Origin of the sequence: Streptomyces cucumeris (genome assembly GCF_024295805.1) — a bacterium.
Taxonomy (GTDB): Bacteria; Actinomycetota; Actinomycetes; order Streptomycetales; family Streptomycetaceae; genus Streptomyces; species Streptomyces cucumeris.
The window spans coordinates 74,197-130,125 of the sequence record NZ_JANCLX010000018.1 but is presented as its reverse complement, the minus strand read 5'-3'; the positions used below and the strand labels follow the sequence as shown (position 1 = coordinate 130,125).

Sequence of the window (55,929 nt, the reverse complement as noted above, 5' to 3'; positions counted from 1 at the left end):
TCGTCCGCGGCTGGCACCGCCGCTCGGTCGAGGAGTACGACGAGGCGCTGGCCGACTTCGAGCGCGCCCTGGACCTCGACCCCGGCTGTGTACGGGCCCGTTTCGGCGGTGTGGTGGTCCATCGGGCCGCCGGGGACACCGACGGCGCGCTGGCCGCGCTGGACCGCGCGGACGCCCTGGATCCGGGCGCGGCCTGGATCGCCCGCGAGCGCGGGGAGACCTGCCGCAGGGCACGGCGGCACGAGGAGGCCCTGGAGTGGCTGGACCGCGTGGTCGAGGCCGATCCGGCGGATCCGGTGGCCTGGGGCAGCCGGGGACAGACGAAGGCGGCGCTCGGCAGAGCACAGGAGGCGCTGGCCGATTTCGACCGGGCCATCGGGCTGCGCGGGGACTATGTCTGGGCCCTGGTCCGGCGGGCGCGGCTGCGCGGTGCGGCCGGGGACGTGGCGGGGGCGCTGGAGGATCTGGACCGCGCGGAGGAGCTGGAGCCGGAGGTGGCGGGCACGGCGGGGCAGCGGGGTGAGGTCCACCGGCTGTCGGGCCGTCATGAGGAGGCCGTGGCGCAGTACGACCGTGCGCTCGCGCTCGACCCCGGGTACGCATGGGCCCTGGGCAGCCGGGCGATGGCCCTGGAGGCCCTGGGCCGACGCGCGGAGGCGCTGGCGGACCTGGAGCGCGCCGTGGCGCTGGATCCCGGCTACGCCTGGGCCGTGGCGCAGCGCGAGAGACTCCTGTCGAACGGGCCGTCAGGGACCGGCGGATGACGGCCTGTCGGTATGAGCGGGTGGCCACCGTCCCGGCCACGGTCGACGGAACCGGGCCGGCGGACCGTGGCACCGGTCCGGGCGGATCGTCACCTCCCACCACTGTCGCGGTCCGGTGGACCTGGTCGACCTGGTGGACCTGGTGGACCTGGTGGACCTGGTGGACCGGTCAATGGGCCGCCGGGGCACCGGGGCACCGTGCGTCCCACCACGCGCACCGCGTCCGCTGGATGCCGTCGTCGTGGTCCGCGACCGGGGTCACCGATCCCCGGCCGGCCGGCTGCGGACCAGGGGGAACGACCAGATCCGCTGGAGGGCGCGCAGCAGCGCCGGGCGTCGGCGCGGCCCCGACGGGCACCGCCGCGGCGCTTTCGCCGGGGCGGACACCGCCGCGGTGACCAATCGCGGGTCCCCGGTGGGACCGTACGGATCGGGCAGGGGGTCGTCCGGGTCGATGGCGGGCGGGGGCGGCGGGGTGACACCAACCGGGGCGGAGGGGCACCGGGCCGCTTCGGCCCGCATCAGTGCCCGCATGGCGGCGTGGACATCGTGAGGCATGGCTGTACTCCTGCGTGTCGGACGTCTGGCTGCTGACCGGGCAGGGCGGACCGTCCCCGCGGCCCGCGGGGCACGCGCGGGAAGCGGGTTACGGACGGCCCGGGGCCGGTCAGCAGCGCAGCACGACGCTGCGCGAGGAGAACTGGGGCACCGGCGGCTCGTCGCCGGTGTCGAGGGCGCCGGGTCCCGGGGCGCGGTCGGCGACCTGGCCGCGGACCGTGGCGAGCACCAGATGGCCGGGCGTGGACGGCATCGAGCGCGCGCCCGGTGTCGAGGTGGCACAGGTCCGTCCGATGTGGCCCGCGTGTCCGGTACGGCCGACGGGGTGCCCGTCGTCGTCCCGGACCGGGAGCGCGGCGGGCCGGGAGGCGTCCGAGGGCCGCTCCTCGGCGCGCGGCCCGGCGGGCGCCGGGGCCGGGGCCGGGGCGGGAACGCGGAGCGCACCGCAATATCCCAGGTCAGTGGGTGGAGCCTGGGAGGCGCCGAGGGACAGCAGGGTGTGCAGCAGTGTCATCGCCAACAGCACGACCACTACGGTCGCGCAGGGTCCGCGGCGGTCCGCCGAGCGGTTCGTCCTGTGGCCGTGCACCATGCGGCCTCCCTTGGCCGATCCCTCTCCAGGGAACCCCGCTCAGCGGAATCCAGCACTCCGATATCCCGGAAGTGGCCCGGCTTTCACCCGTGTCGGTGATGCACTCGAACGGACATACCGGATATTTCGAGGAGCGGTGCGATCGAGGCCGTGCGGTCGGGGCGGCGGGGAGGGAGGAACGGGGGAGGGAGGAACGGCGGAGGGGCCGGGGCTTCAGTCCAACAGCCGGGTGGGCGCGGCCTGCCGCCATGAGTCGAGGAGGATGTCCCGGAGCTCCTCGCGGTCCTCCAGCGCGGCGAGCCGGACCCGCACCCAGGCGAACCCGGCCTCGTGGTCGGCGATCCAGAACTTCTCCGGCTCGGCGAGCACGAGTTCGTCGCGCTCCTCCTTGGGGCAGCGGACGGCGATCGAGGTCTCGTCCTCCGGCAGGGTGGCGAACATCTTCCCGGCGACCCGGAACGTGGGCATGGACCAGGCGACCTTCTCCGTCGTCTCGGGCAGCGACAGAGCGATCTCGCGGACATCGTCGGACGTCGTCATGGCATGACCGTAAGGCACCCCACCGACAAGCGGGCTAGCCCGGATGGTGGAACGGGGTCGTGCTGGTCAGCGGTACGAAGCCGAGCCGCCGCAGCACCGGGCGGCTCATATCGGAGGCGTCGACCTGGAGCCAGGGACAGCCGTGTCCGGCCGCGACCCGGGCACGGAAGGCGACCAGTGAGCGGTAGACGCCCCGGCCGCGCCAGTCCGGAACCGTCCCCCCGCCCCAGAGCCCGGCGAACGGGGCGCCCGGCGTCAGCTCCAGCCGTGCCGCGCCCACCGGGCGGTCACCGGCCACGGCGAGCACCGCGACGGCGGTGTCCGGCGCCGCGGCGAGCCGGGCCAGGAGCCGGTGGCGCAGACGTCCGCCGTCGGGGCCGAAGACCCGTTCGTGCACCTGGATCACCGCCTCCACCCCGGCCGCGTCCAGCACCGGGCAGAGCCGGATGCCCTCGGGCGGACGGTGGCCGAGGTCCAGATCACCGGTGGCGGCGACCATCAGGGTCTCTTCGGGACCCGCCGTGAAACCGGCCGCCCGGAGCCGCGCGGCGAGGTCGTCCGGCCGGTCGTGCGCGTAGAGCTTCCACTCGAACTCGAGCCCCACGGCGGCGAAGTGGCGGATCTGCGCGGCGATCGCGGCATCCGCGGTGGACGGGTCCAGACCGGACCAGAGCACACCGTTCCAGTCCTCGCGGGCACCGGTCTGGCGCACCACCGCGCCCACGTGCTCGATCCGCGCGCCGGGTCCGTCGGGGAGTGCTCCCCGGCGCATCCGCCGGTCGTACAGGGCCAGTACCGCGTCACGATCCATGACGCCCATCCCAGCACCTCCCCCGGCCGCCGGGCCAACGGTTTCCGCGCGGACCGCAGCTACCCCCGCGGATCCTCGGCGGTCGCCGCGTAGCTGATGGCGATCCGGGCCCCCAGCCGCGCGTTGTTCTTGACGAGGGCGATGTTGGTGGCCAGGCTCTCCCCCTCGGTGAGCTCGACGATCCGGCCGAGCAGATAGGGGGTGGTGTCCTTGCCGGTGACACCTGCTGCCGTCATCTCGGCGAGCGCCCGCTCGATGATGCCGTCGATCCGCCCGGCGGGGATCTCATCGGCCTCCGGCACCGGGTTGGCGATGGACAGCCCCGCCGTCAGCCCCAGGTCCCACTGGGCGCGCATGATGGCGGCGATCTCCTCGGGGGAGTCGGCGCGCAGCGGGGAGGCGAAGCCGCTGACCCGGGAGTAGAAGGCGGGGAAGTCGTCCGTGCCGTAGGCGAGGACGGGCACGCCCAGGGTCTCCAGGGTCTCCAGGGTCAGCCCGATGTCGAGGATGCTCTTCACCCCGGCGCTGATGACCGCCACCGGGGTGGTGGACAGCTCGGTGAGGTCGGCGCTGATGTCGAAGGAGTGCGGCGCCCCGCGGTGCACTCCGCCGATGCCTCCGGTGACGAACACCTTGATACCGGCGAGCGACGCGATCCGCATGGTGCTCGCCACGGTGGTGGCGCCATGACCGCCGCGCGCCATCACCCGGGCCAGGTCGCGCACGCTGACCTTGCCCACCTCGGGGCTGGTGGCGAGCAGTTCCAGATCGTCCCGGCCCAGTCCGACGCGGGGCCTGCCGTGCAGTACGGCGATGGTGGCGGGGACGGCACCCTCGGCGCGGATGATCTCCTCGACCTCGGTGGCCATCTCCACGTTCTGCGGATACGGCATCCCGTGACTGATGATGGTGGACTCCAGCGCGACCACGGGACGGCCGTCCCGCAGCGCGTCCCGGACCTCCTCGCCGAGGGTGAGCCGGGGGTGAGGGCTGGTCATGGGGTCCTCCGCAGGGGGGCGTTAAGCGCGTCCTCGATCAGACGCGGGGTCAGGTCGGGTCGTACGGTGGCGGTCGTGGCCACGGTGAGCGCGGCCGCGGCGTGGCCATAGCGGGCGGCCTCGACCGGTTCGGCGCCGGTGAGCAGGGCGTGGACGAAGGCGCCGAGCATGGCGTCCCCGGCGCCGGTGACGTCGTGCACCTCCGCCGGGGCGGCGTCCAGGAAGGTGTGGCCCGCGCCGGGGGTGCTGAGCAGACTGCCGCGCTCCCCGAGCCGTACCCACACGTGCTGGACCCCGCGTTCATGGAGGGTGGCCACGGCCGCGAGCAGTGCGCGGTCGTCCCCGCCCACCGGGTGGCCGGTCAGGGCGCCGAGCTCGGCCAGGTTGGGGGTGACGGCGTACACCGGGCGCTCACCGGAGAACAGCGGCGCGAGCAGCGCCGCCTTGGGCACGCTCACCGGGTCGATCAGGGTCTGGACGCCGGTCGCGGACGCGATGTCCAGCGCGTAGGCCAGCACCTGCGGCGAGAGGTTGCCGTCGAGCACCAGCATGGCGGCGTGGCCGATCAGCTCCCGCGCGTGGTGGAGATGTCCGGGGCCGAGTCCGTCCGTGGCGGCCATGTCGGCGATGGCCACCACCAGATCGCCGTCGGCGTCGAGCACCGCCGTATAGGTGCCGGTGGGATGGGCGCTGCGGTGCACATGGTCCACCCGTACCCCGGTGGCCTGGGTCTCGCTCAGCAGCCGCTCCCCCGCCGCGTCCTGGCCGACGGCGGCGATGAGATGGGTGGGGGTGCCCAGCCGGGCCAGGTTCTCGGCGATGTTGCGGGCGACCCCGCCGGGGCTGGTGTGGGAGCGCCCGGGGTTGCTGGTGTGGTACGCGACCGGGGCGAGGCTGCGCACCTTGACGTCCACGTTGGCGCCGCCGATGACCACCACCGCGTTCTCCTGGCGCACGATGTAGCCGCGCCCCAGGATGGCGCCCTTCTTGCCCAGGTTCGACAGATGGACGTTGACCGCGGCGCGGGTGGTCCCGAGGGCGTCGGCGATGGCCTGGGGCCCGGTCAGCGGATCCCGTCGCAGCAGCGCGAGGATTTCGCGCTCCCGGCGCGTCAGCATCATGGTTCAGCAGAGTAAAGGAAATTTACCCGGATAAACAGAGTCGGGCCGACGGCGGGTACCGGCTCCGCGCCCACACCGGGCGTCAGGGGCGGCGGCGTCCGAAATAGGGGTTGTCAGCGCTCCGTTGGCCCCGGCAGGCTGACCTTCCTGTCGCGTCCGCGCGAGGACCGGGCATGCCTGTGAACGGTCCGCGGCGGCGGCCGCTCGATCCCGTGGTACGAAAGGACGTCAGGTGACCGCACAGCCCACCGGCACGAGTCTGTGGATCAGGCAGTTCCATCCCGCCCCGGATGCCGCGACGCGTCTGGTGTGTCTGCCCCACGCCGGCGGATCGGCCTCCTACTTCTTCCCCGTCTCCAAGGCGCTCTCGCCGAAGGTCGACGTCCTGGCGATCCAGTACCCGGGCCGTCAGGACCGCCGGAACGAGAAGTGCATCGACTCCATCCGCGACCTGGCCGACGCCCTGGTCCCGGAGTTGCTGCCGTGGACGGACAAGCCTCTCGCGCTGTTCGGCCACAGCATGGGGGCGACCCTCGGCTTCGAGGTCGCGCTGCGTCTGGAGCAGAAGGGCGTGGTGCCGGTGACGCTGTTCGCCTCCGGGCGCCGCGCGCCGTCCGCGCACCGCGACGAGACGGTGCACCAGCGGGACGACGAGGGTCTGATCGCCGAGGTGAAGTCGCTCAGCGGCACCGACTCCCAGCTCCTCGGCGACGACGAGATCCTGCGGATGGTGCTGCCCGCGATCCGCAGCGACTACAAGGCCGCCGAGACCTACGCCTACGTTCCGGGCCCGCGGCTGGCCGCCCCGATCCAGGCCCATGTGGGCACCAGCGACCCCAAGGCGACGGTCGACGAAGTCCGCGCCTGGAGCGAGCACACCTCGGGGGAGTTCGCCCTGCACACCTACCCCGGCGGCCACTTCTACCTGAACAGCCAGGCGTCACGGGTCATCGCCTCGATCTCCGAGACGCTGTCCCCGTCTCCGGCCTGACAGCCGTCAGCCGTGCGGGCGTCCGGCCAGCACGGTCCGGGTGTAGTCCTCGACGGTGGCGTCCAGCCCCACGTCATGGCTCGCCCGTTCGGACAGCAGCCAGCGGTGTTCCAGCAGTTCGTAGTAGATCTGCGCGGTGTCGGTCGCACCGCGCAGCTCCAGCGGGACGGCGCGGACGGTCGGCCGGAAGACATCGCGGACCCAGCGGTGGGCCAGTACCTCCGGCCGCGCGCCCAGCGGATCGCCGGGGGCGTAGTCGTCCTGGGTGGCCATCCAGGTCTCCAGGTCGTTCAGCAGACTGCGGGCCTGGTTCTCCTCCGCGTCCAGGCCGGTCAGCCGGAGCAACTGGCGCTGGTGGTGGCCCGCGTCGACGACCTTGGGCACGAAGGTGACGGTGTCCCCGTCGGGGGAACGCTCGATCTGCATCTCGGCGACGTCGAAGCCCAGGTCGTTCAGGCGCCGCACCCGCCGGTCGATGTAGTGACGCTTGGCCGCCGGATAGACCGACTGCCGGGTCAGCTCATGCCACAGCTCGGCGTACCGGTCGGCGATGGCCTGCCCGAAGAGCACCGGGTCGACCGAGGGGTGGAGCGAGCCGCTCGCCTCCAGGTCCATCAGCTCGCCCGCGATGTTCACCCGCGCCACCTCGACGTCGTACTCACGCTGTCCGGTGGTGAGCCGCGGCTGGAGCTGCCCGGTCTCGGCGTCCACCAGGTACGCGGCGTACGCACCCGCGTCCCGCCGGAAGAGGGTGTTGGACAGTGAGCAGTCACCCCACGCGAAGCCCGCGAGGTGGAGTCGCACCAGGAGGACGGCGAGCGCGTCGAGCAGCCGTTTGATGGTGCTGGGCCGCATCGTCGTCTCGAACATCGAGCGGTACGGCAGCGAGCCCACCAGATGCCGGGTGACCAGCACCGGTTCCAGCGGTTCTGCGTTCCCGCCGCGGCGTCCGGTGACCACCGCCAGCGCGTCCACCGCGGGGATCGTGAGCCGGTCCAGATCGCGCAGCAGCCCGTACTCGCGGACCGCCGCCCACTCGCCGACCTCCTTGACCGCCACCACCTCACCGCCCGCGCGGGCGAACCGGACGACGTGGCGGGAGATACCGCGGGGCAGCGAGACCAGGTGCTCCTCCGGCCACTCCTCCAGCGGGATGTGCCACGGCAGATCGAGGAGGGATGCCGGGTGCTCGGGCGAGGTGGCGGTGATCTGCAGCTCCATGACACACCAGTGTGCGGTACGGGTGTACGGGCGCGGACGGCCGTGTCAGGAGCGGCCGGCCACCGGTGGCCGCATCCCGTCGAGGATGACGCGGATGCAGCGCTCGGCCCGGGACCGGTCGTCGGGCAGGTCCAGTACCCCGGCGGCGCTGGTGGCGGCCTTGGCCAGGAACGGGATGTCGTGCCACCGCAGGTCCGCGCGGAGGGTACCCGCGCGCTGGGCGTGTTCGGTCAGCCGTCGCAGGAGCTCGAGCAGACGCCGCCGGGCGGCGGCCACCCGCGGTCCGCCGCGGTCGTCGAGGGAGGCCGTCAGGCCCGCGTTCTCACCGGTGCGCAGCGCGAGGTCGGTGAAGAAGGAGGTGAAGGCCGGCCAGTCCGCGCCCCGGTCCAGTGCCCGTTCCGCACCGGTGGTCAGTTCGCCGAGCAGATCGAGGAGGACGGCCTCCATCAGCTGACCGCGTTCGGGATAGCGGCGGTACACCGTGCCGACACCGACGCCCGCCCGGCGGGCGATCTCGTGGTAGCTGACGTCGAGGCCGTGGGCCGCGACCGCCTGGCGCGCGCCGGTGAGCACCCGGGCGGCGTTGCGCCGGGCGTCCGCGCGGGGCGGTCGCTCGGGCCGCTCTGCGGAGGGCATGTCCTCAACCCTAGACAGAATTGGACAGATTCTGTCCACATATCTACGCTGCAAAGAGGTTAAGCGGACATGATCTGTCCGCTTACGGGGGTCGATCACCGTTCGTCCCACGGGCCCCGGCCCCGTCCGCCGGAATGCCGCCGTCCATCCGAAGGGAGCCCGGCCTTGCCCCACCTCGTCGGCAACACCGCAGTGATCACCGGTGGCAGCGAGGGTCTCGGCTACGCCATCGCCGACGCGTTCGCCACGGAGGGCGCCGACCTCGTCCTGATCGCCCGCGACCAGGACGGACTCGACCGGGCCCGGCGGACCCTGTCCGCGCACGGAACCACCGTCCGCACGCTCTGCCTCGACCTGGCCGACCACGGCGCAGCCGACACGGCCGCGGAGCGCGTGCTGGAGCTGACCGACCGGGTGGACACCCTCGTCAACAACGCGGGGACGGCCCATTTCAGCCCGCTCGCCCAGACCTCCGCGAACACCTTCGACACCATGCTCCACCTCAATGTGCGGGTGCCGTTCCTGCTCGCCCAGGCGCTGCTCCCGGCGCTCACCGACGGGCGCGGCAGCATCGTCAACATCACCAGCTACTGGGCGGATTCGACGGGCACCGACCGCCCGTCCGCGGCCTACTCCGCCACCCGGGGCGCGATCAACGCGATGACCCGGGCGCTCGCCGGTGAACTGGGCCCGTCCGGGGTCCGGGTCAACGCCATCGCCCCGGGGGCGGTCCACACCACCGCGTACGAGCGCGAGCCGGACGTCCCGATGAGCCAGGAGCAGCGCGCGGAGCACGACCGGCGCACCGCCGACGCCTACCCCCTGGGCCGGATCGGGGCGCCGAGGGAGGTGGCCGCCGCGGCGGCCTTCCTCGCCTCCCCGCAGGCCGGATGGACGACCGGCACCATCATGAACGTGGACGGCGGGCTCGCGGTCCGCTAGGCCCGCCGCCCACGTCGTGCCGCTGCGGGACCCGGTCAGGACACGTCGAGCGCGGCGCCGACGATGCTGTCGGCGTCCAGACCGTGGTAGCGGTACACCGACTCCAGGTCGCCGGACTGTCCGAACCGGGTCACCCCGAGGTGGGTGGCGCGCACCTGGTTGACGCCACTGAGGAACGCCAGGGTGTGCGGATGGCCGTCGAGCACGGTGACCAGCGGTGCCGCCCGGTGCGCGGGGAAGGCCGCGTCCAGGATCCAGCTCTCGCCCTCGCCCCGGCCGGAGCGGGCCTGCACGGCGTCGAAGAGCAGCCCGGGGCTGGTCACGCAGACGACGTCGGCGGGGATGCCCTGGGCCTGGAGCCGCTCGGCCGCGAGCAGCGCCTCGGGCACCACGGCGCCCATCGCGGCGATCGTGACCGCGGGCTGCCCGGCCGAGCGCACGAGCGGATACGCCCCGGCGACGGCCTGGCGGCGACGGCGCTCACGGGCCGCCGGATCGGTGGGCACCGCGGCGAGGCTCTGGTCCACCGGGCGGGTGGAGAGCCGCAGATAGGCGGAGGTGCCGTCGGGCCGTCCGAGCCGGGCCAGCGAGGCCAGCAGCGTCCACTCCACGTCGATCGCGAAGGCGGGCTCGTAGGTGATGCAGCCGGGCTGTTCGAGCCCGACCGACGGGGTGGTCACCGACTGGTGCGCGCCGCCCTCCGGCGCCAGCGTGACCCCGGAGGGAGTGCCGACCAGGATCGACTGCCCGCCCGCGTAGATGCCGAACGACCAGGGTTCCAGGGCCCGTTCGACGAACGGGTCGTAGAGCACCCCGATGGGCAGCAGCGGCTGGCCCCAGCGGCTCCAGGTGGCGCCCAGTTCGGCCAGCAGCCCGACCAGGTTGCCCTCGGCGATGCCGAGTTCGAGGTGCTGCCCGGTGGGGCGCTCGCGCCAGTGCAGGATGGTCTCGGGGTCGTCCTCGAACCAGTCGCGGCGGTCGTCGGCCGCCGACCACACCCCGACCTTGTTGACCCAGCCGCCGAGGTTGGTGGAAGAGCTGACGTCGGGGCAGAGCGTCACGACGCGCCGCGCCGCTTCCGGTGCCGCCCGGGTGAGGTCCAGCAGGGCGCGGCCCAGCGCGGCCTGGGTGGTGGCCTTCCCCGACGGGGTGCGGCCGATATCGGTGGGCAGCTCCGGGACCGGGGTGAGGGTGACCGGTTCGCGCCGCAGCCGGGCGGCCACCCCGGCGCACAGCCGTCCCGCCGCGGAGTCCGGGTCGAAGCGCCGCCACGGATCGTCGAGCGACATGCCGGCCCGCTGCCCGAGCTCGGCCATCTGGTCGGCCGACAGCAGGGAGGAGTGGTTCTGCGGATGGCCCTCGCTGGCCAGCCCGTTCCCCTTCACCGTGTACGCGAAGATCACGGTGGGCCGGGTGTCGTCGATGGCGCCCAGCGCCTCGTCGAGCGCGCGCAGATCGTGGCCGCCGAGATTGCGGACGGCGGCGTGCAGAGTGGCGTCCTCCAGCGGCTCCAGCAGGGCGCGCAGGGCCGCGGCGTCGGGGCCGTCGCCCGGCAGCCGGGTGCGTAGCTGCTCCGGGGTGCAGCGCAGCAGCCGCTGGTACTCGGGGTTGGTCATCTCGTCGATCCGCCGCCGCAGGGCGTCCCCGCCGGGCCGGGCGAACAGCTCGCGCAGCAGCCGCCCGTACTTGACGGTGAGCACCTGCCAGCCCGCGGCCTCGAACATCCCCTGCAACCGCTTGGCGCCGATGTTGGGCACCACGCGGTCCAGCGACTGCCGGTTCACATCGACGATCCAGCAGATCTCGCCCAGCTCGCCGACCATCGGGTCGAGGATCGCCTCCCAGCAGGCTCCCTCGTCCAGCTCCGCGTCCCCGACCAGCGAGTACTGCCGTCCGGTGCCCGCGCCGCCCGCCACCGAGTCGGTGTAGCGGCGGGCCAGCGCGCCCCAGATCGGCGCGGTGGCGCCGATGCCCACCGAACCCGTGGAGTAGTCGACGGGGTCGGGGTCCTTGGACCGCGAGGGGTAGCTCTGCAGACCGCCGAACTCCCGCAGCGTGGTGAGATACCGCTCGTCCAGCTCCCCGAGCAGGTAGTTGATCGCGTGCAGCACCGGAGAGGCGTGCGGCTTCACCGACACCCGGTCCCCCGCGCGCAGCCGGTCGAACCACAGCGCCGTCATGATCGTCGTCATCGACGCGGACGACGCCTGGTGCCCGCCCACCTTCAGCCCGGTGGGGTTGGGCCGCACCCGGTTGGCGTGGTCGATGATCGCGGTGGCCAGCCAGAGCACCCGCTGCTCCACCTCGTGCAGCAGCGCGTCCCGTGCCGCGAGCGCGTCCGGGACCCCGGGCGTTCTCGCGCTGGTCTTCGTGGTCATGAGGGTCGGTCTCCTCGGCGTTCGGGCCCGTCGTGGTGGGACGGCGTATTCGTCAGGCGCGGTCTGGTGGGAATGCGCCTCGGTCGTGCGCGTCCTGGTGGGACGCGTCGTGGCCAGCGGATTCGGAGATCACCAGCGAGACGTAGTCTCCGTTCCGCCCGCGCGCTCCGCAAGGGCTGCCGGGTCCCGATCGCCCCTCGCGGCCCGCACCGCACCGTCCCGGACCGGCCACCGCTGCCGCGGCCCCCTCGACACACCCCTCCGCTTCCGGTTGCCTTCCGGACTGGAAACAGGAAACTTCGGCGATCACCTTGTCCGTCCCCCTGCGGCTGCACCACGCTGACATGCGGTGACGCTCGGCTGCTCGGCGGGAGACTTCGGAGGTACATGTGCACGGGCAACGTCACCAGTTCGGACCGGAGCTTCGACGGCGGCGCCTCGCCGAAGGGCTCACGCTCGACGCGCTGGCCGCAGCGGTCCACTACAGCAAGGGCCAGCTGAGCAAGGTCGAACGCGGTCTCAAACCCCCGAGCCCGGATCTCGCACGCCTCTGTGACGCCGAACTCGGCGCCGGGGGCGCGCTCGCCGCCCTGGTCCCCTGGCGGTCGTCCGGGGCCGATACCGATGAGGAGATCCCCGGTGACCAGGAGGTGTGGCTGATGCGCCTGACGGCGGGCGGCACGGACTCGTTCCAGCCCATGGACCGGCGGCAGGTGATGGCGGCCGGTGCCGCGGGCGCCGCCTCGGCGCTGCGTCTGGGCCCCGGGACACCATCGGCGCCCACCGCGGCCGAGGGGAGCTCACTGCTGGAGGTGTCCCGGTCGATGTTCGACCAGTACCGGCGGCTCGGCCAGACCGTGAGCCCCCGGTTCATGCTCCCCGCGCTGGTCGCCCAGACCCACACCCTGCGGGAGCTGGCCCGTGGCGCCGGGGCCCGCACCCGGCGGGGACTGCTCACCCTCGCCTCCCGCTACGCCGAGTACATCGGCTGGCTGGTGCAGGAGTCGGGCGATGAGAAGGCCGCCTTATGGTGGACCCGGCGCGCGGTCGAACTGGCCGCCGCGGGCGGTGACGAGGACCTCGCCGCCTACGCCCTGGTGCGCCATGCGCTGATCACGCTGTACCGGCAGGACGCGGCGCAGACCGTCGAGCTGACCCGGCGGGCGCAGAGCGGCGCGGTGCCGCCGAGGATCCACGGCCTCGCGGCACAGCGGGAGGCCCAGGGACACGCCCTGGGCGGTGACTACGACGCGTCGATGCGCTGTCTGGACCGGGCCCGGGTGCTGCTCGCACGGGACGCGCCCGACTCCGGCACCCCCGTCATCGGCACCACCAACCTCCCCGATCCGGTCGCGATGGTGACCGGCTGGTGTCTGTACGACCTGGGGCGGCCCCGCGAGGCCGCCGAAATCATCGACCGGGAGCTGGCCCGGATCCCCCCGGACGCCCTGCGCACCCGGGCCCGTTACGGAATGCGCCAGGCGCTCGCCCACGCCGCGGCGGGTGACCTCGATCACGCCTGTGAGCTGGCCGGTCAACTCCTCGACGGCGCCGTGGCCGTGGGCTCCGCGACCATCACCGCCGATCTGCGGAGGCTGGCCCACACCCTGGCCCGCCACCCCACCCACCCCACGGTGCGCGCCCTCACCCCGGAGCTCACCGCCGCCCTGCGCCTCGAGACTCCCTGACCGCCCGGTCCGCACAGCACATCCCCACAGGAGGAGGAACACCGCCATGCCCGATGTCTTCATCAACTACCGCACCCACGACGGCGAGAAGACCGCCACGACCATCGAGCGGGAACTGTCCCACCGCTTCGGCTCGGAACGGATCTTCCGCGCGTCGAAGTCCATCCGGCCCGGTGAACCCTTTCCCCAGGCCCTGATCAACGGTGTCCGGCGCAGTGGTGTGCTGCTCGCCGTGATGGGGCCGGACTGGGCGGGAAGCCCCCGGCTCCATGACGAACAGGACTGGGTGCGCCGCGAGATCGAGGAGGCGTACGCATGCGCGATCCCTGTCGTACCGCTGCTGGACGGACGGCGCACCGAGCGGCTGCGCGCCGCGGATCTGCCGGCGGCGCTGGCCTGGCTCGCCGACTGCCAGTCGCTGCGCTTCGACCACCAGAACGCGTCGGCCGATCTGAGGACCATCGGTGACGCGCTGGCCGATCTGGTGCCCGCGCTCCGGGAGGCCGGCGAACGGACGGCGCGTACGCCCGAACCGGGCACCGTGCACAACGGGGTGGGCGAGGTCAACGGTGCGGCCACCCAGTCCCGCGACATCACCGGGGACGTCGGCACGGTCATCAAGGGGGCGCAGGGCCCGGTCCACACGGGACGGGGCGATATCCACCAGCACACCCCGACCATCACCGGGGACGGCGCCGCCTATGTGGCCGGGAACAACCACGGGGGCATCAGCCACACCTTCGGCGGGCCGCGCCGGCGCGAGGGCGACGAACGGTGACCGACACCTTCGGAACGCATGTCTCCGGTGCGCCGACCGCGATGCACTCGGGCAGCGGCAACCTGTTCGTCACGTTCGACCCGGGATCCCTGCTCGTGGACTCCCGGGGAAAGACCCCTCGGAAAGTCGCGGAGGACGAACTCCTCCGGCTCCACCAGCGCTTCGTTCCCCCGGAGGGTTTCGGCGCGGCGCGGGAGGTGCTGGAGACCCGTGGCACCGTGCTGCTCGACGGCGTACCGGGGGGCGGCCGGGACACCGCGGCCCGGATGCTGCTGCGTCAACTCCCCGGCAGTACGGGACCGTTCCATGAGCTGGTGCCCGACGCGGAGAAGGGTCCGTACCTCGATCCCGGGCAGATCGGCGACGGAGACCAGCTACTGCTGAACCTGTCGACGGCCGAGGAGCCGCTGTGGAACGCGGTCCAGGACGAGCTGTCCGCGTTCCGCGCCACGCTCACCGCACGGCGGGCCCATCTCGTGGTGGTACTCCCCCATCACCGGGTGACAAGAACCCATAACGCCTTCGCGTCGTTCCTCGTGGAGATCGGACGTCCATCGGGGCTGCGGGTGCTCCGGCGCTCTCTCGGCCTCGACGGTATCGAGCACACGCTGACCGAGCCCCTTCCCGAGCCGCTGGCCGACTACCTGGCCAAGGAGCCACCGGTCGGTGAGATCGCCCGGCTGGCCGTGCTCATCGAACGGGCGCGGTCCACCGATCGGGACGGCCGGGGGTTCCCCGAGTGGTGCGGGGAAGCGCTCACCGCGGTGATGGTCCGGGACCGGGACATCACCCGGCTGGTGGCGGAGCGTCGCGAGGGGCCGCAGCGGGCCCTTCTTCTCACCACCGCGATGCTGCACGGCGCCCATGCCGACGCGGTCCACCAGGGCGCCGCCGCCATGCTGCGGACCATGGGCTCCCCCGCCGACGACCGGCCGCTGCTGGAACGTGCCGATCTGGTCGAGCGGTTCCAGGAGATCGACGCCGAGGCGGGTGCCGGAGGCGCGGTGCGCTTCACAAAACTCGGCTACGAACCCGCCGTCCGTGCGCACTTCTGGCACCATATGCCGGAGCTGCGCGACCCGCTGGGGTCCTGGGTGGCGGACGCCGTGACACTGCCGCGGCTGGGGTCGGACGACCGCGATGAGCTGGTCAGGCGGTTCACCGAGCAGTGTCTGCGCACCGGGCACACCGAGGCGCTGGTCGGTCTGGTGTCCCGGTGGACCTCCGCACCGAGGGACAACGACCTCCTACGGGCGGCCGCCAAGACCCTGGAGTCGGGTCTGCGCGACGAGGTGTACGGCCGGAGGTTCCGGCAGAAGATCTACGACTGGTCGCGTGAGGAGGGCCTGTCCGCCCGGCTCCGGGACGTCCTCATCGGCGTCTGTTCCGAGGTGATGGCCGTGCGCCACCCGGACGAGGCCCTGGTCCGCCTCCATCACCTGGCCAGACGGCAGCGCCATGGCAGCACGGCCGCCGAGGTGCTGCTGCGCCTCGTGCGCTCCGACCACCGGCTGCGCCGCCGGATGCTGGACCGTCTCGCGGACGGTCTGGTGGGCCACTCCTGGCCCGCCGACGCCGAGTTGTTCCTCGGGCTGACCGAACCCGGCGCACTCATCGACCCCGGGACGCGCAACCACGGACTGCTCGCCGAACCCGGTGTGCGGAGCCGGCTGGTCACCGGGTGGAGCATGGTCTTCCGGGTCCACCCGCACCACGGCTGGACCGAGCGGGTGGAGAGCTGGCTGCTCACCGCCTGCCGCCGCCCGGAGCACCGCGAGGCGCTGCTCGATGTCCTGCTCGAGGGCAGTGTCACCCGGGGCGAGATCCTCGGCCGTCTCTATGTGATCGCCCGTGACTGGGCACCCCGGTCGGGCGACGCCCGGGAGAAGGCCGCCGCGCTCGTCGACACGCTCTTCCAGAAGATCAATATCGCTCAAGGCATCCAGGAGACAGCACCATGAGTACTGGCCGCAAGACGGTGACGGCCTTCCTCACGATCATCTGCGGACTGCTTCTCGTCATCCTCGGCCTCTGTGCCGGATGGCCGTTGTGGGTGTGGCCGCTGGTGGCCGTGACCGTGCTGGGTGCTCCCCTCCTGGTGGTGAAGGTGGCCGGGGGCCGGCGCGATCCGCTGCCGCGCGAGCTGCTGCTCGAACCCGATCTGCCGATTCCCCCGCTGGAGCGCCGCGAGCAGCACATCGCCCAGGTGGCGCTGCCGAGCCGGGAAGCCGACTACGACTTCGTGTTCTCCGCGGTGGTGCGCTGGTGTCCGTGCGACACCTCGGGTGATGCTCCCGTCATCAACCCGGGCGCGCTGGCCATCGACGCGGTCCTCGAACGGGCCCGCCGGATCACCGAGCTCCGCTCCCCCTCCCGGGCCTCCCTGGTGGCACACGAGCTGAACGGCGAGCTGGGGGTGATGCGCCCCGATGGCTCGGGACGCGTGGAGGCCATGGCCGACAACGTCACCCTCGTACTCTCCGAACACGACCAGGCCCGCCTGGACAAGCTGGCCGCGGTCCGCAAGGACGAGGCGGTGTGGGAGCACGAGCGGAAGTACGAGCAGAGCAGGCGCGCGTATCTGGGCGATGATGTGCTCCAGGACACCGGCAGCGCCGTGGTGTGGTGGCTGGCCAGGAACGACGACCGGGTGGAGAAGGCGGTCAAGGACATCGGTCTGCTCGCGCAGCTGTCCTCCGCGGCCAACAACAAGGATGTGCCCGAGCAGTTCCAGCACATGGTGCCGTATCCGGTGCCCGAACCGGAGCCGATGCCTTTCCTGGGGAACGGTCACGGGCCGACGGGACCGTTCGCCCCGGTCGACGGCCATGAGCCCGTTCAGCCGCCGGAGACTCCGGTGTCGGCGGCCGACCACGCCGGAGCGCTCATGGAGGCCATGGGCCTGGCCGAGGGCGATCCCCGGCAGGCGCTGTTCGCCCGGCAGCTGGCTCATGTCGCCGCCGCGTACGCCTCGCCCGAGGAGGTGGAGGAGCTGCTGCGGCGGTTCGACACCCCCGAGGACCCGGAACCGGAGCCTGACGCGAACCCGGGTCCGGAGCCGGAGCCGGAGCCGGACGGGGCCGCGAACGTGGGTCAGTCCTGGTAGAGGGCGGAGAGACGGGGCAGCCGGCGCTCCCTCTCCTCGTCGTCCTCGACGTCGAAATCCCCGTCCGGGTCGGCGTATTCGACGGTGAACGCGGCCGGGGGCAACTGCGCACCGGTGGCCGCCCGGTAGGCGTCCCACGGGATGCCCAGGGCCGCCTCGCACTCCAGCTCCCGGCCGTCCTCGCTCGCGGCGCGGACGGCCGGGAGGCCGGCGAGGGCGTCGGGGTCGGCCACGACGCGCTCGAACACCTCGCGGCCCTGGAGGAGGAGCCAGCCGCGGAAGTAGTCGAAACCGTCGTCGGAGCAGCCTCCGTTGATGACGTAGGCGCCGCCCCAGAGCAGCGAGCGGTAGGAGTCGCCCATGCGGTCCCACAGCACCTGCTCGGTGGCGATGATCTCGGCGGGCGGACGCGTCGCGAGCAGGGCGGCCGCCCGTGCGGCCACCGCCTCGGCGTCCGCCGGGTCCGCCACCGTGGCGCGGGCTTCGTCGATCAGCTTCCAGAACTCCTCGCGGTCCATGGCGGCCACCATGGCATCCACCTCTGACAGTGCGCCGCCGGGGGCGCGTCAGCCCCGGTCGGAGGGGTGGCGTAGCCTCGCATCCGCCCATCGCCCCGCGCGGAAGAGGAACGCCGATGTACGCCGTCTGGCTGCTGCTCGCAGTCGTCTCCGGTGGGCTGATCGCCGTACAGTCCCGTCTCAACGGTGAGTTGGCGCACGGGACGCACGACCCCTACGCCGCGGCGCTCATCTCCTTCGGCTCCGGGCTGGTGGTGATGTCCGCCGGGCTGCTCATCGCGGGTGCGCGGCGGGCGGGGCGGCGGGACGCACCGGGCGGGCCGCGACATACGGGGCCGGGCGCCGTCGTCCGGGCGGTGCGTGAGCACCGGCTGAAGTGGTGGCAGGTGCTCGGCGGCTGCGGTGGCGCGCTGCTGGTGCTCTCGCAGTCCCTGACGGTCACCACGCTCGGGGTGGCCCTGTTCACCGTGGCCGTGGTGGCCGGACAGACCGCCGCCGGGCTGGTCTTCGACCGCAAGGGGCTCGGGCCCGCGGGGCCACAGCCGATGACCGCGCCCCGGATCATCGGATCGGTCCTGGTCCTCACGGCGGTCGGGGTGTCCACGGCCGGCAAACTGGACGCGGACTTCCCGCTCTGGATGCTCGCGCTGCCCCTGGTGGCCGGGGCCTGTGTGAGCTGGCAGCAGGCGGTCAACGGCCATGTGCGGGTCGCCACGGGCTCGGCCCCGACCGCGACCTTCACCAATTTCGCGGTCGGCGCCACCGTTCTGGTCACGGTGTTCGGCGTGCACACGCTCGCGGTCCACCCGCCGCGCACCCTGGCACCGCAGTGGTACGTGTACTGCGGCGGCCCGGTCGGGATCGTGTTCATCGGGATCGCCATCGCGGCCGTCCACCACCTCGGGGTGCTCATCCTCGGTCTGGCCACGATCACGGGCCAGCTCCTGGGCTCGCTCGCGCTGAACGTGGCCTTCCCCCGGGAGGGGGCCGAGGTGACCTCCTCGACGTTCGTGGGGATCGCCGTGGCGCTCGTGGCGATCGCGATCGCCGCCCTGCCCCGGCGGGGCGGCGGCTCACGGACGGTGGCCGGCGGCGCCCCGCGGACCAGCGGATCCGCCACCGTCACCGGGGCGGCCGCCCGCCCCGCACCGTCGCAGGCGTCCGACCACGCCCGCTGTTCTCGCTGACCACCCGCGCCGCCCCGACCGCGTTGTCCGAATCCCGCCAGCATCCGGTGTCCGTTTTCCGCAGACTGGACAGCGATCAGGACACTTCACAGGAAAGCGAACGGAACCATGACGGTCTACACCACGTTCGACAGCCCTCTGGGTGAACTGCTGCTGGCGGGCGAGGAGTCCACGACCGCTCCGGGCGGTGTCGCGCTGACCTCCCTCTCGGTGCCCGAGCAGCGGGGCGGGGCGACGGTCGGCGACGGCTGGCGGCGCGATGACACGGCGTTCGCCGCCATCACGGACCAGCTCCGGGCATACTTCGCGGGGCGGCGCACCCGGTTCGACATCGAGTTCACATCCGCCGGCACCCCGTTCCAGCAGCGGGTCTGGCAGGCGCTTGAAGAGATCCCGTACGGCACGACCCTCAGCTACGGTGCGCTCGCCGAGCGGGCCGGGGCGTCGCGCGCCGCCGTGCGCGCGGTCGGTACGGCGATCGGCCGCAATCCGCTGCTGGTCGTACGCCCGTGCCACCGGGTCATCGGGGCGGACGGTTCACTGAGCGGGTACGCGGGTGGTCCGGACCGCAAGCGCAGTCTGCTGCGGCTCGAGGGCATCGAGGCCCCGGCGTGATCACCAAGAACACCGCCGTCAGGGCGCGCCGCGCCCTGGACTCGGCCGACTGGCAGGCCCTGGCCGGGGAGCTGGACAGCCACGGCTGCGCGCTCACCCCGAAGCTGCTCACCCCCGCGGAGTGCCGCTCCCTGGCGGGGCTCTACGACCAGGAGGCGCGGTTCCGCTCCACCGTCGACATGGCCCGGCACCGCTTCGGCTCCGGCCAGTACCGCTACTTCAGCCATGAACTCCCCGAGCCGGTGGCGGAGTTGCGTGCCGCCTTCTATCCCCATCTGCTGGCCATCGCGCGCGACTGGGCGGACCGGCTGGGGCGCCCCGCGCCCTGGCCGGACACCCTGGAGGCGTGGCTCACGCTGTGCCACGCGGCCGGGCAGGGCCGGTCGGCCCAGATCCTGCTGCGCTACGGTCCGGGCGACTGGAACGCGCTCCATCGCGATGTGTTCGGCGAGATGGTGTTCCCGCTCCAGGTCGTCATCGGGCTCGACGAGCACGGCAGCGACTACACCGGCGGGGAGTTCCTGCTGGTGGAGCAGCGCCCCCGGGCGCAGTCGCGCGGCACGGTCACCGTGCTGGAGCAGGGCCACGGCCTGATCTTCACCACCCGCGACCGGCCGGTGCGCTCGGCCCGTGGCTGGTCCGCCGGGGCGATGCGGCACGGGGTGAGCACCGTGCGCTCCGGCCGCCGCCACGCTCTGGGCCTGGTGTTCCATGACGCCTCCTGACCCCGGGCACCGCCATGGCCACCGCACCGGGCCCCGGCCGCGGATACACCCTGCTGGACGCCGGCGGCCGGCCGTTCCGGTCCACGGCACCGGGCACCCTCGGCGGCCACCGTCGGGGCAGGCTGTACGGACGGCTGGACTGCCCCTCGGCACTGCGGGCGCTGGCCCGCGGGGGCTACCGCCGGCACCGGGTGTTCTTCGCGGACGAGACCACCGCACGCGCAGCCGGGTACCGGCCGTGCGCGGTGTGCCTCCCCGCGCGGTACGCCCACTGGAAAGCGAACCGGGAGACCGCACCACCGTGACGCACCCACCCCGGCACACCGCCGGCCGGCCCGTCCCACCGCTGCCCGACGAGGACGAGGAGCAGGCGTACGGCCCGCTGCCGGACCCCGCTCCGCACACCCGCGCCGAGCTCACCGCCGTCGTCGGCCTGGTGGCCGCGTCGGCGCGCCGCACCGGGACGGTGGCCGTCGGCCACGGCCGGGACACCGCCTCACGCGCCGCGGCCGCGGCGTTCGCCACCGCCTGGCAGGAGCGGGGCGGACACGTCGTCGCGGTGGTGGACTGGCCCGAGACCGCCGCGTCCTGGCTGCGCCCGGCCCGTCGGCTGACCGCACCGGCGCCGGACGCCTGGGTGGTTGCCGCCGCGCCGCTGGGCTGGGTCCGGATGAGCCGCCGGCTGCGGTACAGCACCGACTGGGATCCGGCGCGCACCGTGGCGTTCGCCTCGCTGCGGGATTCCCGCCTCCCGGCGCCGGCCGGGCCGCGGACACTGGACGGGCTGCGCGGAGCCACCGCCGACGGTGGCACCTGGGAGATCCAGGGCCGCTGGGTCACCTCCCGCCCGGCTCCGGAGGGCGGTGACCCCCGGTGGACGCGCTGATCCCCCGGCCCCGGCTGCGCGTGGCCCCCGGCGCCGTCCACGTGCCCGGCTGGCTCGACCTCGACGCGCAGCGCCGTCTGGTCACGGCCTGCCGGGCCTGGGCCACCGGTCCGGTGCCGATCCGCCGCACCCGGCTGCCGAACGGCGGGGTGATGTCCGTGCGCACGGTGTGCGTGGGCTGGCACTGGAAGCCGTACACCTACACCCGGACCGCGGACGACGTGAACGGCGCGCGGGTGGCCGCGTTCCCGCACTGGATGGTGGACCTGGGCCGCCGTGCCCTGGTCGCGGCCTACGAGGACGAGCGGGCCGGGGACGGCTACACCCCCGACACGGCGCTCATCAACTTCTATGACGCGGCGGCGAAGCTGGGGATGCACCAGGACAAGGACGAGCGGTCCGGCGCACCGGTGGTGTCCCTCACCGTCGGCGACAGCTGTGTGTTCCGCTTCGGCAACACCGAGACCCGCACCAAGCCGTACACGGATCTCGAACTCGCCTCGGGCGACCTGTTCGTCTTCGGCGGCGCCTCGCGATACGCCTTTCACGGGGTGCCCAGGATCCTGCCCGGCACCGGCGATCCGGCGACCGGGCTGACGGCGGGGCGGCTGAACGTCACGATGCGGGTGACGGGTCTGACGGATCCGCCCTGACGGCCCCGGCCGCCGAAGGCTACGAGGCGGCCAGCCGGCGCGCCCGGCGCAGCCCGGCCGTGACGTCCGCGAGCGTGGCGCAGTCCTCCACCGCACCGCCCGCGGGCAGCGCCAGGTCCGCGGGGGGACGGCGGGTGGCGACGGCGTCGGCCAGGTCCGACAGCCCGGTCCGCAGCCGCTCGGCCAGATCCGGGTCCGGGGCCGCGGCGCCCTGGTCCAGCCGGACCCCGCAGGCCGTCGCGGTGTCCACGATCTCCTCCAGCGCGGAGACCACCGGGGCCCACACCGCCAGGTCGCGTCCGAAGGGCGGGTGTTCGGCGCCGGCCACCGCCACCGCGCGACGGGCGTCGGCCAGCGCCCGGTACGCCTCACGGCGCAGCCGAAGCCGTTCCGCGTAGAGGGCGTCGGCGGCGAGCACCCGGTCGAGGTGGTCACGGGTGGCGCGGACGGCGAGCGAGAGCCGGACGGACACCTGGGCGCGGGGCCCGCCGAGCCCCGGCAGCGCCCCGGCGGCCAGCACCACCGCGCAGGCCAGCAGGGTGTCCATCAGCCGGGTGTACCCCGGGTCGGTGTCCCCGCCGAGGTAGACCAGGGAGAGCAGCAGGGGGGTGAGGACGGCGGTCTGCAGCGCGAAGTGGCGTACGGAGACCGGGATCAGCGCGGAGCAGAGCGCGGCCACGGCGACCGGCCAGGCCCCGGGCTCCCCGGCCACCGGGGTGAGGAGGGCGGTGAGCGCGCCGAAGACGGCCACGCCCACCGCGGTGCCCAGGGACCGTGAGACGGCCCGGGAGAAGAGCGGGCCCATATCCGGTTTGACGAGGAAGGCGGCGGTGGCGGGCAGCCAGTACCAGTGGTCGCCGGGGAGTTCGCGGGCCAGCGCGGTGCTCACCCCGACGCAGAGCGCCACCCGGGCCGCGTACTCGCGCCCCGCGGCACCGGACACGCGGCGCAGCCGCTGCCGCGGGCCGGGGCCCACGGGGCCGACGGCGGGCGCCGGTTCGCCGTCGAAGACCCGGGCGGCGAGCAGGACGGCGCGGTGCACGGCCACCTTGCCCGCGGTGTCGGGGACGGGCGCGGGCAGCGGGCCGGGCGGCCGTCCGGTGCGGATCGAACGGGCGAGCCGGGCGGGGGTGCGCGCCAGGTGGTCGGGCAGGGGAGCGTTCTCCCACAGCAGGGTGAGGGCCGCCTCGCTGAGCGCTCCGGCCACCGCGAGGCGGTCACGCAGTCCGCGTTCCCGGGTGTCCGGCCGGTACCGCGGCAGCCGGTGGGCGTAGAGCGCTTCGTAGGCGGTGTCGTACGCGGTGGTCAGACGGCGCCGTGCCGGACGGCCGCCCTCGGTGCCGACCGCCGCCATCAGGTCGGCGAGGGCGTCGTAGACGGCGGCCACGGCCTCGTCCGCGTCGGAGCGGACGGCGGGGCGGCGCCGGAGCGGCCGGGCCGACCAGGGCAGCAGTGCGGCCATGGTGAGCACCCAGGCGGCGCCGGTGAGGATCAGCCCGGCGCGTGCGGCCGGGGTCTCCGGCAGCGGCATCCCGGCGCCGACGACGCACAGCACCATCAACTGCACCCCGGCGGATGAGCAGACGGGGCCGACGGCGCTGAGCGCGCCCGAGACCAGTCCGACGGCGGCGAGCGCGACCGCCATCGCGGCGCCGAGGCCGAGGGTGCCCAGCCAGGCGCCGATGAGCATCCCGACGGCTCCCGCGACGGCGGGCAGTCCGATGCGGACGATCCGGGTGGCGCGGGTCGCCGGGCGGTCGTTGATATGGGCGAACATCGCGCCCAGCCCCACGGTGACCCCGGCGGAGGTGTGTCCCGAGGCGACTCCGGCGGCCACCACGGGGCCGACGCCGAGCGCCCCGCGCAGGACGGCACCCCAGGGCACGGGGGCTCCGGTCCCCCACACCCCGCGCAGGGGATGGGCCAGCCAGTCGGGCGGAGCGGGGCGAATGCGCAAGGGTCCTCCGTGGTGCGGGTGGTACGGGTACCGCTGGGGTACGGCCGACGCCGGGCCCTGCGTCGGAATCCGGGTCGGGTGGATATCAGGCCAGGTCTCCTCGACCGTAAGGGAGTCATGCGGAACTTCCGTAACCTGTGTATTTCCGCCATATGAGATGTGGGTGATCCCCGGGCGTCCGGCAGGGTGCGGACGCCCGGGGCGGGGAGGGGCGCGGGGCGGCCGGTCAGCGGGGGGATGCACGGCGCACGATCGCCTCGATCATGGCAATGACAGAACCCGATCACCTGGTGCCTCACCACGCACATGCCACGCTCATATGTGTCCGAAGCGTGGCCATCTTTAGACGGAGCGTGTTGTGTTCCGCCCCCGGACCCAACTAGCCTCCGTAGCCGCCGTGTTACCGAACGCACGTTTAGTACCCCTTCGGTACACGCGTTGAGCAACTGCTCCAGGCCCTGCACCGGCAACGGAGGAGAGATGACCGACACCCTCACGGACACGGCGAGCGGCACCGGCCGGGAACCGGGCTACCCGATCGACAGGAGCCCGCACTGCCCCTTCTCCCCGCCCGCCGGGCTGCGCGCGTTACAGTCCACGGCACCGCTGCGGAAGGTCCGGCTGTGGGACGGCAGCGGCGCCTGGCTCGTCACCCGGTACGCGGAGCTGCGCACCCTGGCCGCGGACCCCCGGATCAGCAGCGACATCCTGCGCCCCGGCTATCCGCACGTGAGCCTCGGCAGTCTGGAGCGCGCCCGCCGCCAGACGTCCTTCATCGTGATGGACGACCCCGCCCACGCCCGGCTGCGCCGACTGGTGACCGCGCCGTTCACGGTCAGGCGGATCCAGGCGCTGCGCCCCGCCGTCCAGGAGCTGGTGGACGAGCTGATCGACACCATGCTGGCCGGGCCCTGCCCCACCGACCTGGTACGGGAGTTCGCGCTGCCGCTGCCGTCCCTGGTCATCTGCCGGCTGCTCGGAGTCCCCTACGCCGACCACGCGTTCTTCCAGCGCCACAGCGCCGCGCTGCTCAACCGCGACTCCGCGGAGCGGGCCACCGAGGCCCAGCGCATCCTGACGGACTACCTGGACGGCCTGGTCGCCGAGAAGCTGGTCCGCCCCACCGACGATCTGCTCTCCGTGCTGGCCACCGAGCAGGTCGCACCCGGTCTGCTCGAGCGGCGGGACCTCACCGCCATCGCCATGCTGCTGCTGGTCGCCGGGCACGAGACCACCGCCAACATGATCGCGCTGGGCACCCTCGCCCTGCTCCGCCACCCCGATCAGCTCGACGCGCTGCGCGCCACCGACGATCCGGCGCGGGTCGCGGGCGCGGTCGAGGAACTGCTGCGCCACCTCACCATCGTGCAGACCGGACTGCGCCGGGTGGCACTGGCGGACATCGAGATCGCCGGCCAGGTGATCCGCGCGGGCGAGGCGGTCATCCTGGCCATCGACGCGGCCAACCACGACGCGACGGCGTTCACCGAGCCCGACCGCCTCGACCTCGGCCGCGACGCCCGCCGCCACGTGGCCTTCGGCTACGGCGTCCACCAGTGTCTGGGCCAGCAGCTGGCCCGGATGGAGTTGCAGGTCGTCTACAGCACGCTCTACCGGCGCATCCCCACACTGCGCCTGGCCGCCGACCCGGCCGGACTCCCCTACAAGCACGACTCCATCGTCTACGGGGTCCATGAACTTCCCGTCGCGTGGTGAGGGCGGATCCTCCGCCTCCACCACCGCCGCTCCGGCGACCCCCACCCCCCCATCGAGGAGAAGACAGCCCTATGCGGGTGACCTTGCACCAGGACAAATGCGTGGCCTCCGGCCAATGCGTACTCGCCGCGCAGGAGGTGTTCGACCAGCGCGACGAGGACGGTGTCGCGGTCCTGCTGGACGACAGCCCGCCCGCCGGGGCGCATGACGACGTCCGGCACGCCGCCGCCGTCTGCCCCGCCCTCGCGATCACCCTGGCAGAGTCGTGAACACCACCCGCGACGTGGTCATCGTGGGAGCCTCCGTGGCCGGGCTCACCACGGCCGTGACCCTCCGCACCCTCGGCTACGACGGCCGTCTCACCCTCATCGGGGACGAGCCGCACACCCCGTACGACCGGCCCCCGCTGTCCAAGCAGATCCTCGCGGGCACCTGGGAACCGGACCGGATCAGACTGCGCACCGACGAGGAACTGGCCGCACTCGACGCCGAGTTGCTGTTCGGCAGGTCCGCCACCGGACTGGACGTCGCCGCCGGACGGGTGCTGCTGGACGGCGGCGACAGCGTGCCGTACGGCTCGCTCGTCATCGCCACCGGGGTGAACCCCTGCCGGCTGCCCGGTGTCGAACTGGCGGGGGTGCATCTGCTGCGCACCCTCGACGACGCCCTCGCCCTGCGCGCCGCGATGCTGCGCGGTCCCAGGGTGGCCGTGGTCGGGGCCGGCTTCCTCGGTGCCGAAGCGGCGGCGGCCGCCCGTGGGATGGGGCTGGAGGTCACACTGATCGACCCCCGGCCGGTGCCCATGCGGCGCCAGTTCGGCGACCGCGTCGGCGCGCTGGTCGGAGAGCTCCACCAGGACCACGGGGTGTCCGTGCGCTGCGGCACCGGGGTGAACCAGTTCCTGGAGACCGACGGCCGGGTGACCGGGCTGGAGCTGACCGACGGCGTCAAACTCGACGCCGACCTGGTCGTGGTCGCGGTCGGCGCCGCCCCCGCCACCGGCTGGCTGCGGGAGTCCGGACTGCTGCTCACCAACGGCGTGGAGTGTGACGCCACCTGCCGGGCCGCCCCGGGCGTCTACGCCGCCGGGGACGTGGCCTCCTGGCACAACAGCCACTTCGACGCCCCGATGCGGCTGGAACACCGGCTGAACGCCACCGAGCAGGCGCAGGCCGTCGCCCGCAACGTGCTCGGCGCGGAGCTGCCGTTCGCTCCGGTGCCGTACTTCTGGACCGACCAGTACGACGCCCGGATCCAGGCGTACGGGATCTTCCCCGCCGACGCGGACCTCGCCGTGCTCCACGGCGAACTGGACAGCCGCCGCTTCGTCGCCGCCTATGGCCACCGGGGCCGGGTGGTCGGGGTGCTCGGCTGGAACTGCCCGCGCGAGCTGCGCACACTGCGCCGGTTGGTGGTCGAGCGGGCGCCCTGGTCGTCGATCGGGGCGCAGGAGTGTCTGACCGCCGCCTGGTGAGGAGCCGCTGAGGACCGCAGACCGCCGAGGACCGCACCGGACACCTGCCGCTGACATGTCCGGGCTCGGGGGCCGACGCTCCCGGGGCCCGGGCCGACACCTCGCGGCAAGTCGCCGGTGACCACGGCGTCAGGTCTCGGTCATGCGCCGGGGTGAGGCTGGCCCGATGCTCGTCCGTCGCATTCCCGTCCCAGCCGTCACCGTCGCCCCCCACCACTGCCGGCTGCTCGGGCTCACCGGCTCGGTGGCGCTGGCGCTGGGAGGAGCGACGGCCGGGGCGCTGCCGGTGGCGGACGCGCTCACCCCCGACTCCGGCAGAGCGGCCCTCGGCCTGGTCAGCACCTACTTCGGACTGGTCCTGCTGATCGCGGCCTGGTGGTGGCTGGGCCGGGCGGTGCGCGGACCACGGCCGCCCGGCACCCGGAGCCTGCTGCTCACCCTGGCCGTCTGGGCGGCGCCGCTGCTGCCCGCTCCCCCGCTGTTCAGCCGGGATGTGTACAGCTATCTCGCCCAGGGCGCGATGGTGCACGCGCGGATCGACGTCTACGTCCACGGTCCGATCCGGCTGGGCGGACCGCTCGCGGCCGAGGTGGCGCCGGTGTGGCAGCACACCCCGACCCCGTACGGCCCGGTGTCCCTGGTGTTCGAGACCGCGGCCGCGCATGCGGCGCGTGCCGAACCGTCCCTCGGCGTGCTGGGACTGCGGCTGGTCGCACTGCTCGGAGTGGCCCTGATGGCGCTCGCACTGCCGGTGCTCGCCCGGCGCTGCGGCACCGACCCGGCCGGAGCGGTGTGGCTCGGGGCACTCAACCCGCTGTCGCTGCTGCATCTGGTGGGCGGTGCGCACAACGACGCCGTGATGCTGGGGCTGCTGGGTGCCGGACTGGTGGCCGCGACGGGCCGCTGGCCCGCGTGCGGCGCGGTGCTGGTCACCCTCGCCGCCCTGGTCAAGGCACCCGCCGCGCTGGGGCTGCTGGCGGTGGCCACGCTCTGGGCACACCGGATGGAGGGCCGCGCGCACCGGGTGGGCGCCGTCCTGACCACCGCCGCACTGGCGCTCGCCACCACGGGCGCGGCCACGGCCGTGACCGGCACCGGATACGGCTGGATCAGCGCCCTCGGCACCCCGGCGTCGCCCGGCAACTGGGCGCTGACCAGCGCCCTCGGACACGCCACCGGGGCCCTGCTGGAGGCGGTGGGCAGCGGTCTGGCACCGCTGGCCACGCCGGTGTGGCACGGGCTGGGGCTGCTGGCCACCGCTGTCGCCGTGGTGGTGGTCTGGCTGCGTCCGCCCCGGCGGCCGCTGTACGCGCTGGGGCTGAGCCTGACGGCGGTGGCCCTGCTCGGCCCGGCACTGCGGCCCTGGTACGTGCTGTGGGGGCTGTTCCTCCTCGCGGCGGCGGCGCCGGGTGGTGCGGTGCGACGGGCGGTGGCGGCGGGCAGCGGGGTGCTGGCCCTGGCCGTGCTGCCGAGTGGATTCGCCCCGGACGCACGGCAGTTGACCTGTGCGGTGGGCGGCGGGGTGGTGGCGCTCCTCGTGCTGTGGGCCGTACGGCACGCTCCGGGACCGGCCACCGGGGCCGCCCTGTCCTCCGCGTCCGGCGGCCGGCACCCGGAGCGTCCACGGTGAGCGGGCCGGGTACCCCGCGCGGCCGGCTGGTGGTGGCGGCCGGTCTGGTGGCTGCGGTGGCGCTGTTCCTGGGCACGGTCCCGCTGCACCGGCACTGGTTCGACCTCCAGGTGTACTACGGGGCCGTCGGCCACTGGCTGCGGGACGGCCATATCTACGCCTTCACCACCCCCGGGGCGGACGGTGCGGACTACGGTTTCACCTATCCGCCGTTCGCCGCCCTGTGCATGCTGCCGATGACGCTGGTGAGCTGGCCCGGGGCGGTCACCATCAGCACGGCGCTGAATGTGGCCGCCTCGGCCGCCGTGCTGTGCTGGCTGGTCGGCCCCCTGGTGCGCAGGCACGGCTGGACCCCCTGGTTCGCCTTCACCGTGGCGGCCTGTCTGTTCGCGCTGCTGGAGCCGGTGCGGGACACCTTCAGCTTCGGCCAGGTCAATCTGCTGCTGCTGGTCCTGGTGCTCGGTGACGCGTGGCTGCTGTCCTCCGGGCGCGGCCGGTTCGCCGGGTACGGCACCGGTCTGGCCGCGGCCGTCAAACTCACCCCGGCGATCTTCATCGTCTATCTCGCGGTGACCCGGCGGTGGCGTGCCGCCGCCACCGCCGCGGCCACCGCGGTGGCCGCCACGCTGCTGGCCGCGTGGGTGGCCCCGGGCGCCTCGCGGGAGTACTGGACCGAGGCGCTGTGGGACACCGACCGCATCGGTGTCCTCGCCTATGTCTCCAACCAGTCCTGGGAAGGGGTGCTGGCCCGTCTCGTCGACCCGCTGCCGCCGAGCGGGACGGCGTGGGGGCTCGGGGTGCTCGCCGTGCTGGCCGTCTGGGCGCACCGGGTGCGCGGTGCGGCGGCCGCCGGGGACGAGACGGCCGGGTACGCGCTGACCGGGGTGGCCGCATGTCTGATCAGCCCGGTCACCTGGGTGCACCATCTGGTGTGGCTGGTCCCGGCGCTGGCGGTGCTCGCCGGGTCCGGCTTGCGGCCCGGAGCGCCCCCGGCCCGCCGCCGGGCGCTGCTGCGGACGGCCGGGGTGGTCCATGTGCTGCTGTGCAGCAGTCTGGTGTGGCTGTGGCGGTTCGACTCCGCGGGGGTGGACGGCTTCCTCGGCGGCAACGCCTATGTGTGGATCTGTGTGGGGCTGTTGGTCGCGCTTCCGCTGCGCGAGGCGGCCCCGGATCCGGGTCCGCCCGCAGCCGGAGGTAGTGCCCGGCCGATGACGGGGCAGACGGAGCGATGAGCACGGAACCGGGCCCGGCCCGTATACCGGCAACAGAGATGTCCGGCACGAAGCCGAGAGCGAGGTCGCGGTCCATGTCCCAGACGATGTCGCGGGCGCTGCCCCAGCCACTTCCCCACCCGGTGCCGCAGCAGGCACACCGTCCGGTGCACCGCAGGCTTCCGGTGCGCCGGATCCTGTGTGTGCTGCCGCTGGCCGCCGTCGCCGTGTGGGTGCTCCAGCACCGGTCGCTGATCGGCTCCGGCGCCCGTCAGATGCTGACCGCGAACCCCTGGTGGCTGCTGGTGGCGGTGGCGACGACGGGGTTCGGCTGGGTGGCCGTGTCGTTCGCGCGGCAGGGCGCGGTCCTGGAACGGCTTCCGGCCCGGCGGCTGTTCGCCACGCAGTTCGCGGCGGGCGCCGCCAACCATCTGCTGCCGTCGGGTATCGGCGCGAGCGCGGTCAACATCCGCTTCATGACCGGCTGCGGGCTGACCGCCGCCCGCTCCTCGGCGGCGCTGGCACTGTACTTCCTCGCGGAGGGGGTGACCCGGGTCGGTCTGCTGGCCGTGCTCTTCCTGGCCTTCCCCGAGGCGCTGCGGCTGGGCCCGGTGCTGCCGGACCGGTCCGGTTCGCTGGTGGTGGCGGCGGTGGCGGCCGCGGTGGTCCTCCTGCTGGTGGGCTTGGCGCTGATCCGCCCGGTGCGCAGGCTGGCGCGGACGTTCCTGGGTACCGCGCTGTCCGACGCCCGCGCGGTGCACCGGCGGCCCTCCCGGGCGCTGGCCCTGTGGGGCGGTTCGCTGGCCTTTCCGCTGCTCCAGGCGTCAGGGCTGGTGGCGGTGGCGCTCGCGCTGGAACTGGAGGTACGGCCGCCGCATGTGCTGCTCGCGTATCTGGCCGCCACGGCGGTGGCCTCTCTGGTCCCCTCCCCCGGTGGTATCGGCTCGGTCGAGGCCGCGCTGGTCCTCGCGCTGGTCGCGGCGGGTGCGCAGATCGAGGCGGCCACCTCCGCCGTACTGGCCTACCGCTTCATCACGGTGTGGCTGCCGCTGGTGCCGGGGGCGCTGGTGCTGGCCGCCCTGGTCCGCGCGAAGATCGTCTGACGGGTGGTTCAGTTGCCGGGGTGGTGGAGCAGCATCTGCACGGCGGGGCCGAGGACCCGGCGGTCGCGCAGGGTGAGTTCGACACCGCCGAATCCGGCCCCGGTCGCCTCGGTCACCAGCCGCTCGGGCCTGATGCCGAGGACATGACGGTGGACGGTGAGCACCATCCGCCCGCCGGGGCGCAGCACCCGCAGCAGTTCGCGGAACCCGGCCGGGCGGTCCCAGAGCATGACGTTGTTGACGGACAGCACGGCGTCGACCGTGGCGTCGGCGCATCCGGTGCGCTCCGCCGCGCCGTCGCGGACCTCGAGCGTGCCCGCCGCGATCTGGGCGGCGCACCGCCGGATCGCCGCCCGGCGCATGGTGGCGGAGGGGTCCACGGCGATGACCCGGCCGTCCGGCTGAACGGCGGCCACCGCCGCCGGCAGTCCGACGCCCGGTCCGGGTCCCACGACCAGGACGCGTTCACCGGGGCACAGCGCCGCCCGGTCCACGGCCCAGCGCTCCTGCGAGCCGTTGAGGCGGGCCATCACCGCACCGCCGACGGTGCCCGCGGGGCCGCGCGGTCGGCCGAAGGCGGCGTCCAGCAGCCCGTGGGCCGTCTCCGGAGGGTGCGCCGGACGCCTGCCGGAGGGGTTGCCCGGGGACATGTGCGGCCTCCTCGCCTCGGTCGTGGTCGACACCGCCTAGCCGTGCCGGAGGGTCAGCACGTCGTACGGCCCGTCATGGGCGACGCCGATGTGCGTGCCGAACCGGGCGCCGACCCGGTCCAGGGTGTCACCGAGCCACTGCGCGTCCCGGCGCGTGGCATGGCGCAGCCGCATCCGCCGGGACTGGAGGGGCACCATGCGCAGCTCGAGCAGTTCTCCGCTGCCGGCGGCCACCCGCACCAGGTGGAGCAGTCGCAGATCGTCCCGGTACCGCTCGTAGCCGGCGATGCCCTCGTAGTCGTCGATGAGGTCCCCGCAGCCGTGGAGGATCAGCCGGCCGCGGTACACCTCGGCCGGGCGGGGGTGATGGGAGGAGTGGCCGTGGACGAGGTCGACCCCGCCGTCGATCAGCGCGTGGGCGAAGCGGATCTGGTCCGCGGGGACGTCGTACCCCCAGTTGCCGCCCCAGTGGACCGAGGCGACCGCGATGTCCCCGGGCCGTTTGACCTGGCGCACCCGGTCCGTGATCGCGGCGGCCCCGGCGTCCGTCAGCTCGGGCACGAGGTCGACCCCGGGGCGGTCGCCGGTGGCGGCCCAGCGGTACGGAATACCGCTGGAGGGTGTCCCGAAGGCGAAGACCAGGACCCGCCGGTCCTCTCCCACCGGGACGACGGCCGGGCGCCGGGCGGCGGTGACGTCGCGTCCCGCTCCGGCCACCCGGAGTCCGGCCCCGGCGAGGGCGTCGAGGGTGTCCTCCAGGCCGTGCGGTCCGCGGTCCAGGACGTGGTTGTTGGCCAGTACGCAGACATCGGGGCGGGCCGCGGCCAGACACGGGAGGTTGGCGGGGTTCATACGGTAGTGGAGCTCCTTGCCGGGGGCGTCCTCGCCACCGGCCGTGACGCTGGTCTCCAGGTTCACCACACGGACGTCGGGCGCGGCCTCGTCCAGCACCGCGAGGGCGTCGCCCCAGGGCCAGGTGAAGTCGACCGGGCGCGGAATCGGGCCGTTCCGCCGCTCGGCCAGCCCGACGTAGGCGCGGGAGTCCCGGATGTACGGCTCCCGCAGCTCCGGGGTGCCGGGGTGCGGCAGGATCTGGTCGACGCCGCGGGCGAGCATCACATCGCCGCAGAGGAAGAGCGTCAACGTGTCGCCGTCCATGGGTTCAACGTAACTCCTCGGCCCTCCGGACGCCCGTCGCCCGGCGCAATGGCCAAGGGTTTACTGAGCCTTTCCCGCCGTTTCTCCTCCGACCCGTTGTGTCGGACGGCCCATGCGGAACAGACTGCCCCGGTTGCTTGCACCACCTCGTACGACACAGGGAGACCTGACCGACATGACCTCCATCGACCGTCGCAGATTCATGCAACTGGCCGGTACCAGCACGGCCATGTCCCTGCTGTCCAACAGCATCGCCCGCGCCGCCTCGATTCCGGCGAACCGTCGCACCGGAAGTCTGCGGGACATCGAGCACATCGTGGTGCTGATGCAGGAAAATCGTTCTTTCGATCACTACTTCGGATCACTGCGCGGGGTGCGCGGGTTCGGCGATCCGCATCCGGTGCGGCTGCCCAGCGGCAAGCCGGTGTGGCACCAGTCGGACGGCAGCAAGGAGGTTCTGCCGTTCCGGCCCGAGGCGAACGACCTGGGGCTCCAGTTCCTCCAGGACCTCCCGCACGGCTGGCCGGACGGCCACGCCGCCTTCAACAAGGGCAACTACGACAAGTGGGTGCCCGTGAAGTCCGCCACCACCATGGCGTACCTCACCCGTGATGACATCCCGTTCCACTACGCGCTGGCCGACGCGTTCACCGTCTGCGACGCGTACCACTGCTCGTTCATCGGGTCCACCGATCCCAACCGCTATTACATGTACACCGGTTACACCGGCAATGACGGCAAGGGCGGCGGGCCGGTCCTGGACAACGCCGAGCTCGGCTACGGCTGGACCACCTACCCCGAGCGCCTGGAGAAGGCCGGGGTCTCCTGGCGGATCTACCAGGACATCGGCGACGGACTGGACGCCGACGGCGGCTGGGGCTGGATCGACGACGCCTACCGCGGCAACTACGGTGACAACTCACTGCTGTTCTTCAACCAGTACCGCAACGCCAAGCCCGGCGACCCGCTGTACGACAAGGCCCGTACCGGCACCGACGTGAAGAACGGCGACGGCCTCTTCGACCATCTGCGGGCCGACGTCCAGAACGGCAAGCTGCCCCAGATCTCCTGGATCGCGGCGCCCGAGGCCTTCACCGAGCACCCCAACTGGCCCGCCAACTACGGCGCCTGGTACATCGCCCAGGTGCTGGACGCGCTGACCTCCGACCCCGAGGTCTGGAGCAAGACCGCGCTGTTCATCACCTACGACGAGAACGACGGCTTCTTCGACCACGTGGTGCCGGCGTACCCGGCCGCCGAGGGCCACGGCGCCTCGACCGTGGACACCACCGAGGATCTGTACCCCGGTTCCTCGTCCCAGCCCGCCGGGCCCTACGGACTGGGCCAGCGGGTGCCGATGCTGGTGGTGTCGCCGTGGAGCACCGGTGGCTATGTGTGCTCCCAGACCCTGGACCACACCTCGATCATCCGGTTCATGGAGCGGCGGTTCGGGGTCGAGGAGCCCAACATCTCGCCCTGGCGGCGTGCGGTGTGCGGTGATCTGACGACGGCCTTCGACTTCGCGCACACCGACACCAAGGTCCCGTCGCTGCCGGACACCGACGCCTACCAGCCGCCGGACAACGAGCGGCACCCGGACTACGTGCCCACGCCCCCGGCCAAGGGTTCCCTGCCCCGCCAGGAGTCCGGTCTGCGCCGCTCCCGGCCGCTGCCGTACGACCTGTGCGCCGATGCCACCGTGGCCGACGGGCGGCTGCGGCTGGACTTCACCAACCGCGGCAAGGGCGGTGCCCACTTCCACATCACCTCCGCCGGCCACCCGGACGGGCCGTGGGGCTACACCGTCGAGGCGGGCAAGCACCTCTCCGGCACCTGGCAGCCCGCCGAGGGCAAGGACACCTACGACGTCCAGGTGCACGGGCCGGGCGGTTTCGTACGCCACCTCACCGGCCGCGTCACCGGCCGGGGCCCGGAGGTGACCGCCCGGCACGACCGGAAGTCCGGCGACGTCGAGCTGACCCTGACCAACGAGGGCGACAAGACCGTACGGCTGACCGTCACCGACGGCTACCACCACCAGAAGGACGCCACCTACCGGCTGCGGCCGGGCGGACGGGCGGTGCACACCGTGGACACCCGGCGCAGCCGCCACTGGTACGACGTGTCGGTGGCCTCCGACGGGGACAGCGGCTATCTGCGGCGGCTGTCCGGCCGTGTGGAGACGGGCCGCACCGGGAGCAGCGACCCGGCACTCTCCGCGGACTGACCCGGGCGCCCGGCGCACTCCCGCGCACGTCCGCCCGGCGGCTTCCGCCGGGCGGACTCGTGTGCGTACGGGGGACGTTCACTCCAGACTGAAACACAGCGCGTCGTCGCCGTGCCCCGGTACGGCCTCCGCCCGGAACGTGATACGGAGGTGAGGGAAGCAGGCGGGGAGACACGGGGGCGCTGTGCTACGCATTCATTTCACCGGTCAGGATCTCGGACTCACCCGCGTTGCCGCGGGCCCGGTCGCCATGTGGGAGACCATGCTGAGTCTGCACAGTCTCCGCCAGCAGAACCAGGGGCTGATCCCCGCGCGGTGGCGGCGGTCGGTCGGCCCCAAACTCCCCCGTTCGACCGCCCTGTTGACCGCCCTGGTGCCAATGAGGGGCTATTTTCCGGACTTTCTCACCCCGGCGGATCCGCTGTACAGCGTGGAGGAGGGGCTCGATGCGGTGCTGAGCACCCCGCGGGCCCGGCTGCGGCGCGATCTCTCACTGCTGGCCGACGGGCGGCGGCTGCCCCCGTGGACCCGTTCGCTGGCCGACGGCGAACCGGATGCCCTGGCCCTGCTCGGACGTGCCGTCCAGGCGTACCACGAGGTCGCCATCGCCCCGTACTGGGACCGTATCCGGGCCCAGGTCGACCATGAGCGGCTACGGCTGTCCACGCCGATGCTGGGCGGCGGCACCGAGGCGCTGCTGACCGCGCTGCCGCCGTGCCTGCGCTGGCGCCGGCCGGTGCTGGAGGCGGACTACCCCGTCGACCGCGATCTGCGACTCGACGGCCGCGGACTGCTGCTGATCCCCTCGTTCTTCTGCTGGCGCACCAGCATCACCCTGCTGCACCACGACCGCACACCGGTGCTGGTGTACCCGGTGCAGCAGCGGCTGCTCGAGGAGGGTCCGGAGACCCAGGGCCGCTCCTCGCTGGCCAAACTGCTGGGGCCGACCCGGGCCGCGGTGCTGGAGGCGGCCGAGGGGCGCTGTACGACCGGTGAACTCGCCCAGCGCGCGGGCATCCTCATCTCCTCGGCCAGCCAGCACGCCACCGTCCTGCGCAACGCCGGACTGCTCACCAGCACACGGGTGTCCAATACGGTGGTGCACTCGCTCACCCCGCTCGGCAGCCAGTTGCTGTACCGCGGTTCGGTGCCCCTGACACTCGCCGAACCGGGGCGCTGAGCGGGCCGCCCCGGCCGCCTCCATCGGCCGCCCACGGCGGGCACGGTACATTTGACCTCGAACGATGGAGTCGCCGGTGCTCCGTCACACCACCGTTCACCGCCGATGTGAGGAGCCCGCCCGTGTCCGGCCACCGATCCATCACCGACACCGAGAAGCTGGTCGCCGCCAAGCTCGGAGGCATTCCGATCCGCCGTGAGCAGATGGCCATGGTGTCCAACATCTACCGGGCCGCGTCGGCGGTGCGACAGCACCTGGAGAACTCGGTGCTGCGCGGCTGCGATCTGACCTGGACCGCCTTCGTGGTGCTCTGGGTGGTGTGGATCTGGGGCGAATCGGAGACCCGGAACGTGGCGGAGGAGGCGGGCATCTCCAAGGGCACGCTCACCGGTGTGGCCCGCACCCTGGAGTCCCGCGGTCTGATCCGACGCTCCGGCCATCCCAGCGACGGCCGGCTGGTGCTGCTGAGCCTCACCGATGAGGGCGAGGCGCTGATGCGGCGCGTCTTCCCGGAGTTCAACGAGGAGGAGGCGTTCGTCGCCGGGCAGTTGTCCGACGAGGAGTGTCTGCGCACCGCGGAGGCGCTGCGCCAGGTGGTGCTCCAGGTCGAGACGCACGGCGAGGAGCGCAGGCTCACCCTGCTGGACGGCGCCGAACCGGCCCCGCGCCGCAGCGGGCGCCGTCCGAAGGGATGAGCCACCGCCGCTAGCGGCGCTCGCGGGCGGCGCGCACCAGCGCGTCGAACAGACCCTGCTGGGCCGGGTCACGGTGGGCGGTGTCCTCGGGATGCCACTGGACGGCGGTGAACCAGCCGCGCGCGGTGGGCAATTCACACGCCTCCACGGTGCCGTCGGCCGCCGTGGCGGTGATCTCGAGCCCGGTCCCGAGGCGGTGGACGCGCTGGTGGTGATAGCAGGAGACCTCCGTCTTCTCAGTTCCGGTGGCGCGCGCCACGAGCGACCCGGGGCGCAGGGCCACCGGATGCGTCAGATGGCGGTGGTCGCGGTCCGGACCGCCCATGTCCTGCTCGAGGGTGCCGCCGAGCGCGGTGTTGATCACCTGGAGCCCCCGGCAGACGGCGAGCAGCGGTTGCCCGGAGTCCAGGGCGCGGCGGGCCAGTTCGAGGTCGAAGCCGTCCTGTTCACCGTCCACGTCGTAGACGCTGGTGTGGGCCGGACCGCCACCGTAGCGGCGGGGGTCCAGATCACCGCCACCGGGCAGCAGCACCCCGTCGAACCGGGCGAGGCGGGCGGCCACCTCGGCGGGGTCGGCGGTGCCGTCCGGTGCGTGGGGGTGGATCGTGGCGGGTTCGCCCCCGGCCCGCCAGACCGCCTCGACCAGGGCGCGGGCGGTCACCTCGGCGGCGAAGCGCAGCGCCGAGGTGGTGGCGGAGAAGCGGGCCGGGACGGCGATCAGCGGTCGGGGGCCGGTCACAGCCGGATCCAGGTGGTCTTGAGCTCGGTGTACTTCTCCAGCGCATGCGCGGATTTGTCGCGGCCGTTGCCGGACTGTTTCATCCCGCCGAACGGCACGGTCAGATCGCCTTCCTCGTAGCAGTTGACCCACACCGTTCCGGCCCGGAGGGCGCGGGAGACCCGGTGGGCGGTGGTGAGGTCGGAGGTCCACAGCCCGGCGGCGAGCCCGTAGTCGGTGGCGTTGGCGAGCCGGACCGCCTCGTCGAGGTCGTCGAAGGTGAGGACGGACAGCACCGGGCCGAAGATCTCCTCGCGGGCCAGCCGCGCGCCGGGGTCCACCCGGTCGAGGACGGTGGGTTCCAGATAGCTGCCGCCGCTGCCGGTACGGGTGGCGCCGCCGCCGGTGAGCAGCCGCGCGCCCTCCGCCACTCCGGTGCCGATATGGTCCAGCACCTGTCGCAGATGGCCGTCACCGGCCAGGGCACCCATCTCGGTGGCGGGGTCGAGGGGATCCCCGACCCGCAGCGCACGGGCGCGTTCCACGACGGCCTCGGTGACCCGCCCGGCGATGGCGGAGTGCACCAGCAGCCGGGAGGGCGCGGTGCACATCTCGCCCTGGTTGAAGAAGATGCCCCAGGCCGCGGTGGCGGCGGCGAGGTCCAGGTCGGGGGCGTCGGGGAGGATGATGTTCGGCGACTTGCCGCCGAGCTCCAGCCAGACGCGCTTGAGGTTGGAGTCGGCCGCGTAGCGCAGGAAGTGGCGGCCCACGGGCGTGGAGCCGGTGAACGCCACGACGTCCACGTCCGGGTGGAGTCCGAGGGCGCGTCCGGCGGTGGGACCGTCACCGGTGACCACATTGAGCACACCGGGCGGCAGCCCGGCCTCGGTGGCCAGCCGGCCCAGCAGCAGCGCGGACAGCGGTGTTCGCTCGGACGGTTTGAGGACGACCGTGCAGCCCGCGGCCAGGGCCGGGGCCACCTTCCAGGCGGCCAGCGTCAGCGGGAAGTTCCAGGGCACGACGGCGCCGACCACCCCCGTGGGCTCCCGGGTGACCAGGGCGAGGGCGTCGGGCGCGGTGTGCGGGGAGGTGTCGGCCAGTTTGTCGGCGATCTCCCCGTACCAGCGGAACGTGGCGATGGCGGCGCGCAGTTCGATGTCATGGGCCTCGGTGACGGGTTTGCCCATCTCCAGGCTGATGGTGAGGGCGAGGGTCTCCCGCCACTCCTCCAGCAGCCCGGCGATCCGGCCCAGCGCCCGGCCGCGCTCGGCCGGGGGGAGGCGGGGCCAGGGGCCGGTGTCGAACGCCCGGCGGGCGGCGGCCACCGCCAGGTCCACCTCGTCGGAACCGGCGTCGGCCACCTCGGTCAGCACCGTGCCGTCGCGGGGCGACACCACCGGGAACACGGCTCCCGGCCCGGGCTCGTCCGCCCCGTCGATGTGGTGGTGGACGGGCAGTGCGGCGGGCAGCGCCGCGGCGCGGCGCTGCCACTCCTCATGGCTGAGGTCCGGCATGGTGTCCTCTCGTTGGATGGCGCCCGGGCGGTCGGCCGGGGCACTTCAGACGGTGTGCCGACGGGTGAGACGGGCCGTCACGGCGCCGAGTGCCAGAACCACCGGGACGGTGAGCGCGAGCCAGACGGCGGTGGAGGTCGCACCGCCGATGAGGGTGGTGAAGTTGGCGAGGATCAGCCAGATGGCACCGGCGATGCCGAGGGCGCCCAGCGCGGGTGCGATCAGGGTGTTCCAGGGCCGGGCGTCCAGCCGCTCCCGGCGGAAGAAGACGACCACGGAGACCGAGGTGAGGAAGTAGAGCAGCATGATGCCCAGCACCCCCACCCCGCTGAACCAGGAGAACAGGGTCAGCACCGGGTCCTTGCCGGTGACCGCGAACGGCACCACCAGCGCCAGCGCGATGAGGGTCTGTACGGCACCGGCCGCCCAGGGCGCGTGGCGGCGGTTGAGCGCGCTGAGCCGCGCGGGCAGCAGCCCTTCCCGGCCGAGTGAGAACAGATAGCGGTTGGCGGAGTTGTGGAAGGCGAGGACACCCGCGAAGAGGGAGGTGGCGAGGAGCACCGGCAGTACGTCGCCGGCCCAGGAGCCGAACCGGTCCGCGACGGGTGCGAACACGAACACCGTGGAGTCGCCGCCCTCCAGCGCCTTCCCCGCGGCCGCGGTGGCCTTCGAGGGTCCGTAGGAGGAGACCAGCATCCATGAGGTGAAGGCGAAGAACCCGGTGACGACGGCGACCGACAGATAGGTGGCGCGTGGCACGGTGGTACGCGGTTCGCGGGCCTCCTCGCCGTAGATGGCGGTGGCCTCGAAGCCGAACATGGACGCCACCGCGAACATCAGCGCCACCCCGGGCGCGCCTTGGAGGACCGCGTCCGGTGAGAAGGACTCGGTGAACGCGAGCCCCTCGGGCCCGCCGCCCCGGAAGAAGGTGACCAGCCCGAAGACGAGCAGGATACTGAACTCCGCCAGGACGAACACGGCGAGCACCTTGGCGCCCACCTCGATCCCGGTCGCGCCGAGTGCCTGGACGACGGCCATCGTGACCAGCGACCACACCCACCACGGCTGGTCGACCCCGGTGTGGTGGGCCATCAGCGCGCTCATGGTGGCGCCGTAGAGCCCGTACATGGCGGCCTGCACCGTGCAGTACGCGAACAGCGCGACCGCCGCGCTGCCGCTGCCCGCCGTCCGGCCGAGCCCCTTGCCGATGTAGGTGTAGAAGGCGCCGGCGTCCACGACGTGGCGCCCCATGGCGACGAAGCCGACCGAGAACAGCAGGATCACGGCGCCCGCCACGGCGTACGCGGCCGGGGCGCCGGGGCCGTTGCCCACCGCGATGGCGATGGGCACCGCACCCGCGATCCCGGTGAGCGGGGCCTGCGCGGAGAGGACGAAGAAGAGGATGCCCAGGACGCCGAGGGCGTTGGGCTTGAGCTGGGTGGTACGGGGGGTGTCCTGCACGGTCTCGCGTCGGGCGACCGTTTGACTGTCCACGCGGATCACCTGTCCGGGGAGAGGAGCGAATTTTCGTTTTGAGCCAAACGAGTTGCCTCATGGTGGGCCGCCCGGACACGTTTGGCAAGGGGCCGGACCACCGGATCTCCCCCGGCGGACGTCCGTCAGACGTCGTCGGCGGTGCCGGTGTGCGCGCCGGGCGCGGTGCCGGCCGTCAGCGCCCGCAGCAGCGAGCGCAGCTCCTCCAGGGCGGCGTCGGTGTGCTCCGCCCCGCCCAGCACGAGCTGGTGCAGCACCAGGCCGTCCAGCGCCGCGAACACCAGCCGGGCCAGTGCACGGTTCGCGCCCTCGGGCAGCATCCGGGACAGCTCGCGCTGGGCCGCGTCGAAGTACTCCTCGTACAGGCCGCGGAGCTGAGGCAGCAGCTCCGGCCTGCGCCGCGACTCCAGCAGCAGCTCGTACTGGAACGCCTGGGCATCCGGATCGCCGGTCACCATCGCGGACAGACCGGTGGCGAAGTCGGTGGCCCGGCCGGTCCCGGGTTCGACCGCGCTGACGCTGAGACTGGTGCGCACGGAGTGGGCCAGCGCCTGTTCGATCAGCGCGTCACGGGAACCGAAGTGGTGCACCACCAGCCCGTGGGTGACCCCGGCCTCCTCCGCCACCGCGCGGTAGGTGAGGTGGCGCAGCCCGCGCCGTGCCACCACCCGCACGGCGGCGGCCAGCAGCGCTTCACGGCCCGCCCCGTAGGACACCCGTCTGCGGGGCTTGCCGCCACCGGCCGCGGTCCCGCCGCCGTTCGCGGCCGCCTCGCCGCTCCCGGCGGCTCCGGCGGATTCGGTCATGACGGCGACCCTACCCGGCGGCCGTCCGGAACCGGACGGGTGGCGCCCCGGAGGGTTCAGCCACGCCGGGGCGGGCGGATACCGCGGAACTCCCAGTCCCCGCCGAGGGCGGTGGACAGCACTTCCTCCGACGCCGTGGGCTGGGCCCCGACGTCGGTGCGGACCGGGGTGGGCCCGGTCACGATGTGGTTGCTCAGCCTGCCCAGCCCCTCCACCTCGACCTCCACCACATCGCCGGGCCGCACCGGGCGTGAGCCCGCCGGGGTGCCGGAGAGCAGCACATCACCGGGGTGGAGGGTGATGGTGCGGGCGATGTCGGCGACGAGGTAGTGCATATCCCACTCCATCTCGTCGGTCGAACCGTCCTGCACCACCCGTCCGTTGACGTAGGTGCGCAAGTACTTGCCGCGGAAGTCCCAGTCGGTGACCAGCCCCGGGCCGAGCGGGCACAGCGTGTCCGAGCCCTTGACCCGCAGCATGGACCCGGCGTCGGTGTCCCGGAAGTCATGCAGTCCGTAGTCATTGGCCACGGTGTATCCGGCGATGTACGCGCCCGCCTCGTCCGGGGACACATTGCGGCAGGTCCGGCCGATGACGATGGCCACCTCGCCCTCGTAGTTGAGCCATGAGCAGCCCTCGGGGCGGACCACGGCGCCCCGGTGGGCGTTGAGCGCCGAGGTGGGCTTGTGGAAGTAGGTGGGCGCGGAGGCCAGCTCGATCCGGAACTCCTCCACCCGGCTGCGGTGGTTGAGGTGGACGGCGATCACCTTGGTGGGCACGACGGGCGGCAGGTGGCGCGCTTCCTCCGCCTTGACCCTCCGGCCGTCCCCGGCGACCAGTTCCTCACCGTCGACGACGGTCTGGACGACGGCGCCGTCGAGCAGGATGCGGCGGTACTCAGGCATGGGCGGACTCCTGTGTCACGGTGCGGGGCGCGGTCCAGCCGGCGGCGGGACGGTCGAACCAGAGGTGGACCTGGCCGGTGCCGATGGAGTTCTCGTAGGCGCCGTACTGGCGGGCGGGTGCGGTGCAGTCCGCCCCGCCGAGGGCTCCGGCCATCATCAGGTAGTGGGAGAAGCGGGCCTCGGGCTTGTGGACCAGGAACTCCGGCATGGTGCGCAGCACCTCGTCGTGGCGGCCCTCCTTGAACCACGCGATGCGCTCTTCGTCGGCGGCGCGGGCCTCGGGGGTGAAGATGTGCGCGGGGTCGCTGGACTCGTGGTCACGCAGTTCGCGCAGCGGCCAGAAGGTGTGCGAGAGCGCACCGGACGCGATCAGCAGCACCCGGCGGCCGGGGGTGGCGGCGATACCGTCGGCCAGGGCCCGGCCGAGCCGGAGGTGGTCCTCGGCGTCACCGGTCTGACAGACGCCGATGGACACCCAGCGCTTGTCCGCCAGCCCGGCGCCGAGGAACGTCCAGAGGTTGATGGTCGCGTAGTACACCGGCAGATACGGATCGTCGATGGCGGTGATCCAGGTGCCGTGCTTCCCGGCGAACCGCGCGACGTTGTGGGCGAGTTCGGGGTCGCCGGGGAAGTCGAAGGGCATCCGGCACATTCCGCGCGGCAGTTCCTCGGAGGTGAACAGACCCGCCCGGCGCGACTGGGCGGTGACCACGAACTCCACGGTGGTGGCCCAGTGGGAGTCGAGCACCACCACGGTGTCGTAGTCATCGCGTTCGAACACCTCACGGCGGAGCTGCTCGAGTCCGGTGACGAGGGTGATCTCCCGGCCCCCGTTCAGCCGCAGCCGGTCCTCTTCCGGGAGGACGATGGTCGGCACATGGGCGAGCAGTCCCGCCCCGGCGATCTCACCCATGGCTCTGCCATCCCTTCGGGGCGGTGACGGTGTTCTTGAGGTCGCAGTAGAAGTCGAAGCTCCAGGTGCCGCCCTCGCGGCCGATACCGGAGCTGCGGGAGCCGCCGAACGGCGCCTGGAGGTCGCGGACGAAGAAGCAGTTGACCCAGACGGTGCCCGCGACGAGCCGGCCGGCCACCCGCCCGGCGCGTTCCCGGTCGCCGGTGGCGATGGTGGCGGCAAGGCCGAACCGGGTGTCGTTGGCGAGGATGACGGCCTCCTCCTCGGTGTCGAAGGTCTGGAGGGTGAGCACCGGTCCGAACACCTCCTCCTGCACGATCTCGGAGTCCTGCGCGACATCGGTGAGCAGCGTCGGCGCGTAGTACAGGCCGCCGGGTCCGGTGTGCGGGCCGCCGCCGACCACCGCGCGGGCCCCCGCGTCCAGGGCGCGGCGGACGAAGCCGTCGATCTTCTCAAGCTGGCGGGCGTGGATGACCGGGCCGATGTCGGTGGCCTCCTCCCGGGGGTCGCCCTGGACGAGTGCGGCGGCCTTCTCGGTGAAGCGCCGGGTGAACTCCTCGGCCACCGGGGATTCGACGAGCAACCGGGTGGCGGCCAGACACACCTGCCCGGCGTTGTCGTACTGCTCCACGGCCAGGTCCACGGCCAGGTCGAGATCGGCGTCGGCGAACACCAGCAGCGGCGACTTGCCGCCCAGTTCCAGGCTGAGCGGGGTGAGATGCGCGGCGGCGGCCCGTGCGATGTGCCCGGCGGTGGGTACCGAGCCGGTGAAACTGATGCGGCGCACCCCGGGGTCGGAGACCAGGGCACTGCCCGCCTCGGCCCCGAAGCCCTGGAGGACGTTGAGCACACCGGGCGGCAGCCCGGCCTCGGCGGCGATGTCGGCGAGCAGCGAGGCGGTCAGCGGGGACCATTCGGCGGGTTTGAGGACCACGGTGTTCCCGGCGGCGAGGGCCGGGGCGACCTTCCAGGTGGCCAGCATCAGCGGCGCGTTCCAGGGGGTGATGAGCGCGCAGGGCCCGGCCGGGTCCCAGGTGATGTGATTGGTGTGGCCGCGGGTGGTGAAGTCCTCGTGCTCCCCGTCCAGTTTCAGCAGCCAGTCGGCGAAGAAGCGGAAGTTGTGGGCGACGCGGGGCATCACTCCGCGGCGGTGGGAGCGCAGCAGCGCGCCGTTGTCGGCGGTTTCGACGGCCGCGAGGTCCTCCAGCCGCTTCTCCACCCCGTCGGCGATGGCGTGCAGCACCCGCGCCCGCTCGGTGTGCGGGGTCGCGGCCCAGGCGGGGAAGGCGTCACGGGCGGCGGCCACCGCCGCCGCGGCCTCGGTGGCGCCGCCCCGGGCGATCTCGGCGAGGGCGGTGCCGTCGATCGGGGAGACATCGGTGAAGGTGTCCGGGGAGGCGACACGCCGGCCGCCGATCCAGTGCCAGGTGTCGACGGGGATCCCGGCGACGGTGGTCCGGTGGGTCATCCTGCGCTCCGTGTGACGAGGGGGTCGGGTCGTCCGGCTCATGCCGACTGCGGTCGGGGGGCGGTGCTCAGGACGCGCCCGAGGTGCCGGACTCCAGCAGGCGGCCGCCGTCCCAGACCACGCCGACCTGCCGGTAGTACGCGGCGATCGGTTCGTGGATCTCCAGCCGCGCCAGTTCCTCGGTGGGCGCCTCGAAGAGCTCGAGCTCGGCGTCACCGGTCCATGCCTGACCGGCTTCGAACGCGGCCGCGCCGGTGGCGATCAGCTCGTCCAGGGCCAGTCCCCCGCCCTTCTCGATGGAGGGCAGCCAGCGGTGGTGGGCCATGGGGTGGCCGTTGACGAAACCACCGGTCTCCGACGGTTCGCGCAGCGTCAGCACCGCCTGGGCCAGCCGGCGGTCCGCGGCGGCCAGGGTGGCGCCGAAGCGGGCGCCGGGGGCGATCCGGGGCGCCGGACCGTAGGGGTGGGGACGGGTCAGGTGCACCGAGCCCAGCTTCTTGGGGTAGCCCTGGTGCAGTCCGCGGGCGATGGCGAAGTCCTTGTCGACCCAGATGTAGACGCAGCGGGAGTAGGTCTGTCCGCGGTAGGCACAGCGGACCACCGCGAACACCTCCTTGTACTGGGCGCGCACCGGGTCCAGCAGTTCCTCCCCGGTGGCCGAGCACGACTGCCAGTCGGCCCAGATCAGCGCGACCGCGCCGGGGTCCTCCTCGGCGAGCTCCAGTGGCGCGGGCAGCAGCTCCCGCACCCGCGCGGGGTCGGTGCGGTACTCGACGGTGAGCAGGTCGCCGGAGTAGTGCCAGGGCGGTGCGGGGATGAGGGACGACGCTCCGGTCGCCGTCTTGGGGTGGAAGTAGCCGCGGAGGCCGGACATGGCGTGGCTCCTCAGACAGTGGCGGGAGTGGGGGCGGGGTCGGTGAGGGCGGGCTGCTGGAGTAGCCGGGCGCGGTGGCGGGCGGCCAGGGCGGCGGCGCCGCGGCCGCCGAGCGCGACCACTCCGGTCAGCCGTCCGTCCGCGGTGTGGTAGCCGGCCACCACATCGCCCGTAAGGTCGCCGTCGAGAATCCGGATGTCGGCGGTGCCGAGTCCGGGGGCGCCGAAGGACTGGAGCCGGAAGTCGTGCTGGTCGCTCCAGAAGGTGGGCAGCGGCGCGAACGGCGCGGGGTCGCGTTCGGCTCCGGTGAGGGCCGCCACCAGGCTCCTGGCGGCGCATCGGGCGGTGTCGCCGGGGATGGACCAGTGCTCGACCCGGCGCGCCACCGCGTCGTAGCGGGCGTTGGGGAAACGGGCCGCGTCACCCACCGCGACCACCTCCGGTACGGCCTCACCGTGTGCCACCACGCGCAGGTGCGCGTCGGTCAGCACCCCGTCGGACAGGTCGAGTCCATTGCCCTCCAGCCATCCGGTGCCGGGGACCGAGCCGATGGCCTCGACCACCACGTCGGCGGGCAGCACCGAGCCGTCCGCCAGCAGCACACCGCTGATCCGCCGCGCGCCTTCGAGGCCGGTGACGCCCCGGCCCAGCGCGAAGCGCACCCCGCGCAGCTCATGGCGGCGGAGCAGTTCACGGGCGAGGGGCGCGCCGAGCGGGCGGAGCATCGGCAGCGGTTCGGGGTCGACCACGGTCACCTCGGCGACCCCGAGTCCGGCCGCGGTGGCGGCCACCTCGCAGCCGATGAATCCGGCGCCGATCACGACCACGCGCGCGCCGGGAATCAGCTCCTCCCGCAGCCCGTGGGCGTCGTCGAGGGTGCGTACGGTGTGGCGGCCGCTGCCGGGGCCGGAGGGGCCCGCGCAGCGCAGCCGCCGGGGGCGGGTACCGGTGGCGACCACCAGTCCGTCGTAGCCGGACCGCTCGCCGCCGTCCAGTTCGAGGACCCGCTCGGTGAGCCGGGCGCCGGTCACGGTGGTGTTCAGCCGCCACACCACATCGGCGGCGCTCGCACGCGGGGTGAGGGCGAGGGAGGCGAAGGGGGTCTCCCCGGCCAGCGCCTCCTTGGAGAGGGGTGGCCGGTTGTAGGGCATATGGGGTTCGTCGCCGAACACCGTGATCTCTCCGGCCCAGCCCGCGGCGCGCAGTTGTTCGGCGGCGCGCAGTCCGCCCATGGAGGCACCGGCGACGGCGATGCGGCCGGTCACGGGGTGGTGTCCTCGACCCGGATGGCCTGGAGCGGACAGACGTCGGCCGCGTCCTCGACATCGGTGCGCAGCGCCTCGTCCGGCTCGCTCACGAACACCAGATGTCCCGCGTCGTCGAGCTGGAAGACATCGGGGGCGGCGAAGACGCACTGGCCGTGGTCCTGGCATTTGTTCATGTCGACGACGACCTTCATGGCCGGTTCCTCCTGGAGGTGAGGGCGTCCGGGGAGTGCGGGAAGAAGAAGGGGCCCGGCACGGTGGCCGGGCCCCGGCCACAAGGGGCGCGGAACGCATCCCTTGACTCGTTTGGCTTCAAACAAGATAGGCAGCCATCGGACCCTGGTCAATGCCTATCCAGATGGATAAATATGTGGCCCGACCCCCTTGCGGGGCGAGACCTCCCTCCATAACGTTTGGCGTCAAATGAACGCCCCCAGGTATCCGAACCGCCCGAGGAGGCATCGGTGACCGCCCACGACCCCGCGCATATCCGCCACCACATGGATCGGCTCGCCACCGAGGGCATCGACGTGGTCCGGGTGTCCTTCCCCGATCTCATCGGGATCGACCGGTCCCGCGACGTCCTGCTGGAACACCTCCCGTCCGCCTGCGCACACGGACTGGCCTTCTGTCGCGCCGTCTACCACACCAGCCCCCAGGGGGACGTGGTCCCGGTCGCGGGCGGTCTCGACGCGGGACTGCCCGATGTGGTCGTCACCCCCGATCTGGACACCCTGGTCACCCTGCCGTGGGAGCCCGGGGTCGCCTGGTGCCTCGGTGACACCACCGATCCGGCCACCGGCGCACCGGCGCCCGAATCACCGCGCGATCTGCTGCGCTCCGTCCTCACCCGCTGCGCCGAGGCCGGGCTGCACCCGGTCGTCGGCCCCGAGCTGGAGTACTTCCTGTTCGAACCGGATCCGGCTGCGCCGTCCGGCTGGCGGCGCCACTCGGAGGTCCCCGGCGCCGTGTACACCGCGGGGCTGCGCGCCGACCCCGGCAACCACCTGCTGCGCACCCTGCGGCAGCTGCGCGACCTCGGCATCGGGGTGGTCACCGGCAACCACGAGTTCGACGGGGGCCAGTACGAGATCAACCTGATCCACTCCGCCTGTCTGGACGCCGCCGACCGCGCCTTCCGCTTCAAGTCCGCCGTCAAGGAACTGGCCCGCAAGGACGGCAAACTGGCCACCTTCATGGCCAAACCGCGCAATGACGCGGGCGGCTCCGGCTTCCACCTCCACCTGTCCTGTGAGACCCCCGAGGGCCACAACGCCTTCGCCGACGCCGCCGCCCCCTTCGGCCTTACCGACACCGCGCGCCACGCCGTCGCGGGCATCCTCGCCCACGCCCCGGCGCTGGCCGCGCTGCACAACCCGACCGTCAACTCCTACAAGCGTTTCGGGCCCGACACCCTCGCTCCCTGGCTCATCGACTGGGGCCTGGACAACCGCAGCGCCATGGTCCGCATACCGCCCGAGCGCGGCGCCGGCACCCGCCTCGAACTGCGCCTCGGCGACGCGGGCGCCAACCCCTACCTCGCCATCGCGTCGGTGTGCGCCGCCGCGCTGCTCGGCATCCGGGACGCGGCGGAGCCACCCGCCCCGCTCGAGGGCTACGGCTACGACCCGGGGAAGTCCGCTCAGCTACCGCGAACCCTGGGCGCGGCGCTGGACGCCCTGGAGGCCGACGAGGCCCTGACCGAAGTCCTCGGCAAGGACTTCACCGCGTCCTTCCTCTCCTACAAACGCGATGAGGTCCAGCGCTTCGAACGCCACGTCACCGACTGGGAGTTCACCGAGTACGCCTACCACCTCTGACGGCCGCGCCGAGCCCGGCCGTGACGACCCCGCCCGCGAAGGAGCCAGCGTGACCTCCCCCGCCACCGCCCTCACCGGGGTGCCCGAACCCCTGCCGCTCGACGAGGTGGACCTGACCGACCTCGACAGCTTCCGCGACGGGGTCACCCCCTGGCGGATGTTCCACACCCTGCGCCACCAGGACCCGGTCCACTGGCAGCCCGAGGCCGCGCCGCACCACGGCTTCTGGGCCGTGACCCGGCACGAGGACATCGTCCGGGTCGACCGCGACCCCGACACGTTCACCTCCACCCGGTTCGTCAACCTGGAGGAGGTGGACGAGGACCAGATCGCCCGCCGCGCCTCCATCCTCGAACTGGACGGGCTGCGCCACCAGGCGCTGCGCAGGCTGCTCCAGCGCCAGTTCGGCGCCGGGGTCATCAACACCTACACCGACTTCCTGCGCGGACTCACCGCCAAGACCCTGGACGCGGCCCTGGTCAAGGGACGTTTCGACTTTGTCCGGGAGGTGTCGGCGGACTTCCCCATCAATGTGCTCGCCCGTCTCCTCGACGTCCCCGAGGACGACACCCAGCAGCTCATCGACTGGGGCAACCGCATCATCGGCAACACCGACCCCGACTACGCCGACGTCCTGCTCGACAGCGTGGAGAGCGAGGCCTACCGCGATCTGCCGTTCCGCTCCCCCGCCTCCCTCGAAGTGTTCGCCTACGGCCGGGAACTGGCCCGCCGGCGGCGTGGCGGCAACGGTACCGACCTGGTGTCCCGGCTGGTCAACGAGACCCCGCGGGACGGCGTACCGCTCTCCGGGCAGGACTTCGACAACTACTTTCTGCTGCTGGTGGTCGCGGGCAACGAGACCACCCGCCACGCCATCACCCACTCCATGCTCGCGCTGATCCAGAACCCGGACCAGCTCGAACTGCTGCGCCGTGACCCGTCCCTGATCCCGGGCGCCGTCGAGGAGTTCCTGCGCTGGGCCTCCCCCGTCCACCACTTCCGACGCACCGCGACACGCGATGTGGAACTGGGCGGCAAGCACATCAAGGAGGGCGACAAGGTCGTCATGTGGTACGGCTCGGGCAACCGTGACGAGGCCGTCTTCCCCGATCCGTACCGCTTCGACGTCACCCGGACCTCCAACGACCACGTCACCTTCGGCAAGGGCAGCCCCCATCTGTGCCTGGGCAATCTGCTGGCCCGTACCGAGATGCGCATCATGTTCGAGGAGCTGATCCCGCGCATCGCCGACATCCGGCTGACCGGTGAGGTGCCCCGGGTGCGCTCCAACTTCGTCAACGGCATCAAGCACCTGCCGGTCGAGGTGGTCACCACCTGACGGTCCGGCGGGCGGCGGAATTCGGCTCTCGGCCGAGAAGATCCGCCACCGGTGAACGGGCGGCCTGCGGCCGGAGCCGGGCGGGAAGACTGACGGGCATGGACTTCACCGCGCAGTTCCACCGTGAGATCACGGCCTTCGAGGCTGCCGCCCGCCGGACCGCCGATGGGAGGGACGCACCGCTGGTCCCCTCCTGTCCCGGCTGGTCGATGTCCGACCTGGTGTTCCATCTGGGCGCGGTCCACCGCTATGTCGCCCACACCGTGCGGGAGCGGCTCACGGAGGCGCCGGACACCTCGGACCTCTCCCTGTTCCAGCCGCCGGAGGACCGTGAGGGCTGGCCCTCGCCCGAGGGCGGACCGCATCTCGGACCGGTGCCGGTCAGTCTCCTCGACTGGTTCGCCGAGGGGGCCGCCGCGCTGGACTCCCTGTTCCGGACCGTCGATCCGGACGAGCCGGCGTGGACCTTGTCCACGGAGCAGACGGCCGGGTTCTGGCTGCGGATCCAGACCATCGAGGCGGCCCTGCACCGCTGGGACGCCGAACGCGCCGCCTCCCTGCCGCCCCGGCCGATGGACGCCGCGCTGGCGGTCGACGCGATCCCCCACACCTTCGAGGTGATGGCACCGGCCCGGCGCCGCTGGAAGCAGGCGCCACCCGGCGCGGGCGAACGCTTCCGGTTCCGCCGCGCCGACGGCCCGGAGGTCTGGTCGGTCCGCTTCGCAGGCCCCGATGTCCGGCTCACCGCATACTCCGCCTCCGGCGCCCCGGAGGAACCGTGTGACGTGGAGCTGACCGGCACGGCCTCGGAGCTGATGCTCTTCCTCTGGCAGCGTCTGCCCGCGGACCGGCTCACCTCCGTGCAGGGTGACCGCGCGGTGCTCGACCGGTATTTCACCCTCGTGCCACCGGTCTGAGCCCGTCGTCCGGCCGCCGCGGGGTGCGACGATGACCCACGGACCGGGCGACCGGCCACCCGGGAGGCGCACCGCCCGACAGCGACGAGGAGCCCGTATGAGGAGCGCAGATCTGCTGGCCGACGCCTTCGACCGGGTGTCCGAGACCGTGCACGAGGCCGTGGACGGCCTGGGCGAGGAGGAGCTCACCGTACGGCTCGACGCCGGGGCCAACTCCATCGCCTGGCTGGTGTGGCATCTGACCCGCATTCAGGACGACCACATCGCCGACGCGGCGGGCACCGGGCAGTTGTGGACCTCGGACGGCTGGTACGAGCGGTTCGGGCTGCCGTTCCCTCCGGCGGCCACCGGTTTCGGCCACCGCGCCAAGGACGTGGCGGCGGTCCGCGCGGACGCCGAACTGCTCACCGGGTATCACGACGCCGTGCACGAGAACACCCTGGCCTACGTACGCGGGCTCCGGGACACCGAACTCGACCGGATCGTGGACGAGGCGTGGACCCCGGCGGTGACCCTCGGTGTCCGGCTGGTGAGCGTCATCGCCGACGATCTGCAGCACGCCGGGCAGGCGGCCTTCGTGCGCGGGGCGCTGCAGCGGCGTTAGGGAGCGGGACCGGCGGCCGGGGGTGTCAGGGTGCGTACTGCGCGATCCCGTGGCCGAAGGACCAGTCGACGGACTCGTTCTCGGTGACCGTGATGAACACGTTCCGCGGTGCGGTCCCGGCGTACTCCTCGGCCAGTTCGGCGATCCGCCGGTAGAGCGCCCGCTTCCGCTCGGCCGGGCGCCCGGATCGCATGGTGATGGCGATGAACACGATGCCGTCGTCGCGGCGCACCCCGAGGTAGTCGTCGTAGACCAGGGTGCCGCTGATGCCGTCGTGGCCGGTGAGGATCTGGAACCGGTCGTCGGGCGGAAAGCCGATCGTCTCCACGAGGGCGTCGTGCACGGCGCGGCCGAGCGCGTCCAGCCGCTCTCGGTCGGCCTTCAGCGCGTCGATGCGGACCAGGGGCATGACGGGGTTCTCCTTCGTCGTCGCGGGCTCAAAGAGCTGTACATACTAGTAGGTACAGCAGATGTACACCAGCCGGACATAGACAAGGTCTTCAAGGCGCCGGGGCAGCCGTGGCTGACGGACGGCTGACCGGCTGCCGCCGGGCGCGGGCCCGTCAGGACGGGTTCTACGGCGCGGTGGCGGGATTCGCGGCCGTGCCCTCGGTGCTCAGCAGTACGAGGGTGGCCGACGCTCCGAGTCCGAGCGCGGCACGGCGCTCACCGGCGTCCGCCCCGGTGAGGGCGGCCCGCACCCCGGCCAGTGAGGCCGCGCCGCACGGGCCCGAGGAGAGCCCGAGGGCGGCGAGGTCGGACGCGGCGCGGGCGCTGTCGGCGTCGGTCACGGCGACCGCCGCGTCCAGCCCCTCGCGCAGTGACGGCCAGGCGAGGCTGGAGGGAGTGCCGCAGTTCAGACCCGCCATGGCGGTTTCGCCGGTCTCCACCGTCACCGGCTCCCCGCGCACCAGACTCGCCAGCACACAGGCCGCGGCCACCGGTTCCACGGCCAGCACGGCGGGAGCGGGCCCGCCGGGCCGGCTCCGGTAGTGCGTGACGGCGGCCTGGGCGAGCGAGCCCACACCCACCGGTACGGCGAGGAGACCGGGCGGCTCGGCACCCGCTGCGCGCAGTTGTCCGTCGATCTCGTGGAACAGGGTGGCGTAGCCCTCGACGATCCAGCCCGGGATCTCCTCGTAGCCGGGCCAGGCGGTGTCCTGGACCAGTACGGCCGGGGGCTCGGCGGCGGCCCCGGCCGCGCGGCGCACCGCCGCGTCGTACGGCCCGTCCACCCGGGTCACCCGCGCGCCCTCGGCCTCGATGGCGGCCACCGCCTCGGGGTGCACCCCGCGCGGTACGAAGACATGGGCGGGCCGTCCGGCCAGCCGCGCCGTCCGGGCCACCGCCCGGCCATGGTTGCCGTCCGTGGCGGTCACCAGCAGTACGGGGTCCTGGGGCGCCCGCTCCGCCAGGATCCGGTGGACCGCCCAGGAGGCGCCGAGCGCCTTGAAGGCAGGCAGTCCGAAGCGACACGACTCGTCCTTGACGAACACCCGGCCGACGCCCAACTCATCCGCGAGTACGGGCAGTTCCATGAGCGGGGTGGGTACGTGGCCGGGCTGTCCGGCGTGGAAGCGGCGCACCGCGTCCGGGGCGGGCGGACACCGCCAGGACCGGGAGGCGGGGCGGGCGAACCAGGTGGCGGGCCGAGGGGAAGGTGTCGTGTGCACCCGACCACCGTGCCGCCCTCCCCCGCCCCGGGTCCAGTCGTCCCCGGGGCGGGGCTCCGCGCCCTCAGCGCCCGGCACGCCCGTGGTCCTTCACCGTGATCCCCAGGACATCGGCGAACGCCGGTGCCAGTTCGATCAGTTGTGCCCCGGTGATGACGGACCCGCGCAGTGCGTCATGGCCGTCGCTGATCTCCAGCCGGGTGGCGTCCCGCAGATCGGTCCCGTCCATCCGCGCCCCCACGAACCGGACCCCCTCCAGGGCCGAGCCCGGGAACTCCACCCTCGTCAGCGCGGCACCGCCGAAGTCGACGTCCCGCAGCAGACAGTCGGCGAAGGTGACCTCCCGCAGGGTGGCGGTACGGAGGTTGACCGACTCGAACTTACAGCGGTGGAAGGTGACCCGGTGCAGCGTGGCGCCGAACGCCTCCAGACCGGCGAGCACACAGCCGATGAGCTCGGCGTCCGTCCAGTCCGTCTCCGCCAGGCCGGTACCGACCCAGCGCACCCCGTCCAGCCAGACGTCGTTGAAACGGGTGCCGCGCAGCCGCCCCGCGGTGAACGTCACGGCGGAGAGGGCGCACTCGAGGAACCGGGCGTGGTCGGCGACGGCCCCGTCGTAGGCGGCGCCGTCCAGATGGACGGTGTCGTAGTCGCCCCCTTCGGCCAGGGGACCGTCGTACGCGCGCAGATGGCGCGCGTACGGCAGATCGGTGAACCGACGGGGCGAGGGCATGGGATCTCCTCCGGACGAGCGGGGTGCGGGACTTCGCGGCGCGGCTCCATCATGGCGGCACGTCCCGCCCCACCGGGCCGGGACCCACCGTCCGCGGGGCGCGGTCCGGAGGCCAGGGTTGCACGGCGGGTCACGGATGGCCGCGGTGCGCCGCCCACTCCCGGTCGAGCAGAGACATCATCACGGCGTCGGCCCACGCACCGTCGTGCCACAGCGCCTCGCGCTCCACTCCCTCGGCGATGAACCCGACCTTCTCGTAGGCGCGGCGGGCCCGGGGGTTGAAGGCGTAGACACCCAGCGAGACACGGTGCAGTCCGAGCCGTTCGAAGGCGTGGCCGACGATCAGCCGGGCGGCCTCGGTGCCCAGGCCCCGGTTCCGCCCGCGCGGCCCGAGGAGCGTACGGAACGCGCAGCTGCGGTTGGGCTCGTCCCATTCGTACAGCACCACCTCGCCCACCAGGGAGTCATCGGCCCGGTCGACGACGGCGAGGTCCAGCCGGTCCGGCTGTGCGCTCCGGCTTCCGTACCAGTCACGCAGTCGCTGCTCATCGAAGGCGGTGGAGTTCGAACCACCGGTGAATCCGCGGACCTCCTCGTCCTCCAGGATCACGGCCATCTCCGCCGCGTCGTCCTCGGTGAACGGGCGCAGCGCCACCTTCTGGCCGACGAGGACGGGTTTGGTGGCGAAGTCGGCCGTCGGGCCGGGGGGCGGCGAGCTCATCCGTGGATTCTGCGGGAGGGACGAGCGATCCGCCACGGCTTTTCGGCGCGCCGCGAACGCCGCCCGGGCCCTCGGTTCCCCGGTTCATCCTCCCCACGGCGAGATTGGCCGACGGGCACGCCCTGCCGGGGCCCGAATTGGCCGACCTGGCGGGGTCCGGCCGGACCCGAGTGGTTCTCCGGCGTCCCGGAAGCCCGGGACGGGACCCTCTGCGGAGCGGTTTCCTCCAGGTGGGGACGGTGTGGACAGATACCTGGGGTGTTTGCCTAGCCACCCAGGACATTGTCAATCCGTCATTTCGGGTATATCCGTGTCTTGCGGGGCACGGCTAGCTTTCTGCTCGCCCTGACATCAGGTCAGGTCTTTAATGGAGAAGGTGGGTTGACTGACGTGACGCGTAGCCGAAGGGACGTACTGAGGGCGGCGACAGCCGTGGCGGGGGCCGCCGCGGTCGGTGCTACCGGGGCCGGTGCGGCCGCCGCCGTGACCAGCGGCTCCCGGGACACCAGACGGGTGCTGAGTTCGGTGGGGACCCGGCTCAACACCTTCCACGACGCCTCGGGCCGGGTGACCGTGTCGGTGTTCTCGCACCGGGGGAACCCGCCGCAGCAGCACTGGATCGACGAGACCGTGCTCGTCGGCGACGGCGACATGGTGGCCATCGGTGGCGGCGCCACGGCGGTGGAGTCCCCGCACGGCGCGCTGCTGACCGCGTCGTACCCCAATGACGACCTGTCGGGGTGGACCGTCGGCGCCAAGGACCACATCGACGCCCAGGCGTATGAGCTGGTCTCCTACGTCATCGGATTGAAGATCGCCGGGATGAGCCGGGACGAGCTGCTGCGGTCGGTGTACGTCTCGCGCGCGGACAGCGGAGTGGCCCCGCACCCGGAGGCCGAGGCCGGGCTGCCGTCGTCGAACGACTACGTCCTGGTCGGCGGCGGGTTCCGGGTGGACTGGCACGGCGGGGGCAATCTCGCCACCGCGTCCTTCCCTGCCACCGAGACCTCCTGGAAGGCGCGGTCGAAGGACCATATCGTCTCCGACCCCGCCAACATCCGTGCGTACGCCATCGCGCTGCGGCGCCGGCTGCCGGTCGGGACGGTGTTCAACACCTTCACCCGGGCCGACGCCGGGCGTGCCCCGCACCCGGCCGCGGTGGCGTCGCTGACGCCCGGTTACGCGCTGACCGGCGGCGGCGCCGAGGTGCACTGGAACGGTTCGGGCAATCTGCTGTGGAAGCTGGAACCGGCCACCACGCAGACCCCCAGTTTCGCGGCCGCGTCCAAGGACCACCACACACCCGATCCGGCCACCCTCACCGCCTGGGCGCTGGGCATCCGCCTGGGCTGACCGGGCGGCTCCCACCGGCCCCGACGGCCTCGACCCGGGCGGCCCCGGCCCCCGCCCCCCGGGGGGTAACCCGCCGGGGGGGCGGGCCGCGGAGGAACAGGAG

At 73.0% G+C, this 55,929-nt stretch carries 54 protein-coding genes (1 of these 54 only partly in view); 27 read left to right on the top strand and 27 right to left on the bottom strand.

Annotated elements, in window-relative coordinates:
* On the top strand, positions 1-764 hold the 3' end of the coding sequence (locus tag NMK44_RS25130) for a tetratricopeptide repeat protein (protein ID WP_254746907.1). The gene continues 1,675 nt to the left of window position 1, outside the view; 764 of the gene's 2,439 nt are visible here — the last part of the coding sequence; its start codon lies off the left edge, out of view; its stop codon occupies positions 762-764.
* 258 nt (positions 765-1,022) lie between these two features.
* On the opposite strand, the gene NMK44_RS25125 is transcribed toward NMK44_RS25130, so the two are convergent.
* The 6 genes from NMK44_RS25125 to NMK44_RS25100 form a co-directional block, all read right to left on the bottom strand.
* Positions 1,023-1,322: a hypothetical protein gene (locus NMK44_RS25125; protein WP_254746905.1), complete on the bottom strand. Its 300-nt coding sequence runs from the start codon at positions 1,320-1,322 to the stop codon at positions 1,023-1,025.
* A 109-nt stretch (positions 1,323-1,431) separates the two neighbouring features.
* Positions 1,432-1,914, bottom strand: coding sequence for a hypothetical protein (locus tag NMK44_RS25120; protein ID WP_254746903.1), 483 nt, complete (start codon positions 1,912-1,914; stop codon positions 1,432-1,434).
* Positions 1,915-2,127: 213 nt separating this feature from the next.
* Positions 2,128-2,454: an MmcQ/YjbR family DNA-binding protein gene (locus NMK44_RS25115; protein ID WP_254746901.1), complete on the bottom strand. Its 327-nt coding sequence runs from the start codon at positions 2,452-2,454 to the stop codon at positions 2,128-2,130.
* 34 nt (positions 2,455-2,488) lie between these two features.
* Positions 2,489-3,265 (bottom strand): GNAT family N-acetyltransferase, encoded by a 777-nt coding sequence (locus tag NMK44_RS25110; protein ID WP_254746953.1) that lies wholly within the window; start codon positions 3,263-3,265, stop codon positions 2,489-2,491.
* Between the two features lie 59 nt (positions 3,266-3,324).
* Positions 3,325-4,263 carry a pseudouridine-5'-phosphate glycosidase gene (locus tag NMK44_RS25105; protein ID WP_254746899.1) on the bottom strand — a complete coding sequence of 313 codons (939 nt, stop codon included), beginning with the start codon at positions 4,261-4,263 and terminating at the stop codon, positions 3,325-3,327.
* Entirely contained in the window at positions 4,260-5,384 is a 1,125-nt protein-coding gene (locus NMK44_RS25100) for a carbohydrate kinase (protein WP_254746897.1), read from the bottom strand. Before NMK44_RS25100 ends, NMK44_RS25105 begins: the two co-directional genes overlap by 4 nt.
* A gap of 232 nt (positions 5,385-5,616) precedes the next feature.
* Between NMK44_RS25100 and NMK44_RS25095 the strand changes: the two genes are divergently transcribed.
* Positions 5,617-6,375 carry a thioesterase II family protein gene (locus NMK44_RS25095; protein WP_308358529.1) on the top strand — a complete coding sequence of 253 codons (759 nt, stop codon included), beginning with the start codon at positions 5,617-5,619 and terminating at the stop codon, positions 6,373-6,375.
* Positions 6,376-6,381: 6 nt separating this feature from the next.
* On the opposite strand, the gene NMK44_RS25090 is transcribed toward NMK44_RS25095, so the two are convergent.
* Together NMK44_RS25090 and NMK44_RS25085 are read right to left on the bottom strand one after the other, a co-directional pair.
* Positions 6,382-7,596: a DUF4032 domain-containing protein gene (locus NMK44_RS25090; RefSeq protein WP_254746886.1), complete on the bottom strand. Its 1,215-nt coding sequence runs from the start codon at positions 7,594-7,596 to the stop codon at positions 6,382-6,384.
* A gap of 45 nt (positions 7,597-7,641) precedes the next feature.
* Positions 7,642-8,232 carry a TetR/AcrR family transcriptional regulator gene (locus tag NMK44_RS25085; protein ID WP_254746884.1) on the bottom strand — a complete coding sequence of 197 codons (591 nt, stop codon included), beginning with the start codon at positions 8,230-8,232 and terminating at the stop codon, positions 7,642-7,644.
* A 165-nt stretch (positions 8,233-8,397) separates the two neighbouring features.
* Between NMK44_RS25085 and NMK44_RS25080 the strand changes: the two genes are divergently transcribed.
* The gene (locus tag NMK44_RS25080; RefSeq protein ID WP_254746882.1) at positions 8,398-9,174 is read left to right on the top strand and encodes an SDR family NAD(P)-dependent oxidoreductase; all 777 of its coding nucleotides are present in this window, start codon (positions 8,398-8,400) and stop codon (positions 9,172-9,174) included.
* A 35-nt stretch (positions 9,175-9,209) separates the two neighbouring features.
* Here NMK44_RS25080 and NMK44_RS25075 read toward each other — a convergent pair whose 3' ends face one another.
* Positions 9,210-11,552, bottom strand: a complete 2,343-nt coding sequence (locus tag NMK44_RS25075; RefSeq protein WP_254746880.1) for a thiamine pyrophosphate-binding protein — start codon at positions 11,550-11,552, stop codon at positions 9,210-9,212.
* 389 nt (positions 11,553-11,941) lie between these two features.
* Here NMK44_RS25075 and NMK44_RS25070 point away from each other — a divergent pair, with 389 nt between their 5' ends.
* The 4 genes from NMK44_RS25070 to NMK44_RS25055 are packed head-to-tail and all read left to right on the top strand — an operon-like array spanning position 11,942 to position 17,124.
* The gene (locus NMK44_RS25070; protein WP_254746878.1) at positions 11,942-13,240 is read left to right on the top strand and encodes a helix-turn-helix domain-containing protein; all 1,299 of its coding nucleotides are present in this window, start codon (positions 11,942-11,944) and stop codon (positions 13,238-13,240) included.
* A 46-nt stretch (positions 13,241-13,286) separates the two neighbouring features.
* Positions 13,287-14,018, top strand: coding sequence for a toll/interleukin-1 receptor domain-containing protein (locus NMK44_RS25065; protein ID WP_254746876.1), 732 nt, complete (start codon positions 13,287-13,289; stop codon positions 14,016-14,018).
* Positions 14,015-15,979: a hypothetical protein gene (locus NMK44_RS25060; RefSeq protein ID WP_254746874.1), complete on the top strand. Its 1,965-nt coding sequence runs from the start codon at positions 14,015-14,017 to the stop codon at positions 15,977-15,979. Before NMK44_RS25065 ends, NMK44_RS25060 begins: the two co-directional genes overlap by 4 nt.
* Positions 15,976-17,124 (top strand): hypothetical protein, encoded by a 1,149-nt coding sequence (locus tag NMK44_RS25055; protein ID WP_254746872.1) that lies wholly within the window; start codon positions 15,976-15,978, stop codon positions 17,122-17,124. The genes NMK44_RS25060 and NMK44_RS25055 overlap by 4 nt, the downstream gene beginning before the upstream one ends.
* Here the strand turns inward: NMK44_RS25055 and NMK44_RS25050 are convergent.
* Positions 17,112-17,654, bottom strand: a complete 543-nt coding sequence (locus NMK44_RS25050) for a DUF4240 domain-containing protein (protein ID WP_254746870.1) — start codon at positions 17,652-17,654, stop codon at positions 17,112-17,114. The two genes, NMK44_RS25055 and NMK44_RS25050, sit on opposite strands and share 13 nt — an antisense overlap.
* Before the next feature lie 104 nt (positions 17,655-17,758).
* Between NMK44_RS25050 and NMK44_RS25045 the strand changes: the two genes are divergently transcribed.
* The 6 genes from NMK44_RS25045 to NMK44_RS25020 all read left to right on the top strand — a co-directional run bounded on the left by NMK44_RS25045 (position 17,759) and on the right by NMK44_RS25020 (position 21,708).
* The gene (locus NMK44_RS25045; protein ID WP_254746868.1) at positions 17,759-18,829 is read left to right on the top strand and encodes a DMT family transporter; all 1,071 of its coding nucleotides are present in this window, start codon (positions 17,759-17,761) and stop codon (positions 18,827-18,829) included.
* Between the two features lie 108 nt (positions 18,830-18,937).
* On the top strand, positions 18,938-19,444 hold the full coding sequence (locus NMK44_RS25040; RefSeq protein WP_254746866.1) for a methylated-DNA--[protein]-cysteine S-methyltransferase: 507 nt from the start codon (positions 18,938-18,940) through the stop codon (positions 19,442-19,444).
* Entirely contained in the window at positions 19,441-20,169 is a 729-nt protein-coding gene (locus NMK44_RS25035) for a 2OG-Fe(II) oxygenase (protein WP_254746864.1), read from the top strand. Before NMK44_RS25040 ends, NMK44_RS25035 begins: the two co-directional genes overlap by 4 nt.
* A 14-nt stretch (positions 20,170-20,183) precedes the next feature.
* The gene (locus NMK44_RS25030) at positions 20,184-20,474 is read left to right on the top strand and encodes an Ada metal-binding domain-containing protein (RefSeq protein ID WP_254746862.1); all 291 of its coding nucleotides are present in this window, start codon (positions 20,184-20,186) and stop codon (positions 20,472-20,474) included.
* Complete coding sequence (locus NMK44_RS25025) at positions 20,471-21,055, top strand: type 1 periplasmic-binding domain-containing protein (protein WP_254746860.1); 585 nt, start codon at positions 20,471-20,473, stop codon at positions 21,053-21,055. The genes NMK44_RS25030 and NMK44_RS25025 overlap by 4 nt, the downstream gene beginning before the upstream one ends.
* Positions 21,043-21,708, top strand: coding sequence for an alpha-ketoglutarate-dependent dioxygenase AlkB family protein (locus tag NMK44_RS25020; protein ID WP_254746858.1), 666 nt, complete (start codon positions 21,043-21,045; stop codon positions 21,706-21,708). Before NMK44_RS25025 ends, NMK44_RS25020 begins: the two co-directional genes overlap by 13 nt.
* Before the next feature lie 19 nt (positions 21,709-21,727).
* Here NMK44_RS25020 and NMK44_RS25015 read toward each other — a convergent pair whose 3' ends face one another.
* The gene (locus NMK44_RS25015; protein ID WP_254746856.1) at positions 21,728-23,665 is read right to left on the bottom strand and encodes an FUSC family protein; all 1,938 of its coding nucleotides are present in this window, start codon (positions 23,663-23,665) and stop codon (positions 21,728-21,730) included.
* Between the two features lie 480 nt (positions 23,666-24,145).
* On the opposite strand from NMK44_RS25015, the gene NMK44_RS25010 reads away from it, so the two are divergent.
* From NMK44_RS25010 to NMK44_RS24985, 6 genes are all read left to right on the top strand, one after another.
* Positions 24,146-25,381, top strand: a complete 1,236-nt coding sequence (locus NMK44_RS25010) for a cytochrome P450 (RefSeq protein ID WP_254746854.1) — start codon at positions 24,146-24,148, stop codon at positions 25,379-25,381.
* A gap of 71 nt (positions 25,382-25,452) precedes the next feature.
* Complete coding sequence (locus tag NMK44_RS25005) at positions 25,453-25,650, top strand: ferredoxin (RefSeq protein ID WP_254746852.1); 198 nt, start codon at positions 25,453-25,455, stop codon at positions 25,648-25,650.
* Positions 25,647-26,855 (top strand): NAD(P)/FAD-dependent oxidoreductase, encoded by a 1,209-nt coding sequence (locus tag NMK44_RS25000; RefSeq protein ID WP_254746850.1) that lies wholly within the window; start codon positions 25,647-25,649, stop codon positions 26,853-26,855. Before NMK44_RS25005 ends, NMK44_RS25000 begins: the two co-directional genes overlap by 4 nt.
* A gap of 166 nt (positions 26,856-27,021) precedes the next feature.
* Positions 27,022-28,485, top strand: coding sequence for a polyprenol phosphomannose-dependent alpha 1,6 mannosyltransferase MptB (mptB, locus tag NMK44_RS24995; RefSeq protein WP_254746849.1), 1,464 nt, complete (start codon positions 27,022-27,024; stop codon positions 28,483-28,485).
* The gene (locus NMK44_RS24990) at positions 28,482-29,717 is read left to right on the top strand and encodes a glycosyltransferase 87 family protein (RefSeq protein WP_254746846.1); all 1,236 of its coding nucleotides are present in this window, start codon (positions 28,482-28,484) and stop codon (positions 29,715-29,717) included. The genes mptB and NMK44_RS24990 overlap by 4 nt, the downstream gene beginning before the upstream one ends.
* 74 nt (positions 29,718-29,791) lie before the next feature.
* Positions 29,792-30,799 carry a lysylphosphatidylglycerol synthase transmembrane domain-containing protein gene (locus NMK44_RS24985; RefSeq protein WP_374215337.1) on the top strand — a complete coding sequence of 336 codons (1,008 nt, stop codon included), beginning with the start codon at positions 29,792-29,794 and terminating at the stop codon, positions 30,797-30,799.
* An 8-nt stretch (positions 30,800-30,807) separates the two neighbouring features.
* On the opposite strand, the gene NMK44_RS24980 is transcribed toward NMK44_RS24985, so the two are convergent.
* Positions 30,808-31,449, bottom strand: a complete 642-nt coding sequence (locus tag NMK44_RS24980; RefSeq protein WP_254746843.1) for a class I SAM-dependent methyltransferase — start codon at positions 31,447-31,449, stop codon at positions 30,808-30,810.
* Positions 31,450-31,485: 36 nt separating this feature from the next.
* The gene (locus tag NMK44_RS24975) at positions 31,486-32,607 is read right to left on the bottom strand and encodes a CapA family protein (protein WP_254746840.1); all 1,122 of its coding nucleotides are present in this window, start codon (positions 32,605-32,607) and stop codon (positions 31,486-31,488) included.
* A gap of 175 nt (positions 32,608-32,782) precedes the next feature.
* Here NMK44_RS24975 and NMK44_RS24970 point away from each other — a divergent pair, with 175 nt between their 5' ends.
* The 3 genes from NMK44_RS24970 (at position 32,783) to NMK44_RS24960 (ending at position 36,709) form a co-directional block, all read left to right on the top strand.
* Positions 32,783-34,834 carry a phosphocholine-specific phospholipase C gene (locus tag NMK44_RS24970; protein ID WP_254746837.1) on the top strand — a complete coding sequence of 684 codons (2,052 nt, stop codon included), beginning with the start codon at positions 32,783-32,785 and terminating at the stop codon, positions 34,832-34,834.
* Positions 34,835-35,018: 184 nt separating this feature from the next.
* The gene (locus tag NMK44_RS24965; RefSeq protein ID WP_254746835.1) at positions 35,019-36,014 is read left to right on the top strand and encodes an ArsR/SmtB family transcription factor; all 996 of its coding nucleotides are present in this window, start codon (positions 35,019-35,021) and stop codon (positions 36,012-36,014) included.
* 122 nt (positions 36,015-36,136) lie between these two features.
* Positions 36,137-36,709: a MarR family winged helix-turn-helix transcriptional regulator gene (locus NMK44_RS24960; protein ID WP_254746832.1), complete on the top strand. Its 573-nt coding sequence runs from the start codon at positions 36,137-36,139 to the stop codon at positions 36,707-36,709.
* Between the two features lie 10 nt (positions 36,710-36,719).
* Here the strand turns inward: NMK44_RS24960 and NMK44_RS24955 are convergent, their stop codons facing one another.
* The 10 genes from NMK44_RS24955 to NMK44_RS24910 form a co-directional block, all read right to left on the bottom strand.
* On the bottom strand, positions 36,720-37,448 hold the full coding sequence (locus tag NMK44_RS24955) for a gamma-glutamyl-gamma-aminobutyrate hydrolase family protein (protein WP_254746829.1): 729 nt from the start codon (positions 37,446-37,448) through the stop codon (positions 36,720-36,722).
* A complete protein-coding gene (locus tag NMK44_RS24950) occupies positions 37,445-38,941 on the bottom strand; it encodes an aldehyde dehydrogenase (RefSeq protein WP_254746826.1) in 1,497 nt (498 codons plus the stop codon). The genes NMK44_RS24955 and NMK44_RS24950 overlap by 4 nt, the downstream gene beginning before the upstream one ends.
* Positions 38,942-38,986: 45 nt before the next feature.
* The gene (locus tag NMK44_RS24945; RefSeq protein ID WP_254746811.1) at positions 38,987-40,435 is read right to left on the bottom strand and encodes an APC family permease; all 1,449 of its coding nucleotides are present in this window, start codon (positions 40,433-40,435) and stop codon (positions 38,987-38,989) included.
* A 125-nt stretch (positions 40,436-40,560) separates the two neighbouring features.
* The gene (locus NMK44_RS24940; protein ID WP_254746809.1) at positions 40,561-41,241 is read right to left on the bottom strand and encodes a TetR/AcrR family transcriptional regulator; all 681 of its coding nucleotides are present in this window, start codon (positions 41,239-41,241) and stop codon (positions 40,561-40,563) included.
* A gap of 56 nt (positions 41,242-41,297) precedes the next feature.
* On the bottom strand, positions 41,298-42,146 hold the full coding sequence (locus NMK44_RS24935) for a fumarylacetoacetate hydrolase family protein (protein WP_254746807.1): 849 nt from the start codon (positions 42,144-42,146) through the stop codon (positions 41,298-41,300).
* A complete protein-coding gene (locus NMK44_RS24930) occupies positions 42,139-43,059 on the bottom strand; it encodes a 3,4-dihydroxyphenylacetate 2,3-dioxygenase (RefSeq protein WP_254746805.1) in 921 nt (306 codons plus the stop codon). Before NMK44_RS24930 ends, NMK44_RS24935 begins: the two co-directional genes overlap by 8 nt.
* The gene (locus tag NMK44_RS24925; RefSeq protein WP_254746803.1) at positions 43,052-44,527 is read right to left on the bottom strand and encodes an aldehyde dehydrogenase; all 1,476 of its coding nucleotides are present in this window, start codon (positions 44,525-44,527) and stop codon (positions 43,052-43,054) included. The genes NMK44_RS24930 and NMK44_RS24925 overlap by 8 nt, the downstream gene beginning before the upstream one ends.
* 67 nt (positions 44,528-44,594) lie before the next feature.
* Entirely contained in the window at positions 44,595-45,401 is an 807-nt protein-coding gene (locus NMK44_RS24920) for an acetoacetate decarboxylase family protein (protein ID WP_254746800.1), read from the bottom strand.
* Between the two features lie 11 nt (positions 45,402-45,412).
* The gene (locus tag NMK44_RS24915) at positions 45,413-46,666 is read right to left on the bottom strand and encodes an NAD(P)/FAD-dependent oxidoreductase (protein ID WP_254746798.1); all 1,254 of its coding nucleotides are present in this window, start codon (positions 46,664-46,666) and stop codon (positions 45,413-45,415) included.
* On the bottom strand, positions 46,663-46,860 hold the full coding sequence (locus NMK44_RS24910) for a ferredoxin (RefSeq protein WP_254746796.1): 198 nt from the start codon (positions 46,858-46,860) through the stop codon (positions 46,663-46,665). The genes NMK44_RS24915 and NMK44_RS24910 overlap by 4 nt, the downstream gene beginning before the upstream one ends.
* Positions 46,861-47,166: 306 nt before the next feature.
* Here NMK44_RS24910 and NMK44_RS24905 point away from each other — a divergent pair, with 306 nt between their 5' ends.
* The 4 genes from NMK44_RS24905 to NMK44_RS24890 all read left to right on the top strand — a co-directional run bounded on the left by NMK44_RS24905 (position 47,167) and on the right by NMK44_RS24890 (position 51,346).
* Positions 47,167-48,486 (top strand): glutamine synthetase family protein, encoded by a 1,320-nt coding sequence (locus tag NMK44_RS24905; RefSeq protein WP_302888598.1) that lies wholly within the window; start codon positions 47,167-47,169, stop codon positions 48,484-48,486.
* A gap of 49 nt (positions 48,487-48,535) precedes the next feature.
* Positions 48,536-49,825, top strand: coding sequence for a cytochrome P450 (locus NMK44_RS24900; protein WP_254746792.1), 1,290 nt, complete (start codon positions 48,536-48,538; stop codon positions 49,823-49,825).
* A 98-nt stretch (positions 49,826-49,923) separates the two neighbouring features.
* Positions 49,924-50,742, top strand: a complete 819-nt coding sequence (locus NMK44_RS24895; protein ID WP_254746790.1) for a maleylpyruvate isomerase family mycothiol-dependent enzyme — start codon at positions 49,924-49,926, stop codon at positions 50,740-50,742.
* 97 nt (positions 50,743-50,839) lie between these two features.
* Positions 50,840-51,346: a mycothiol transferase gene (locus tag NMK44_RS24890; protein WP_254746788.1), complete on the top strand. Its 507-nt coding sequence runs from the start codon at positions 50,840-50,842 to the stop codon at positions 51,344-51,346.
* Positions 51,347-51,371: 25 nt separating this feature from the next.
* Here the strand turns inward: NMK44_RS24890 and NMK44_RS24885 are convergent, their stop codons facing one another.
* The 4 genes from NMK44_RS24885 to NMK44_RS24870 form a co-directional block, all read right to left on the bottom strand.
* Entirely contained in the window at positions 51,372-51,755 is a 384-nt protein-coding gene (locus NMK44_RS24885; protein WP_254746786.1) for a tautomerase family protein, read from the bottom strand.
* Positions 51,756-51,921: 166 nt separating this feature from the next.
* Positions 51,922-53,019, bottom strand: coding sequence for a diaminopropionate ammonia-lyase (locus NMK44_RS24880; RefSeq protein WP_254746784.1), 1,098 nt, complete (start codon positions 53,017-53,019; stop codon positions 51,922-51,924).
* A 64-nt stretch (positions 53,020-53,083) separates the two neighbouring features.
* Positions 53,084-53,752, bottom strand: coding sequence for a pentapeptide repeat-containing protein (locus NMK44_RS24875; protein WP_254746782.1), 669 nt, complete (start codon positions 53,750-53,752; stop codon positions 53,084-53,086).
* Positions 53,753-53,882: 130 nt separating this feature from the next.
* A complete protein-coding gene (locus tag NMK44_RS24870) occupies positions 53,883-54,473 on the bottom strand; it encodes a GNAT family N-acetyltransferase (protein ID WP_254746781.1) in 591 nt (196 codons plus the stop codon).
* A 390-nt stretch (positions 54,474-54,863) separates the two neighbouring features.
* Here NMK44_RS24870 and NMK44_RS24865 point away from each other — a divergent pair, with 390 nt between their 5' ends.
* Positions 54,864-55,826 carry a hypothetical protein gene (locus NMK44_RS24865; protein WP_254746778.1) on the top strand — a complete coding sequence of 321 codons (963 nt, stop codon included), beginning with the start codon at positions 54,864-54,866 and terminating at the stop codon, positions 55,824-55,826.
* Positions 55,827-55,929: the final 103 nt, after the last annotated feature.

Coding starts and splice junctions, on each gene's coding strand:
- NMK44_RS25125 (WP_254746905.1), bottom strand. CDS start 1,322: ATGCCTCACGATGTCCACGCCGCCATGCGGGCACTGATGCGGGCCGAA.
- NMK44_RS25120 (WP_254746903.1), bottom strand. CDS start 1,914: ATGGTGCACGGCCACAGGACGAACCGCTCGGCGGACCGCCGCGGACCC.
- NMK44_RS25115 (WP_254746901.1), bottom strand. CDS start 2,454: ATGACGACGTCCGACGATGTCCGCGAGATCGCTCTGTCGCTGCCCGAG.
- NMK44_RS25110 (WP_254746953.1), bottom strand. CDS start 3,265: ATGGATCGTGACGCGGTACTGGCCCTGTACGACCGGCGGATGCGCCGG.
- NMK44_RS25105 (WP_254746899.1), bottom strand. CDS start 4,263: ATGACCAGCCCTCACCCCCGGCTCACCCTCGGCGAGGAGGTCCGGGAC.
- NMK44_RS25100 (WP_254746897.1), bottom strand. CDS start 5,384: ATGATGCTGACGCGCCGGGAGCGCGAAATCCTCGCGCTGCTGCGACGG.
- NMK44_RS25090 (WP_254746886.1), bottom strand. CDS start 7,596: ATGGAGCTGCAGATCACCGCCACCTCGCCCGAGCACCCGGCATCCCTC.
- NMK44_RS25085 (WP_254746884.1), bottom strand. CDS start 8,232: ATGCCCTCCGCAGAGCGGCCCGAGCGACCGCCCCGCGCGGACGCCCGG.
- NMK44_RS25075 (WP_254746880.1), bottom strand. CDS start 11,552: ATGACCACGAAGACCAGCGCGAGAACGCCCGGGGTCCCGGACGCGCTC.
- NMK44_RS25065 (WP_254746876.1), top strand. CDS start 13,287: ATGCCCGATGTCTTCATCAACTACCGCACCCACGACGGCGAGAAGACC.
- NMK44_RS25055 (WP_254746872.1), top strand. CDS start 15,976: ATGAGTACTGGCCGCAAGACGGTGACGGCCTTCCTCACGATCATCTGC.
- NMK44_RS25050 (WP_254746870.1), bottom strand. CDS start 17,654: ATGGTGGCCGCCATGGACCGCGAGGAGTTCTGGAAGCTGATCGACGAA.
- NMK44_RS25045 (WP_254746868.1), top strand. CDS start 17,759: ATGTACGCCGTCTGGCTGCTGCTCGCAGTCGTCTCCGGTGGGCTGATC.
- NMK44_RS25040 (WP_254746866.1), top strand. CDS start 18,938: ATGACGGTCTACACCACGTTCGACAGCCCTCTGGGTGAACTGCTGCTG.
- NMK44_RS25030 (WP_254746862.1), top strand. CDS start 20,184: ATGGCCACCGCACCGGGCCCCGGCCGCGGATACACCCTGCTGGACGCC.
- NMK44_RS25010 (WP_254746854.1), top strand. CDS start 24,146: ATGACCGACACCCTCACGGACACGGCGAGCGGCACCGGCCGGGAACCG.
- NMK44_RS25005 (WP_254746852.1), top strand. CDS start 25,453: ATGCGGGTGACCTTGCACCAGGACAAATGCGTGGCCTCCGGCCAATGC.
- mptB (WP_254746849.1), top strand. CDS start 27,022: ATGCTCGTCCGTCGCATTCCCGTCCCAGCCGTCACCGTCGCCCCCCAC.
- NMK44_RS24985 (WP_374215337.1), top strand. CDS start 29,792: ATGTCCCAGACGATGTCGCGGGCGCTGCCCCAGCCACTTCCCCACCCG.
- NMK44_RS24980 (WP_254746843.1), bottom strand. CDS start 31,449: ATGTCCCCGGGCAACCCCTCCGGCAGGCGTCCGGCGCACCCTCCGGAG.
- NMK44_RS24975 (WP_254746840.1), bottom strand. CDS start 32,607: ATGGACGGCGACACGTTGACGCTCTTCCTCTGCGGCGATGTGATGCTC.
- NMK44_RS24970 (WP_254746837.1), top strand. CDS start 32,783: ATGACCTCCATCGACCGTCGCAGATTCATGCAACTGGCCGGTACCAGC.
- NMK44_RS24950 (WP_254746826.1), bottom strand. CDS start 38,941: ATGCCGGACCTCAGCCATGAGGAGTGGCAGCGCCGCGCCGCGGCGCTG.
- NMK44_RS24940 (WP_254746809.1), bottom strand. CDS start 41,241: ATGACCGAATCCGCCGGAGCCGCCGGGAGCGGCGAGGCGGCCGCGAAC.
- NMK44_RS24935 (WP_254746807.1), bottom strand. CDS start 42,146: ATGCCTGAGTACCGCCGCATCCTGCTCGACGGCGCCGTCGTCCAGACC.
- NMK44_RS24930 (WP_254746805.1), bottom strand. CDS start 43,059: ATGGGTGAGATCGCCGGGGCGGGACTGCTCGCCCATGTGCCGACCATC.
- NMK44_RS24925 (WP_254746803.1), bottom strand. CDS start 44,527: ATGACCCACCGGACCACCGTCGCCGGGATCCCCGTCGACACCTGGCAC.
- NMK44_RS24920 (WP_254746800.1), bottom strand. CDS start 45,401: ATGTCCGGCCTCCGCGGCTACTTCCACCCCAAGACGGCGACCGGAGCG.
- NMK44_RS24910 (WP_254746796.1), bottom strand. CDS start 46,860: ATGAAGGTCGTCGTCGACATGAACAAATGCCAGGACCACGGCCAGTGC.
- NMK44_RS24905 (WP_302888598.1), top strand. CDS start 47,167: ATGGATCGGCTCGCCACCGAGGGCATCGACGTGGTCCGGGTGTCCTTC.
- NMK44_RS24895 (WP_254746790.1), top strand. CDS start 49,924: ATGGACTTCACCGCGCAGTTCCACCGTGAGATCACGGCCTTCGAGGCT.
- NMK44_RS24890 (WP_254746788.1), top strand. CDS start 50,840: ATGAGGAGCGCAGATCTGCTGGCCGACGCCTTCGACCGGGTGTCCGAG.
- NMK44_RS24885 (WP_254746786.1), bottom strand. CDS start 51,755: ATGCCCCTGGTCCGCATCGACGCGCTGAAGGCCGACCGAGAGCGGCTG.
- NMK44_RS24875 (WP_254746782.1), bottom strand. CDS start 53,752: ATGCCCTCGCCCCGTCGGTTCACCGATCTGCCGTACGCGCGCCATCTG.
- NMK44_RS24870 (WP_254746781.1), bottom strand. CDS start 54,473: ATGAGCTCGCCGCCCCCCGGCCCGACGGCCGACTTCGCCACCAAACCC.